71 protein-coding genes and 1 tRNA gene are annotated in these 57230 nt (G+C 37.5%); 9 read left to right on the top strand and 63 right to left on the bottom strand.

Annotated features, from left to right (window positions below; translation table 11 throughout):
- Positions 1-198 precede the first annotated feature (198 nt).
- Complete coding sequence (locus tag OXT66_RS07795; RefSeq protein WP_268596809.1) at positions 199-576, bottom strand: S1 RNA-binding domain-containing protein; 378 nt, start codon at positions 574-576, stop codon at positions 199-201.
- 113 nt (positions 577-689) lie between these two features.
- On the opposite strand from OXT66_RS07795, the gene OXT66_RS07800 reads away from it, so the two are divergent.
- Entirely contained in the window at positions 690-1340 is a 651-nt protein-coding gene (locus tag OXT66_RS07800; protein ID WP_268596810.1) for a VTT domain-containing protein, read from the top strand.
- Between the two features lie 61 nt (positions 1341-1401).
- Here OXT66_RS07800 and nfsA read toward each other — a convergent pair whose 3' ends face one another.
- Positions 1402-2136: an oxygen-insensitive NADPH nitroreductase gene (nfsA, locus tag OXT66_RS07805; protein WP_268596811.1), complete on the bottom strand. Its 735-nt coding sequence runs from the start codon at positions 2134-2136 to the stop codon at positions 1402-1404.
- Between the two features lie 374 nt (positions 2137-2510).
- Here nfsA and OXT66_RS07810 point away from each other — a divergent pair, with 374 nt between their 5' ends.
- Complete coding sequence (locus tag OXT66_RS07810) at positions 2511-2678, top strand: hypothetical protein (protein WP_268596812.1); 168 nt, start codon at positions 2511-2513, stop codon at positions 2676-2678.
- Positions 2679-2792: 114 nt separating this feature from the next.
- Here the strand turns inward: OXT66_RS07810 and OXT66_RS07815 are convergent, their stop codons facing one another.
- From OXT66_RS07815 to OXT66_RS08040, 46 genes are all read right to left on the bottom strand, one after another.
- Positions 2793-4055 carry a Fic family protein gene (locus OXT66_RS07815; RefSeq protein ID WP_268596813.1) on the bottom strand — a complete coding sequence of 421 codons (1263 nt, stop codon included), beginning with the start codon at positions 4053-4055 and terminating at the stop codon, positions 2793-2795.
- 245 nt (positions 4056-4300) lie between these two features.
- Positions 4301-5260, bottom strand: a complete 960-nt coding sequence (locus OXT66_RS07820) for an N-acetylmuramoyl-L-alanine amidase (RefSeq protein ID WP_268596814.1) — start codon at positions 5258-5260, stop codon at positions 4301-4303.
- Positions 5260-5529, bottom strand: coding sequence for a holin (locus OXT66_RS07825; protein ID WP_268596815.1), 270 nt, complete (start codon positions 5527-5529; stop codon positions 5260-5262). The genes OXT66_RS07820 and OXT66_RS07825 overlap by 1 nt, the downstream gene beginning before the upstream one ends.
- A gap of 11 nt (positions 5530-5540) precedes the next feature.
- Positions 5541-5855, bottom strand: a complete 315-nt coding sequence (locus OXT66_RS07830) for a hypothetical protein (protein WP_268596816.1) — start codon at positions 5853-5855, stop codon at positions 5541-5543.
- Positions 5856-5914: 59 nt separating this feature from the next.
- Complete coding sequence (locus OXT66_RS07835; protein ID WP_268596817.1) at positions 5915-6058, bottom strand: XkdX family protein; 144 nt, start codon at positions 6056-6058, stop codon at positions 5915-5917.
- 2 nt (positions 6059-6060) lie between these two features.
- Complete coding sequence (locus tag OXT66_RS07840) at positions 6061-6507, bottom strand: hypothetical protein (protein WP_268596818.1); 447 nt, start codon at positions 6505-6507, stop codon at positions 6061-6063.
- Between the two features lie 13 nt (positions 6508-6520).
- Positions 6521-6988, bottom strand: coding sequence for a hypothetical protein (locus tag OXT66_RS07845; RefSeq protein WP_268596819.1), 468 nt, complete (start codon positions 6986-6988; stop codon positions 6521-6523).
- A gap of 115 nt (positions 6989-7103) precedes the next feature.
- Complete coding sequence (locus tag OXT66_RS07850; RefSeq protein ID WP_268596820.1) at positions 7104-7604, bottom strand: hypothetical protein; 501 nt, start codon at positions 7602-7604, stop codon at positions 7104-7106.
- Between the two features lie 13 nt (positions 7605-7617).
- On the bottom strand, positions 7618-8082 hold the full coding sequence (locus OXT66_RS07855) for a hypothetical protein (protein WP_268596821.1): 465 nt from the start codon (positions 8080-8082) through the stop codon (positions 7618-7620).
- A gap of 3 nt (positions 8083-8085) precedes the next feature.
- Complete coding sequence (locus OXT66_RS07860) at positions 8086-8865, bottom strand: hypothetical protein (RefSeq protein ID WP_268596822.1); 780 nt, start codon at positions 8863-8865, stop codon at positions 8086-8088.
- Positions 8865-9494, bottom strand: coding sequence for a putative phage tail protein (locus OXT66_RS07865; RefSeq protein ID WP_268596823.1), 630 nt, complete (start codon positions 9492-9494; stop codon positions 8865-8867). Before OXT66_RS07865 ends, OXT66_RS07860 begins: the two co-directional genes overlap by 1 nt.
- Positions 9487-10635 carry a baseplate J/gp47 family protein gene (locus tag OXT66_RS07870; RefSeq protein ID WP_268596824.1) on the bottom strand — a complete coding sequence of 383 codons (1149 nt, stop codon included), beginning with the start codon at positions 10633-10635 and terminating at the stop codon, positions 9487-9489. Before OXT66_RS07870 ends, OXT66_RS07865 begins: the two co-directional genes overlap by 8 nt.
- Complete coding sequence (locus OXT66_RS07875; protein ID WP_268596825.1) at positions 10610-11056, bottom strand: DUF2634 domain-containing protein; 447 nt, start codon at positions 11054-11056, stop codon at positions 10610-10612. The genes OXT66_RS07870 and OXT66_RS07875 overlap by 26 nt, the downstream gene beginning before the upstream one ends.
- A gap of 2 nt (positions 11057-11058) precedes the next feature.
- Positions 11059-11346 carry a DUF2577 domain-containing protein gene (locus tag OXT66_RS07880; protein ID WP_268596826.1) on the bottom strand — a complete coding sequence of 96 codons (288 nt, stop codon included), beginning with the start codon at positions 11344-11346 and terminating at the stop codon, positions 11059-11061.
- 25 nt (positions 11347-11371) lie between these two features.
- Complete coding sequence (locus OXT66_RS07885; RefSeq protein ID WP_268596827.1) at positions 11372-12406, bottom strand: XkdQ/YqbQ family protein; 1035 nt, start codon at positions 12404-12406, stop codon at positions 11372-11374.
- A 3-nt stretch (positions 12407-12409) separates the two neighbouring features.
- On the bottom strand, positions 12410-13102 hold the full coding sequence (locus tag OXT66_RS07890) for a hypothetical protein (protein WP_268596828.1): 693 nt from the start codon (positions 13100-13102) through the stop codon (positions 12410-12412).
- A gap of 2 nt (positions 13103-13104) precedes the next feature.
- Complete coding sequence (locus OXT66_RS07895) at positions 13105-16239, bottom strand: tape measure protein (protein WP_268596829.1); 3135 nt, start codon at positions 16237-16239, stop codon at positions 13105-13107.
- A gap of 230 nt (positions 16240-16469) precedes the next feature.
- Positions 16470-16889 carry a phage tail assembly chaperone gene (locus OXT66_RS07900; protein WP_268596830.1) on the bottom strand — a complete coding sequence of 140 codons (420 nt, stop codon included), beginning with the start codon at positions 16887-16889 and terminating at the stop codon, positions 16470-16472.
- 28 nt (positions 16890-16917) lie between these two features.
- A complete protein-coding gene (locus OXT66_RS07905; protein WP_268596831.1) occupies positions 16918-17400 on the bottom strand; it encodes a phage tail tube protein in 483 nt (160 codons plus the stop codon).
- 12 nt (positions 17401-17412) lie between these two features.
- The gene (locus OXT66_RS07910) at positions 17413-18828 is read right to left on the bottom strand and encodes a phage tail sheath family protein (protein ID WP_268596832.1); all 1416 of its coding nucleotides are present in this window, start codon (positions 18826-18828) and stop codon (positions 17413-17415) included.
- A 1-nt stretch (position 18829) separates the two neighbouring features.
- On the bottom strand, positions 18830-18982 hold the full coding sequence (locus OXT66_RS07915; RefSeq protein WP_268596833.1) for a hypothetical protein: 153 nt from the start codon (positions 18980-18982) through the stop codon (positions 18830-18832).
- Complete coding sequence (locus OXT66_RS07920; protein WP_268596834.1) at positions 18975-19382, bottom strand: phage tail terminator family protein; 408 nt, start codon at positions 19380-19382, stop codon at positions 18975-18977. Before OXT66_RS07920 ends, OXT66_RS07915 begins: the two co-directional genes overlap by 8 nt.
- Positions 19382-19786 (bottom strand): HK97 gp10 family phage protein, encoded by a 405-nt coding sequence (locus OXT66_RS07925; RefSeq protein WP_268596835.1) that lies wholly within the window; start codon positions 19784-19786, stop codon positions 19382-19384. The genes OXT66_RS07920 and OXT66_RS07925 overlap by 1 nt, the downstream gene beginning before the upstream one ends.
- Before the next feature lie 5 nt (positions 19787-19791).
- The gene (locus OXT66_RS07930) at positions 19792-20163 is read right to left on the bottom strand and encodes a hypothetical protein (RefSeq protein ID WP_268596836.1); all 372 of its coding nucleotides are present in this window, start codon (positions 20161-20163) and stop codon (positions 19792-19794) included.
- Entirely contained in the window at positions 20160-20549 is a 390-nt protein-coding gene (locus tag OXT66_RS07935; protein WP_268596837.1) for a hypothetical protein, read from the bottom strand. The genes OXT66_RS07930 and OXT66_RS07935 overlap by 4 nt, the downstream gene beginning before the upstream one ends.
- A 16-nt stretch (positions 20550-20565) precedes the next feature.
- Complete coding sequence (locus OXT66_RS07940; RefSeq protein ID WP_268596838.1) at positions 20566-21510, bottom strand: capsid protein; 945 nt, start codon at positions 21508-21510, stop codon at positions 20566-20568.
- Between the two features lie 22 nt (positions 21511-21532).
- Positions 21533-22102 carry a phage scaffolding protein gene (locus OXT66_RS07945; RefSeq protein WP_268596839.1) on the bottom strand — a complete coding sequence of 190 codons (570 nt, stop codon included), beginning with the start codon at positions 22100-22102 and terminating at the stop codon, positions 21533-21535.
- A gap of 100 nt (positions 22103-22202) precedes the next feature.
- Positions 22203-24254, bottom strand: a complete 2052-nt coding sequence (locus OXT66_RS07950) for a minor capsid protein (protein ID WP_268596840.1) — start codon at positions 24252-24254, stop codon at positions 22203-22205.
- A 16-nt stretch (positions 24255-24270) separates the two neighbouring features.
- Entirely contained in the window at positions 24271-25707 is a 1437-nt protein-coding gene (locus OXT66_RS07955; RefSeq protein ID WP_268596841.1) for a phage portal protein, read from the bottom strand.
- Positions 25698-26945, bottom strand: coding sequence for a PBSX family phage terminase large subunit (locus tag OXT66_RS07960; RefSeq protein ID WP_268596842.1), 1248 nt, complete (start codon positions 26943-26945; stop codon positions 25698-25700). The genes OXT66_RS07955 and OXT66_RS07960 overlap by 10 nt, the downstream gene beginning before the upstream one ends.
- Entirely contained in the window at positions 26938-27369 is a 432-nt protein-coding gene (locus OXT66_RS07965; RefSeq protein ID WP_268596843.1) for a terminase small subunit, read from the bottom strand. Before OXT66_RS07965 ends, OXT66_RS07960 begins: the two co-directional genes overlap by 8 nt.
- Before the next feature lie 23 nt (positions 27370-27392).
- Positions 27393-28025 (bottom strand): hypothetical protein, encoded by a 633-nt coding sequence (locus OXT66_RS07970; protein ID WP_268596844.1) that lies wholly within the window; start codon positions 28023-28025, stop codon positions 27393-27395.
- A 376-nt stretch (positions 28026-28401) separates the two neighbouring features.
- The gene (locus tag OXT66_RS07975; protein WP_268596845.1) at positions 28402-28896 is read right to left on the bottom strand and encodes an HTH domain-containing protein; all 495 of its coding nucleotides are present in this window, start codon (positions 28894-28896) and stop codon (positions 28402-28404) included.
- 2 nt (positions 28897-28898) lie between these two features.
- Positions 28899-29585 (bottom strand): deoxynucleoside kinase, encoded by a 687-nt coding sequence (locus OXT66_RS07980; RefSeq protein ID WP_268596898.1) that lies wholly within the window; start codon positions 29583-29585, stop codon positions 28899-28901.
- 239 nt (positions 29586-29824) lie between these two features.
- On the bottom strand, positions 29825-30289 hold the full coding sequence (locus tag OXT66_RS07985; protein WP_268596846.1) for a helix-turn-helix transcriptional regulator: 465 nt from the start codon (positions 30287-30289) through the stop codon (positions 29825-29827).
- The gene (locus OXT66_RS07990; RefSeq protein ID WP_268596847.1) at positions 30282-30548 is read right to left on the bottom strand and encodes a DUF3310 domain-containing protein; all 267 of its coding nucleotides are present in this window, start codon (positions 30546-30548) and stop codon (positions 30282-30284) included. The genes OXT66_RS07985 and OXT66_RS07990 overlap by 8 nt, the downstream gene beginning before the upstream one ends.
- Positions 30545-30784: a hypothetical protein gene (locus OXT66_RS07995; protein ID WP_268596848.1), complete on the bottom strand. Its 240-nt coding sequence runs from the start codon at positions 30782-30784 to the stop codon at positions 30545-30547. Before OXT66_RS07995 ends, OXT66_RS07990 begins: the two co-directional genes overlap by 4 nt.
- Entirely contained in the window at positions 30777-31184 is a 408-nt protein-coding gene (locus OXT66_RS08000; protein WP_268596849.1) for a hypothetical protein, read from the bottom strand. Before OXT66_RS08000 ends, OXT66_RS07995 begins: the two co-directional genes overlap by 8 nt.
- Positions 31185-31186: 2 nt before the next feature.
- Positions 31187-31504: a VRR-NUC domain-containing protein gene (locus tag OXT66_RS08005; RefSeq protein ID WP_268596850.1), complete on the bottom strand. Its 318-nt coding sequence runs from the start codon at positions 31502-31504 to the stop codon at positions 31187-31189.
- Positions 31505-31768: 264 nt separating this feature from the next.
- A complete protein-coding gene (locus OXT66_RS08010; RefSeq protein ID WP_419146387.1) occupies positions 31769-32971 on the bottom strand; it encodes a VapE domain-containing protein in 1203 nt (400 codons plus the stop codon).
- 44 nt (positions 32972-33015) lie between these two features.
- Positions 33016-33804, bottom strand: a complete 789-nt coding sequence (locus OXT66_RS08015) for a bifunctional DNA primase/polymerase (protein ID WP_268596852.1) — start codon at positions 33802-33804, stop codon at positions 33016-33018.
- Positions 33805-33877: 73 nt separating this feature from the next.
- Positions 33878-34468 carry a hypothetical protein gene (locus OXT66_RS08020; protein ID WP_268596853.1) on the bottom strand — a complete coding sequence of 197 codons (591 nt, stop codon included), beginning with the start codon at positions 34466-34468 and terminating at the stop codon, positions 33878-33880.
- A 2-nt stretch (positions 34469-34470) separates the two neighbouring features.
- On the bottom strand, positions 34471-35211 hold the full coding sequence (locus OXT66_RS08025) for an AAA family ATPase (protein WP_268596854.1): 741 nt from the start codon (positions 35209-35211) through the stop codon (positions 34471-34473).
- Positions 35208-36584 (bottom strand): DEAD/DEAH box helicase, encoded by a 1377-nt coding sequence (locus OXT66_RS08030; RefSeq protein WP_268596855.1) that lies wholly within the window; start codon positions 36582-36584, stop codon positions 35208-35210. The genes OXT66_RS08025 and OXT66_RS08030 overlap by 4 nt, the downstream gene beginning before the upstream one ends.
- A complete protein-coding gene (locus OXT66_RS08035) occupies positions 36581-37072 on the bottom strand; it encodes a siphovirus Gp157 family protein (RefSeq protein ID WP_268596856.1) in 492 nt (163 codons plus the stop codon). Before OXT66_RS08035 ends, OXT66_RS08030 begins: the two co-directional genes overlap by 4 nt.
- Complete coding sequence (locus tag OXT66_RS08040) at positions 37072-37203, bottom strand: hypothetical protein (protein WP_268596857.1); 132 nt, start codon at positions 37201-37203, stop codon at positions 37072-37074. The genes OXT66_RS08035 and OXT66_RS08040 overlap by 1 nt, the downstream gene beginning before the upstream one ends.
- A 168-nt stretch (positions 37204-37371) precedes the next feature.
- Between OXT66_RS08040 and OXT66_RS08045 the strand changes: the two genes are divergently transcribed.
- On the top strand, positions 37372-38151 hold the full coding sequence (locus OXT66_RS08045; protein WP_268596858.1) for an Abi-alpha family protein: 780 nt from the start codon (positions 37372-37374) through the stop codon (positions 38149-38151).
- A gap of 65 nt (positions 38152-38216) precedes the next feature.
- Here the strand turns inward: OXT66_RS08045 and OXT66_RS08050 are convergent, their stop codons facing one another.
- From OXT66_RS08050 to OXT66_RS08060, 3 genes are read right to left on the bottom strand one after another with little or no spacing between them, the layout of a single operon-like run.
- Positions 38217-38351, bottom strand: a complete 135-nt coding sequence (locus OXT66_RS08050; protein ID WP_268596859.1) for a hypothetical protein — start codon at positions 38349-38351, stop codon at positions 38217-38219.
- A gap of 33 nt (positions 38352-38384) precedes the next feature.
- Positions 38385-38639, bottom strand: coding sequence for a hypothetical protein (locus OXT66_RS08055; protein WP_268596860.1), 255 nt, complete (start codon positions 38637-38639; stop codon positions 38385-38387).
- Positions 38640-38653: 14 nt separating this feature from the next.
- Positions 38654-38842, bottom strand: a complete 189-nt coding sequence (locus tag OXT66_RS08060) for an XRE family transcriptional regulator (RefSeq protein WP_268596861.1) — start codon at positions 38840-38842, stop codon at positions 38654-38656.
- Between the two features lie 285 nt (positions 38843-39127).
- On the opposite strand from OXT66_RS08060, the gene OXT66_RS08065 reads away from it, so the two are divergent.
- The 4 genes from OXT66_RS08065 (at position 39128) to OXT66_RS08080 (ending at position 41884) form a co-directional block, all read left to right on the top strand.
- Entirely contained in the window at positions 39128-39445 is a 318-nt protein-coding gene (locus OXT66_RS08065) for a helix-turn-helix domain-containing protein (protein WP_268596862.1), read from the top strand.
- Between the two features lies 1 nt (position 39446).
- Positions 39447-39857 carry an ImmA/IrrE family metallo-endopeptidase gene (locus tag OXT66_RS08070; protein ID WP_268596863.1) on the top strand — a complete coding sequence of 137 codons (411 nt, stop codon included), beginning with the start codon at positions 39447-39449 and terminating at the stop codon, positions 39855-39857.
- Positions 39858-39915: 58 nt separating this feature from the next.
- Positions 39916-40518, top strand: a complete 603-nt coding sequence (locus OXT66_RS08075) for a DUF3862 domain-containing protein (protein WP_268596864.1) — start codon at positions 39916-39918, stop codon at positions 40516-40518.
- Positions 40519-40711: 193 nt separating this feature from the next.
- On the top strand, positions 40712-41884 hold the full coding sequence (locus OXT66_RS08080) for a tyrosine-type recombinase/integrase (RefSeq protein ID WP_268596865.1): 1173 nt from the start codon (positions 40712-40714) through the stop codon (positions 41882-41884).
- Positions 41885-42037: 153 nt separating this feature from the next.
- Here OXT66_RS08080 and OXT66_RS08085 read toward each other — a convergent pair.
- The 4 genes from OXT66_RS08085 to rnz all read right to left on the bottom strand — a co-directional run bounded on the left by OXT66_RS08085 (position 42038) and on the right by rnz (position 46137).
- A tRNA-Ser gene (locus OXT66_RS08085) sits at positions 42038-42125 on the bottom strand.
- Between the two features lie 133 nt (positions 42126-42258).
- The gene (locus tag OXT66_RS08090; RefSeq protein WP_268596866.1) at positions 42259-42777 is read right to left on the bottom strand and encodes an adenine phosphoribosyltransferase; all 519 of its coding nucleotides are present in this window, start codon (positions 42775-42777) and stop codon (positions 42259-42261) included.
- A 17-nt stretch (positions 42778-42794) separates the two neighbouring features.
- Positions 42795-45107, bottom strand: a complete 2313-nt coding sequence (recJ, locus tag OXT66_RS08095) for a single-stranded-DNA-specific exonuclease RecJ (protein WP_268596867.1) — start codon at positions 45105-45107, stop codon at positions 42795-42797.
- A gap of 91 nt (positions 45108-45198) precedes the next feature.
- Positions 45199-46137 (bottom strand): ribonuclease Z, encoded by a 939-nt coding sequence (gene rnz, locus OXT66_RS08100; RefSeq protein ID WP_268596868.1) that lies wholly within the window; start codon positions 46135-46137, stop codon positions 45199-45201.
- A gap of 94 nt (positions 46138-46231) precedes the next feature.
- Here rnz and OXT66_RS08105 point away from each other — a divergent pair, with 94 nt between their 5' ends.
- Entirely contained in the window at positions 46232-46519 is a 288-nt protein-coding gene (locus tag OXT66_RS08105) for a hypothetical protein (RefSeq protein WP_268596869.1), read from the top strand.
- 45 nt (positions 46520-46564) lie between these two features.
- On the opposite strand, the gene OXT66_RS08110 is transcribed toward OXT66_RS08105, so the two are convergent.
- The 3 genes from OXT66_RS08110 to uvrC all read right to left on the bottom strand — a co-directional run bounded on the left by OXT66_RS08110 (position 46565) and on the right by uvrC (position 51707).
- Complete coding sequence (locus tag OXT66_RS08110; RefSeq protein ID WP_268596870.1) at positions 46565-48496, bottom strand: acyltransferase family protein; 1932 nt, start codon at positions 48494-48496, stop codon at positions 46565-46567.
- Between the two features lie 18 nt (positions 48497-48514).
- Entirely contained in the window at positions 48515-49819 is a 1305-nt protein-coding gene (obgE, locus tag OXT66_RS08115; protein WP_268596871.1) for a GTPase ObgE, read from the bottom strand.
- Positions 49820-49907: 88 nt separating this feature from the next.
- Positions 49908-51707, bottom strand: coding sequence for an excinuclease ABC subunit UvrC (gene uvrC, locus OXT66_RS08120; protein ID WP_268596872.1), 1800 nt, complete (start codon positions 51705-51707; stop codon positions 49908-49910).
- Positions 51708-51884: 177 nt separating this feature from the next.
- On the opposite strand from uvrC, the gene OXT66_RS08125 reads away from it, so the two are divergent.
- On the top strand, positions 51885-52055 hold the full coding sequence (locus OXT66_RS08125; RefSeq protein WP_268596873.1) for a hypothetical protein: 171 nt from the start codon (positions 51885-51887) through the stop codon (positions 52053-52055).
- Positions 52056-52106: 51 nt separating this feature from the next.
- Here the strand turns inward: OXT66_RS08125 and OXT66_RS08130 are convergent, their stop codons facing one another.
- The 5 genes from OXT66_RS08130 to tuf form a co-directional block, all read right to left on the bottom strand.
- Positions 52107-52391 carry a nucleoside triphosphate pyrophosphohydrolase family protein gene (locus OXT66_RS08130; RefSeq protein WP_268596874.1) on the bottom strand — a complete coding sequence of 95 codons (285 nt, stop codon included), beginning with the start codon at positions 52389-52391 and terminating at the stop codon, positions 52107-52109.
- Position 52392: 1 nt separating this feature from the next.
- Positions 52393-52977 carry a ribosome biogenesis GTP-binding protein YihA/YsxC gene (yihA, locus tag OXT66_RS08135; RefSeq protein WP_268596875.1) on the bottom strand — a complete coding sequence of 195 codons (585 nt, stop codon included), beginning with the start codon at positions 52975-52977 and terminating at the stop codon, positions 52393-52395.
- A gap of 110 nt (positions 52978-53087) precedes the next feature.
- The gene (clpX, locus tag OXT66_RS08140) at positions 53088-54344 is read right to left on the bottom strand and encodes an ATP-dependent Clp protease ATP-binding subunit ClpX (RefSeq protein WP_268596876.1); all 1257 of its coding nucleotides are present in this window, start codon (positions 54342-54344) and stop codon (positions 53088-53090) included.
- A 140-nt stretch (positions 54345-54484) separates the two neighbouring features.
- Positions 54485-55798 carry a trigger factor gene (gene tig, locus OXT66_RS08145; RefSeq protein WP_268596877.1) on the bottom strand — a complete coding sequence of 438 codons (1314 nt, stop codon included), beginning with the start codon at positions 55796-55798 and terminating at the stop codon, positions 54485-54487.
- A gap of 157 nt (positions 55799-55955) precedes the next feature.
- Positions 55956-57143, bottom strand: a complete 1188-nt coding sequence (gene tuf, locus OXT66_RS08150; RefSeq protein ID WP_268596878.1) for an elongation factor Tu — start codon at positions 57141-57143, stop codon at positions 55956-55958.
- Positions 57144-57230 lie beyond the last annotated feature (87 nt).

The following is a 57230-nucleotide window of genomic DNA, read 5'->3' on the forward strand; positions in this document are numbered from 1 at the left end:
CAAGCGCTTCATATCAGCTCGTGACAACTATTTAAATATATCAGATATCAAACTCAAATGCAAGCTTTTTTTATTAACATTTTTTATTAACTTAAACGCTAACCCGTTGCATCCGCTAAACGTTTCAATATTTGACAACAGAATATATTCTATCAAGATCATCAACTTCGGTCAAGCATTATTTTAATTAAAATGCATTTAACTTTCCCTTTTCACCATTTCACGTTGTTCTGCCAGTGTTTTAAAGCCTATTTTACGTTTATGATTCGTCCAAAAACGTTTATTTTCCCGCTTTCGAACTCCATCTAGTTGCCTTTTACACTTTCCAATGCTTAAGTGAGTATTTATCGGGCGAAGTGATAAACTAATATTATGAGTGTACTCATCAATATCTATTATTGTACCTTCTACTTTATCACCAGCCTGAAAAGCTGCATTAATGTCAGAAATATAACTATTACTACATTCAGATATATGCGCTAATGCTTGTTGGGAATCATCCAACCCCACAAAAATACCGTACTTTTGAATTCCAATCACTTTACCAGTAACTCGCATCCCAATTTTATAGTTCAAAGTATCACTTCCTTAATTTAAATTAACATAACCTAATTTTTCTTAAAAATCGTTTTGTCATTCTATGTTATAAGGTATCATATTATTAATTATTGGAGAAAGGAAATTTTGTCTTGGGAACTCTTATTGATTTTGTCCTGCATATCGATTCACACTTAATAAACATTGTTAACACTTTTGGGGGATGGACATACCTAATACTGTTCACCATTATCTTTGTTGAAACCGGAGCAGTTATTTTACCGTTTCTACCAGGAGATTCACTTTTATTTGCAGCTGCCGCCTTGGCAGCTAACCCTACTTACCATCTAAATATTTGGGTTTTCATAGTGATTTTCTTAATTGCTTCTATTGGAGGAGATTCGTTGAACTTCTTCTTCGGTAAAAAGGTGGGAAACGTACTTACTACCCACCAACTGTTCGGTAAATTTATCAAACAATCTGATCTTAACAAGGCTAGAGGCTTTTTTGATAAATATGGGGCAATGGCTATTTTCTTAGCCCGCTTTATGCCAATCATCAGAACATTCGTCCCTTTTGTAGCTGCTACTAGTAACTTTTCATATAGTAAATTCATTAAATACAACGTTAGTGCCTGCATAACTTGGGTTCTTGTCTGTACTGGTGCCGGTTACTTCTTTGGCAATATTCCATTCGTTAAGGAACACTTCTCCTTAGTTGTTTTAGGAATTATTGTTATTTCGTTAATTCCAGCAGTTATAGGCTTTATCAAAAGTAAAACCTCTTCTTCTAAAGAAGCCTAATTATAAAAATAACCCCCTAATCGTTTAGTGATTAGGGGGTTTTATCATTCATATAAATAAACTAAGGTCTAAATCCTTGCTCACGAATAAAATCTGCCACATCTTGACGGCTTGGTTCAGCAAAAAATTCCTGCATTTTTTGAGTCCAATTTACATCCTGTTGATTGGTTTCGCGTTCAGCATAGTATGCTGCTGTTTTTTTAGTATATTTCCTTAGGTCAGTTGCTGCCTTAAAATCATATTGATTTTGAAATATCGTATTAGCTTTAGGTAACCGCGGCTTGATCTCACTACGTTGATTAGGGATTCCCACTGTTAATCCAAAAATAGGAACCGTAAACTTAGGTAATTTCAATAATTCACTAACCCTTTGAAGATCGTTGCGGATTCCACCAATAAAGCAAATACCTAAATCTAACGCCTCAGCAGCCAGAGCCATATTTTCGCCAGCAATAGTGGTATCCACCACCCCAGCAATTAAAGCTTCCATATTGGCCACGGCAGCTAGTGATTGATGATTAGTCTTTAAAATTTCAGCATCCCGATATAGATCTGCAATAAATACAAAAAAAGATCCCGTTGTTTTAATATAAGGGGCACTATTAGATAAGTCCGCTAACTCATTTTTAATTTGCTTATCCGTAATTTCAATAATTGACGTTGCTTGGATAAAATGAGATGAAGAACCTGCCTTAGCAGCATCTAACAATTGCGTTTTAACTTCATCTGATAGAGGTTCATCCTTAAAGCTCCTGACAGATGAGTGATTTTTGATTAGTTGAATTGTATTTTTCAAAGTTTTAATTCCCTTCTAAGATTGCTAGTGACTGAGTTACGACCTCATAACGGCCTATTAAATATAGTCTCATCCATAAACATATATAAACGAAATACTAAAAAACACATCAAACCTTAGTTTAATGTGCTTCATAATTATTAAGGAGAGTACAGGATTTGAACCATGTCTTAAATCCTTTGATACTAGCAGATTTGAGACGGTTACTTTTTAAAATCCCCCAAACATCCCCCTAATTAAAAAAACACATCGGCGGATAAGAGCTATTTTTTGCATAAACAAAGATGCCTAATTAGGTGTCTTTAATTTTTTATAATTCATAAAATAAAATGATATATTTTTACATATCTACCTATATATAGGAGGTCGTGAAAATGAATTCTGATTTTTGGTACCACAAACACGCTGGTCAATTTTGCATCATGGCCAAGGGAAACTTGAGTGAAGATGTAATTCTGCTGCAAGTTGGATATGGCGAGCAACACCTGCACTACATCATGAACTTAGATCAATTTGTAGAGATCGAAAGAATACTAGAGTAAATTAAAAGACGCCGTTTAAGCGTCTTTATTTTTTTGCATATAGTGAAACTTTTCTTTTATATAGATAATTTTTTTGAAGTATTAAAAAGAAACGGTCTCTTGGTCACTTTTTTGTTAGCGTATATTTATCAAATCAGAATTTATAATATGTTGTGCAGGCTTGTCCTTTATTTTTATTAAAACATTTTTGTCTTCTAGTTTTTTCAACGTTCTCCGAACTAAACTTTTATGAAATTTTTTATGATCGTCATCGTATAAAAAGTTAACTAAGTCAGTATCTTTTATCCCAGTGTCTTGACTCTCAGAAAAGAGATCAGATTGAGAAAAAATATACATAACCGTCCTTTCTATATTATCCTCAAATGTACTTTCACATATATCAAGAGCGTTTTTTAATTTCCCAGACAGCATTGTTAAATTCTCAATAACATCTTCTTGACCATGTCTAATAATTTCAAGCATTTTTTTTATAAATAAAGTCAAATCAGCACGATTATCAAAATTATCCGCCTGCTTAAATGTCTTATAATAAGACGATTGTTCTGCATGAATCGCACCAGAGATAGACAATCCGCTGTAAGTATCTAACTTATTTGCTAAATAAGAAGATAAAAGATATCTGCCCATACGACCATTTCCATCATAAAATGGATGTGTGTTTTCAAACATAAAATGAGTAATAAGAGATTTAACTACATCTGTAATCTCATCATCATTCATTAATTTTATCAACGATGTTAATTTTGTTTGTATTTCTGTTTCACTTTTGGGAGGAATATGAACTTTTTTTAATTCATTACCTATAAAAACATCTTTTTCATTTCTAAATAATTCACCATCTGGAAGATCGCTATCATTGATTTCTCCTTTTAACAACTCATCGTAAATCTTCCTAAAATCACTTAATTCATCAATTCTGGATGGCTTATTATTAATAGTCATATTATATAGCCTAACAGTAGATGCTAACCTCTTTTTTGTTTTTTTATTATCTTCTACCTCACCAACAATTGTTTCTATTTCTTTTTTATTTGTTTTAACCCCTTCAATTTCATTAGTAAAATAAATTTCCTTCGTTAATAATTGTCTAGTATAACTGTTCCTAGCAACTCCAGGAAGATTGATTGCAATACTACTAATCTCTTTGGAGTTATGAAGAATATGGTTCACTAAAGAATTAATTTCATTAGTTTGAACAAAAAATATAGGGTATTTTGAACTCTGCTCGTAATCATTAATGTCTAAAGTAGGATATAAATTGGTTACTACAGACGAATATCCATTAAGACGCCTTTTATATTCATCTTCAACTTCTTCAACCGATTTGGATTGACCACTTCCGTTGTATTTGTAAATAGACAATAATTGGTATTCCATAATATCATCTCATTTCTATTTTATAGTCAAATAATATCACTTATATTTTCCAATTCAATACATTTTGATAAATAAGAAAGATTATTTATACTTCTATTTTGCCAAAGTGCCATTTTTGCGAAATAGAATTCACTAATTATTTTTATAATTAAGCTATTTTCCAAACAAAAAAAGCCCCCAACCAATTACGGTTGAGGGTTTCTTTAGGTTATAAGGCGTACATACCTAGTATTTTCTAGATGTTCTTATTTTACCATTTTGTTTACGAGTTTGTTGGCGCTGATGTAGTCACCGTTGGCTAGCAAGAAGCGTGACGCTTTGCCATATGGCACAATTTTAACGACGTCAAAGTACGTTCCCTTAGGGAAATGAGCGTTCTTGTGATTAAACTTGATGTCATCATACCGGCCACTACCTTTTGCTGCAACCGAACGCACTTGCTTGATCTTTGATTTAGGTAGGTAATAAAGATTATTAACGTAATCTTTATTAGCGGTTACGTAAGTGCCATCAATTAGTTTAAAGCGGTGACCTTCAAGTTTAACAACTTCCATTACTGCTTTAGACTTATAGATCTTTTTAACGTTCTTACCAGATCCCACTTGAGATGCTTTGGCATAAGCAGCTACTTGTTTCTTAGCGTAGATTCTATATGGCGTCCAGTTAAAGTATTCAGCCTTCTTAGGTTTAGTAGTAATTTGGCCTTTAGCCATTTTAACTACCTTGTCAACGTCAATACCACCCGGGCAAGCAGTGGCAGTCACTTCATTATGCCCCAATACGTGCTTACGATCCAACGGAATTCCGTACCGTTTACAAATATCAGCTACTAATTTGGCCAGATTTTCATAAGTTCCATCGGCAATATTCCAGTGTGGTGCACCAGTTGAATTGAGATTTTCAATTCCGATTGATCGTTGATTAGGATTAGCCATTTTAGGTACATCATAACCACCCGTACCGCCGCAATGCCATGCAGCATACTGTTCACCAACACATCCGATAATTTCGGTTGGTGTAACTTCATAGTGAGCTGAAGTATTAGCTGGTCCACCTGCTACCCAGGTGTTCATAGCCACATTTTTATTAGTACTAGCATTATGATGAATGACAATTCTATCAATTTTGATACCATTTCTTGAACTGGAATTCATAATCTTAGGGTTAACACTCGTAATTAATTTACTAAATTTTTCTCCAGCCATTAGTTACTACCTCCCTTAAATCCGTCAAACAGCCCTGATGTAAAACCACCCACCAGTAATCCCAGTACAGAGCCTTGCAAGTAATTAACATCACGAGTAGTAACAACTGCTAATAGTCCAACGATTGTTCCAACAATCATTGAAATCCAAGGTAACCACTTATTATCAATTTTAGTTTTTTTAATAGCTGAAATTACCATGTAAATAATTGCTGATATAATCGCTAATTCAGCTGCACTTCCTAAATTTAAATTATTAATATAATCCATTAACAATCCTCCTAGAAATTAATCAATCCAAATATCTTATCGATAATTAAATACACAACCGAGCTTGATCCGAGTGCAATCATGGCAAATTTCCATAATTGCTGGCGGTTAAGCATTTCATACTCATGTTTGTTCGATTCGTGTCGTTCATTTCCTTTAATGATAGCCTGCAAAATATCATTGTTTTGTTCTCGTAAATACTTGTTACTTTCTTCAACTTTAGTTAATGTGTCATTTAGTTTAGTACTTAAATCATTAATGCGTGTCTCATGTTCCGATAACTTTTTATCGTGACTCATGAGTAATTTATGATCTTTATCTTCCAATCAACGATCTCCCTTTTTAAAATAAAAAGTACCAGTCAGGAGACCAGTACTTTTTGGATCTATTCAGTTAACGTATACTCTTTGCCCATAAGATCTTTATACTGATCTTCAGTGATTGTACCGATTCGAACGTACTCCATAGCGTCTTCGTCAGTAAGCATTCCCATTGAAGCTAACATTTGAATCATCGCATACATATCCATGGCTATTCACCTTCCTTTGGCGTTTCTGCTGGGGTAACTGCTGCTTGAAGTTGAGCTACTTGCATAGTTAAACCAGCTGCCATCTTCTTTAAAGTAGTATTGTCAGTAGTCAAAGTATCGATGCTAGTGCCTTGTGTAGCGATAGTTTGTTGTTGCCCATCGATCTTTTTGGCTTGATCTTTAATTGTTTGGTTAGCTGTTGCTAGCTTTCCATTGAGATCATCTACTTGATCACTAAAATCTTTGCGAGTGATTGGTGGTAGCCAGCCGTGGATTGGTGTGCCTAACTCGTTTATGCCCCATTTGTCCCATGTTTCGCCGAACACTTCATCAAATTGAGTTGGGACGTAAATATGGATAAAATCAGCCACTTTATCCGTTGAGCTGAGTTCTGATTGAACCTTTGCGATGTAACGTTTTTCGTCTAGTTGTACATAATATTGTGCCATCGTGGCACCTCCTTTAGTTTGTTTTGGTGTAATTAATTAAAATAAACGGCGATAAGTCTGCAGAAACACCACCTCCACTACCAAGGTGAGTATGAGATATTTTAATTTCTCCACCATTAGTATTTAAGCTATGATCCGTTCCTACAATGGAAATATGACCGGTGTTAGCTGTTAACGTAACGCCGGAAGGCAAAGTACGTCCTGCCATCATAACCATGGCTATGTGTTTACTAGAAACAAATTGGTAGCCTTCAGGAAGAGAACACAACATGTATGAATCTTGGTCGGACTTAGTGATCGTAAAACCACCGTATAATCTGGCTGTTCCATCTCCCATATCTTGAAAAAGAATATTTCCAGAACCCGGTTCTGCTCTAGGAGGTAATTCTAATTCGATCCAATCATTTTGTTTTCCTTCCATAATTAATTTATCGCCAAAATAGATTTTTGATATTTCTTTGTCACCAATATTAACAGCCAAAATAACCACCTCCTAAAATTAGAAAGTGGTGATAAAGACTATAGGGACGGGTTTCTAGCCCCCCGAAAATAATTAGAGAATTTTTATTTTTTCTCATTTTTAATCTCCTTTAGTTTTAATACGTTGTGATTGAGTCGATGTTGATGTAGTATACCCAGCTTGTAATTGATTCCGGATTGTTAACGTAGATTAATGAACTGTGAGGATCTGAATTGAATGAGCTTTGGATAGTAAATTTACTATCGCCTAGATATTTAAAAAATAGATCATACATTCCATAATCTGAGAAAAGAGAACTATCAAGGCGTGGAAGTTTGTAAGATTTATTTTCAACAATGCTGTTTTTAGGGATATCTAAGGTTGTGGTTCTATTCTGGTAGAAGGGTACTAAAACAACATCGCTAATATTCCAACCATTAAGTATCATATCGTAGTAACCCGAACTTTTAATACGCAAGCCGTTTTTAAGCTTTGATATATCAAAATCTAAAAGTGTTCCTGGTTGATCGAAATGTTTACCATTAACAACTGTTGACCAGTCGATAAAAGGACGGTCCCCGTTCCATAAAACGGTTCCATCCGAATACATATCTTGTAGTCCATAATAAATCGCCATAAGTTCCTCCTATCTATTCTGAAAATTTAGTGCCATCCCACGCGATATTATCGGAAACAACATCATAAACTAACTTAACTTTTCCACCATCAGTGAACGATTCCAAATCATTCATTTCTTTTGTGAATTTCACCGCTTCAAGACCATTAAAAACGTATTTGGTATATAAAGATCCATCTGAATTTTTTGTGTAAACCGAAGATGAATTAACGCTATCAATAATCAGAGCCAAATAATCTGGATCTATTGCTGATCCGGGAATGCCTTTAAAAGCAATCGATCCGGAAGTTGTTACAGGCCCATTCTCTTTGTTTTTAACATTTGTCAAAGAATCAATTTTTCCATCAACAATTTTGTTGTAGTAATTGCCAGTCATGCTAACCAAGCTTCCTGTCGAAAAGACTACTCTGTGATTTAAGTATCCTCCAGTAGCTTGATGGCCATTATAATGTATTGTTTTTATTTCTCTTCCAATCATAGGCTATCCCTCCCATGTGATATACATGGCAGTGGTGTCTATTGTTCCGGCAGCCACTAAAGCGTCGTATTCCGTCTGACTTATTGGCACAATCTTCACCAAATCGCCTACCAGTTTTTGTAGTGCTGCAATTTGATCCACTAGATTTTGAATGTCACCAGCTGTTGCAACCTCAACTCCATTTTTTGTTAATCCTTTAATAAAATTCCATGTTTCATTAATGGTTTCAGCTTTGTCTGTATAAGCCAGTGTGTCTGGCAAAATTACTTTATGAGACTCAATCGCTTTATCAACATACTCTTTCGTCGCCCACCCTGCCGGATCAATATTGACAGTAACATTAGCTTTTTGACCAACAATCACATATACCGTCAATTCAAAGTTAAAAACTACATTATCTTTATAGTCTGGAATGAATTCCGGCTCTATTGCGGTTGTTAAAGCATATAAAAACTCTTCAGTACTACCTTCTAAAGTCGCGTACAATCCAATCGTATTAATATAGTAGGATTCATCTAATTCATAATCTTGATTTCGATTAAAGAAAGTTAAAACCGTTCCGATGATACTATCGTTTCCGGATTCATCTTCATCAGTAATGGTTGCTTCTTGTACTTCGCTTGGAATCGCAGTCAATTCCAATAATTCTGCTTCAGTCAACCCAGACAAATCATCGGCACTACTAACCACTCTTGTAATTGTAAAATTTGTTTTACCGTTAGCGGCTTTGATTGCTGTCTCCCGTCCTGCCTTAGTAAGGATTGTTTCATTATATTTTGACACTATTGGATGACCTCCTTTTTTGCATTTATCGTTGAGTTAATTTTAATCTGGTAAACCATGCCGATTTTCCATGCAGTGGTTAAATCACTAATCCATTTAGTCTTCGCCTTCACCACTGTGGTTACTTTGGAATAACTTACTACCCCTAACCACCAATTAAAATTAGTTTGTGATTCGGATTTCATCATAATTTCATAAATCATATTTGCTGGTACATATACATTCATCAAATACTTTAAGCGGTCTAATTGTTCGTCCGAAACCTCATTTCGATACGTAAAAGCCTGAATCAACTGCGCAAATACATCTCGTTTTAATGTGGTTTTAATATCAAACGAAGTAATCAAATCTTGAAAATAACGAAAAGTGATGGGGTGTGGTGGTAACATTCGAATCAGAATGTCATAACGACGGGATTCCAATGACTTACTCAAATCAGTTTCTATTTTTAACTGATTCTCAAAAATACTTAAGCCATCGCTGTCTGCTTGAGTAACAAATTGATTCACTAGCCAGCGATTGACCTCATCATCAAAATCATCAAAACCATTCTGTTCCGACTTTGTGAGTTCCTGCATTTCATAAACACCATCATAATAGTTGGGTAAATATTGGTTTAATTTAACCATTCAAAAGCACCTCTCCCATAATCGGAAGTTGTGAAACTTCATTATTAAAAGTCATGTTAATATCCGATTCAGAATCATTTAATAACGGTAAACTCGCATTTAGTACTCCATCAACTTTCATTATTTCTGCTAAGACTTGAGAACGATAGATACTTAATGAGTAACCTCGTCCAGTTTGACTATTAACATCATTCCAACGTTCTCGCTGTTTAGCAAAGTAGCTTTCAATACCATTTTTGATGTTTATCGTGACTTGATCCAATGTAAAGTTAGGATCTAATTCAATGGTACTTTGGATATTAACTAAAAAGGATTCTGGTGCAATCACTGTTACAACATGATCAATTGGTGCCAAACCATAACCCATCCCGGGTTCATCTGGCGGATCAATGATAGTTTGAACATTTTCAACTAACGTTTTTGAAGCTGGTAATAAATCATTATCCAAAATAACTAGTTTAACTGTTCCACCGCCTTGCCAAGTCGGATAAACTTGACCTGCTCCCACAGTGTCAATTTTGGTTAGCATATCCAAATAATCAGCAATATTCCCGCCATAAGCAATATATGATTCCGGCGCTAATAGTCGTTCTCGCAAGTGGTCATCATCTTCGACATCTCTGGCTGGAACGGAAATTTCTATAATTTCAGCCCAACTTAACGAATCGTTTGGTGTAACTGGTAAAATTTGCCCTAAATAACCATTTGGTCTACTTCCAGATTCTTCTGAGTTTAAAATAGCGGTTCCATCATTATTAATAGAATCAACAGTATAAAAAATAGGATCGTCACCAATACCGGCAAATCGATCCCCCATTTCAACATTATTAATTAAATTACCTTCTGAATCCGTAAAAGTAGCTTTTACTTGAGCAAAAGTAGCTGGTTGTCTAACAGTTCCTTTTTCAGCAGCTCGCCAATCAAGAAACTCACTAGTTGACGTTTGAGTATACGTTTGCAAAATAACATTGGCTAAATCTAATGAACTGCTAGCTAAACTAATTGCAGCTGGCCCCATCGCATCATAAATAATAGATCCTTGACGAGTATCAATATTGTCTGGTACCTTCTCTAACATCAAATCCATATAGTACTCAAAATCTCTTGTTGCTAAATCATTTGCTATTTCTTCTGGTGTCATCAATCAACACCTCACTTTCAATGGGAAGTTGACCAAAGATGGTCTCAACCGAACCAATAACACTTAACGTAACTTCATCAGTTTGCTTAACTTCATCAATTATGACATCTTCAACACGATCATCAGCATAGAGTGCTTCTTCTAACATACGTACAATTTCAACTTCAGCATAACCAAAGTCTTTACCCAAAAGTTCAGATAAATCATTACCATACTGTTCATCGTAAATAACAAATATGAATCTATCAGTATGAAGGATTTTATCTACTGCTTGAATCATCGCCTCTCGTTCATCAGTCATTTCAACAATTCGACCATTTTTGACGTGATAAGTTTTTGATGGCAAAGTGACTTCTTCTAAATCGTCTTCAATCTCATCTTGAATGGTCAGACCGTCAATTTCTTCGACATCGTTATCCATCTTTAATCACCTCCCGTTTTTTCTAATACATAAAATTGTTGTCCACCATCTTGGCGAATCATTGTCACACCGTCACCTTTATTTAAAGCACCATAAATAGTTACCGTTTTAATTTCGTCACCAATCTTCATTTTTACTTTATGATCAGTTACGCTTTCACTTAGATTTAAAAATGATTCGTTTAAAATCATCTGATTAGACATTTGAATTTCCAATGGATTTTTAGAAACAACTGTCCCAAAAACAATGTCGGCATAATCGGAATCATTTCCACCTCGACTATTCATCATCGACAACATCTTTTCTCCTGCCAAACTACCACCTTACTTTCATTTCTAAGTCAGCTGTTTCAGTGGTACTTGTGAATTTGTGAGTTGCTTTAGTGATCATCATATATTTAGTACCAACACCAATGTCTTTTAAACTTTTAATCTTAACTGGATAGTAGTTACCTGGAATCATACTTAAGGTCGCAAAAGTGGAAATTTTTAACGTATGAGCTTGCTTACCTTTGCTCTTTAAAATATCTTTGGCCTTTTGCTTCATTTGTGCGGTATTAGCTTTATCTTTGGCCTTTTCTACTACTTGAAGTCGACCCCATTTTTTAACTGAATTAGGATGTGATACCGTTTGAGTCACAAACTTAGTATTCTTGGGATCTTCCTTGGTGCTAGCTTTAGCGGTAGAAGTGGACGTTTGTTTTTTCTTCTTATCGGTTCTGACCACTCGAACAATATTAGCTGAATCATCAATCGAACGACTATAAGAAAAATTGGTCATTTCTGATTTATCACCTATATAGTAATCAATATTTTTAAAAGGTGTTTTACGTAATTCAACAGTTCCATAATTATCAAACAAAAAATGTTTAACATTTGTTGCTCGTTGAGTAGATTTAAACGAATCTTTTAGCATATCAAAATAACTTTTACTATCACATACTTCAGCAGCTAATTTGTGGTTAGATCCATTAACTACTCTATATTTAACTCCAGCTAGTTTGGCCACCTTAGTAAACCTTTGAGAAATAGTTGAAACCGGCCACACCAATGAATCTTGGTTTTTAAAGTATCTCAAACTATCATAAGCCGTTACTGAGAAAACCTCGGATCCGTCATAATCAAATTTGAATATTCGTCCCTTAAATACCGGTTTGTTATCCCATTTAAAACGTACAATATCTCCAGATTTAGGAGTGAAACCTTCATCGACTTCTACTAATTTAAATTTCAACTCACCCGCTGAAAAATCAATATCGGTTGTCCATTCAATATCTGATTCTAGCAGCTGTCTTACGTCCCAAGTTGTAGATTCACCAGCCTTTTGAATTGTAAATAATGTTACTGCCAAGATTTACACCGCCTTTACTGCAGAAGCCTTAACCCAACCACGGGCACCACCATTTAATGTGACCACGTGATAGGGATATTTAGCTCCTTTTTGAATCAATGAAATTTTACGAGTTGCATTTCTTTCAGTTTGACCAGGGCCTCTCCCTGCGGAGTCAAGATGTAAACGGCCATTAACGATAACTTTTGAGCCACGGCTAATTTTCTTAGGTGGCTTTGAACGACCTTTTCCTTTTTTCGCAACCTTTTTCTTTTTAGCCTTAACCTTGATGGCTTTGTGAGGTTGATATTGACTAACTTTAAAAGTAAATTGAAATTCATCTGAGTATCCCTCACTCATACCATACGTAAAACTAGACATAACGCCTTTAAAATTCACTTTCGTTGTAGAAATTACCAACCGCATGTTTTTTTTATTCTTATAAATTTTTTCTAATTTATCCAAGTAAGTCTGGCCGTTTTTATAAACGTCACTAGTACTTAAATAATGTGCATCCTTAACCTTTACTGGTAAAATGCTAGAAATTTCCAGTGATTTCAATTTCTCATCGCCCAAAATACTAACTTCACCAAGACGAACCACATTAACAGTCGTATCGTTGGTAGAGGCTTCAATCTTGAATTCTTTGGGGTTAATTGGTAATTTGAATGTTTTGTTTTTATTATCGGTAATATAAAAATACATTTTTTTAGCCATCTTTAACCCCTCCTTTCGTTGACGTTCATAAGATAGTCTTCGATTTTAGCCACCAATGTTTCAGCATCATAATCCGTGTTGCCAGTGCTTTGAATTTGAATGGCTCCTTGAGCAAAGCTAACAGTAGCTTGACTATTATCATTAGTAGATTGAACAGTTGAACTACTTTCATTATTACCATATGGTGTATTTGAATTATTGAATGGTGTCGAACTAGGCGTATCACCGCTTACTGGTGTAGTAATTGATCCGGTCACTGAAGTGTTAACTTGACCATTAACAGCCATTTGGCTTCCCGTTAATCGTTGCATTATGGCCCCAATTTGACTGATTGAGCTTAATGCCCGATCAAACCCGTTAGCTAGAATATTGCCCGGGTTCATCGTAGGCATGTTATTAAGACCGCTAGCAGCTTCAACCACACCTTTGGCCATACTTGCTGAAGCCAGTTCAGCATTATTATTGGCATTCAAACCATTAGCTAAACCTTGAACGACCCATTGACCATATTGATTAAACAATTTTGATGGCGATCCAATGTGTAAAATGGATTTAGCAGCATTAACAACACTACTTGCTACACTAGTTACAGCCGAAACAGCTGCACCAATCATGGATTTAATACCGTTCACTAAACCTTGAATTAACTGAGCACCAACACTAACCAAAGCTCCTGTAAAACTTCGAGCAGCAGAAACAGCGCTAGAAATACCAGAAGTAACAGCAGAAACAACACTTGCCATTCCCGAAGTTACAGCCGACACCATTCCCGCCATCGCGCTGATAAAAGCCGAAACTAAACTTTGAATTGCGGCCCCTAACATTGAAAGAGCAGCCGCTGCTACCATTATAGCTACCCCAATCGCTAAAATACCGGCTGCTGCAACGATTGACGCTACACCAAGCAGCATAATTCCAACTGCCGCAAGCATAGAAAGAGGAGCAATGATAATAAGTGCAACACCTAAAATTATTAGTCCCATTCCAGCTAATAGTGCTACGGCCGCTACTACTACTAAACCAACACCAAACATAATCATCCCGACGGCTGCAATTAAAGCAAATGCCGCAACGATTGGTAAAGCGACTGCCAAAATCATGATTCCAACAGCGGCAATCGTCACACCAACAGCAACGATTAACATCGCTGCACCAAAAAGCAAGGCGCCGACGGCAGCGACAATTAAAGACACACCTACGACTAAAAGACCGGCTCCCAGTAGAACAAGTCCAACGGCTGCAACAATGGCCAGTACGCCAAATATTGCAATTGCAGCGCCTAATAAAACAATTGACAACGCTGCCTGCATTCCAAACGTAGCGATAGTTGGTAATTGTGTGGCTAAAAGTGATAACCCGGCTGTAGCAATAAAAATAGCAATAGCAATCAACATTAGCGCGGCACCAAACATAATGAATCCAACTGATCCAATAATTAAAGCGGGTCCCAAAACTGAAACAATCGCTGCTAAAGCTGCAACGGCCACAATCATGCCAAAGAACATTGCTACCGCCGGCCATCCCGCGGCAACTAATTTGAGTGCAGCACTTGCCAACAAATAAAATCCTGCTCCAGCAAGCAGTATTGCACCACCTACCAGCAATAATGAAACTCCCAATTTAATAAAACCGGCCGCTGCGGTGGTTGCGCTTTGTCCTACTTGAGCTAATCCACCGCCTTTGCTTAAGGCGCCAATGCCCGAACCAACGCTACTTAAAATGCCACCAATTTTTCCTACTGTTTTCAAAACTAAAAGTCCAATCGCTAAAACTGTAATGGCTTTTGCCAAAGCGTTTAAAGTTCCTGGATTAAGTTTATTTAAAGCGTTTAGTCCGGCTACCACTGCCGTTAAAACTAATCCCTTTGCACCCATTTTTAAGGCCACAAAAGCGGCACCCAGTAATTTAATCGTTCCGGGATTTAAGTTTCCTACAACGTCAGCAATGGATCCTAGGCCCTTGGCTAAACCACTAATGGCTCCACCGGTAATTCCACCCAATGTTTTGAACATTGCAAAAGGATCTTTACCGCTTCCTGATAGCTTGCTAACTACATTCTCAATCGCACTTCCGACCTTGCCCAAGGTGTCACCAATGGCACTAAAGGCACCGGTTTTACCCATCGAACTAAAAAATTCTGATACAGCTTGGCCGGCAGTTTTTAATACACTAACTATTTTTTCAGCGACAGGTACTAATCCATCAGCTAATCCATTGAAATTCATAGTGCCTATTTTATCAGTAAGACCACTTATGGCATTAATTCCAACTTTTCCAACTCTGTCAAAAACTGGTTGTAAATTATTGGCTAAAGTTTCTTTCAAGCCATCCGCAGCTTGTCCCACTGTTTTGTACGAAGTTGCTAATTTAGAAAAATTAGCATTTGTACCAGTTTTGGCAATAGCGTCAAAGAAATCCTGAGTTTTCACTTTACCCGCCTGAACATCCTTAACCAATTGTCCAGTACTTCTATGCATTGTTTTCGCAACCGCCGCCATACCGGCTGGTGTTTGTTCAAGCATTAATTTAAAATCCATCCATTGAATTTTTGGTTTTGCAGCTGCTTGAGTGGCTTGCTGACTTAATGTTTTCATGGCCTGTTGAGGATCGCTAGACGCAGCGGCCAATCCACCAAACCCTTTAACCAATTTACCAGTACTTTTAGTACCAACAGCGGCTAATTGACTATACGTGGACGCCATGTCTGAAGCCGAGTAAATTGTCTGTTGAGCGAATTTTTGTAAATCTCCTTTGGTAGAAGCAATTTGTGCCGGACTTTTGCCTAACATCCGCATATTGCCATCAAAAGTTTGCCAAGCTTTACTGGATTCATTCAATTCAGTAACCATACTCCTAACTCCATTACCTATTGCAGATATCCCTTTAGTAACACCAGATCCAATGATGTTAGCTCCAAGCATTGACCTGAATAATCCTCCAGTTTTACCAACGGTTCCATTGAGGTTATTAAAACCAGAGTTCATTTGGTTTGGCATTTTGGAATTCATTCCACCAGATAGTGCGCTTTTAAATTTGCTCATCACTGATGAACTCTTGCTGAGTCCGGACTGTAATTTATTTAAAGAACCACTGAATGCATCGTTTATTCTGATGGTGGCACTTACGGTACTAGCCATACATTCCCTCCTTTCAACCTAATAAAAAAAGGCTAGAAACTAATGTTTAGTCCTAGCCTTTCTCTTCGCCTCTTTTTCCTGTTTCTTTTCTTCTTTAATTCTCAAATCAATTCCGGCAATTACTAAGGCTTTTTCTCGAAGGGACATATCAACCCAATAACTCGGTAACCAATGATATTCGTTCATGGCGTAGTGATAATACTGAAATTCCGCCCCATCACCGGACTTAATTATTTTTTTACTGCTTCTACTTCGTCATCAAGCGATTCAGCACCAATGCCAGACAACAACTGAACTTCTTCTGCCAGTCTATTATATTCACCGATTTTTAACATTGTTTTTAATGTACCTGAAGCGTCAGCCAATGTACCATAACTTCGTTGAAGTTCTTCGTCATTCAAATCGGGTGTAATCACTGAAGTTGCTACTAAGCTTTCAGCATATTTCATCTGATCCACATCGCGTTCAATTTGACCATTTCGTGGATTCTTATGTTTAGTAGTGGCTTGTTTTTGTAATTTTTCATTTTCCGCATTGGTAATTTCTTTAATCACAAATGGTGATTTGAAACGGTCGAAATGTACCTCTTTGGTATTTTCACCTTCATCAACATTTTGCTTTAAAAAGTCCTTAATATTAACTTGAGTCATTGGGATTACCCTCCTATTTTTTTAATAATTATTCTTCAAAACCAGTAAAAGCTTCCACCAATTCAATTCCTTCAAACGTAAAATCTGATTCCCATTGCATGACGTCATCATCAGCTTCAAAATCAGCAAATGGTACGTCATCAAGATTCACATCAGTAAAGTGAAGTGTTTGCTTGCCAGCTCTAGATGTAGGATCTTCGATTGTCATAGTTACTTCAAAATAAAGATCCTTGCCACCTTGAATGTAAGGTAATGCATACTTAGCCCAATTAGAACTGATTACATATCCACCAAGAGTTCCCGTACCTTCAACAGAAGTAGTTTTCTTATGCTTCCAGCGCGAACCAAGGGTTTGAACATCTTCCTTGTTTTTTTCTAACTTAGCCGCAAATTGATTGCATTCAATCATCGGCCAAATTTTTCCACCCATATTTACGAATACTTTTGCGTCCTTGGTGGAAATTGTGTCACGGCCGTTTAAAAATTGGCCAACTGTTGTATTTTCAGACATCTACTTTTCCTCCTATCGAACCGTAATGGTCATATAAAGTTTTTCCATGGAATCAACTGGAGTAATACCTAAAGTAACAACGATTGAATCAGCGTCAATCCCTGGTTCAACTGTTAAATCTTCAGCATCAAATCCTTGAATAATTCCGGCAGCATTTAAAGTCGATAAATAACTAACTCGATTAGCCTTAAATAAATCACGACCAGTTGAATTATTATCGATTTTACCGATAAATTGAGATTCAAAAACGTCAGCAGTATCTGTAGCAATATCGTCCAAAGTACGAATTACTCGATTTTTGGTAAAAGCAATCGGCTTATCGTCAGTAATAGTAGTCAACGAATTAATATCTTGTTCTACAACTACTGTGTCATCGCGGCGTGTTGTGAAAACAACTTGTCCATCATCAAGAGCAGAAATGGTTTTTTCGTTTGTAAATTTAGGATTAGCGGCAACTGCATCGGGATAAGTTGTATAAGTTAATGACTTACCAATCCCGGTTGCAGAGGAAATACCAGCGAACCAACCGGTTGCGATAGTGGTATCTAATAAGGTTCCGTCTAATAACTCAACCCCATTTGCAACTACCGAGACACCCTCATAGTCAAAATAGATCCCTTCGTTATTAGGAATGACCGCACGAATCTTATAGCCTGATTCTTCTCGTAAACGTTTAGTAGTTTCAGCCACCAAAGCATGGATATTACTATCCAAGTCAAAACCTGCGGTCGTAACTACGTTATATTGTTCGCTATCCATTGCTGTGGTTACCATTTCAGTAATATCGCCATCATCGGTAGTAGTTCCACCAATTAATTGATATGAACTAGAAGCTGGTAATGCTACCAATTTATCTTCACCAACCGTTGAAGCAGTAGCACGAATCTTACCTTTTTCTGGAGTAGGATCCGGTGTGGCATCAGGAACCAACACTACATCAACATAATTATTACTTTTTAAAGTTGCAGCACTAGTTGTTCTTACTACCTGTTGATTAACCATTTTAGTTTGATATAAAGTGGTAACTGTCACTTTAGTTTCATCGTTAGGGTCCTTTTCAACATCAACGGTGATATCGTTCCCTTTAGTCCCAGCATATTTTGCTGTAAAACTCCAAGGCAGTTTATCATCCGCTAACATTGCCTTTTCACCAGTGTTGCTATTAACTAACAACACGGTCAAAGCTCCTTTTAATGTTTCACGAAGTGCCGCAAAACCATCAGAGTTAATTCCAGCACCCAATAATGCTTGAAAATCAGAATTATAATCTAATTCGATGACCCCATTTTTACCCCAGTTCAACGGATTGGCATTAATCAATAATGTTCGTCCAATCGTTGTATCTGGTTTGGCTTGAGTTGCACCTTTGGTATTGATATAGGCTCCTGGTCGCCGTTTATTTTGAATCGTCCATGTTCCACCAGCCATATTAAATACCTCCTTTAAATTTTTTAATTAATTTTTGTGCTTCAGCAACGGTATAGTTTTTACGGTCTTCTAAAACGATGTTTAACACGGTTCGATCGGCTGCCGTAAACCCATCGCTGTTAATCAGTGCTGTTTTAGTGAATTTATTACTCACTTTTGACACCTCCGTAGTATTTCATTTCTTGTTGTTTTTGTTCCTTAACATCCGGATAGGCTCGAATAATCACATCAAAATTAACCACCAAAGTATTATCCACAGTGTTAAAACTACGATTTCTTAATGTAGCCCAATCACTTAAAGTATTGAAATTATTCATCAATATATCTTTAATGGTTTCCATATCTACTGCCGGTTTGTTTGGGTTGGGAAAATAAACCACCTGAAACCCGTAGTTACGATTCTGGTAATTGAATAACTCAGGATTTAATGTGCTATTTACCGATTCCACAAAAAAAGAAGGTTCAATAAAACCTTCTCTTTGCTGGTCTCGATATACCGGAATTTCAGGACAAATACGCTTCAATTCTTGCCCGATTCGTTCAACTATATTCATCAATTCAGCAAGTCCTCCAGTACCCTTTGAAATTCGGGAGTAATCAGCCCGGAAAGCTGTCCTTCTATTTCTTTTAAACTATCAGTTAGCATGTGGACACCCGGTACCCATCCGCCACCACCTCTAGTACGATGACCAAACTCTACAAACGGAGCGTACTCAGTGTTGTTGGCTATTTCCACTTCAATAGCTGCACCAGATATTGAAGGCCCAGTAGCGTTCCAAGCTCGGCGTAATTGACCGGTATCAACTGGAGTATTACTTTTAACAGACCGCATAGATTGAGTTTTAACCCTCACCATGCTTTTTGTCATGCTCTGCTTAACTCGACTGGGCTCGGCCTTTGAACCGACTCTTTCCATCCAGCTTAAAATCTCTGCATCGTCAAATTCAAAACCAGCCATAGCAATTACTCCTTTGCCTTTTCATCTCGTACTAAAGCTACTTCTTGATGACTAATATAACCGGTATATCCTTTACTAGCCCGTTTGTATCGAACTTGATTACCGTTTGCGTCAAGTACATCAACAACTGCTCCGGCTGGTATTTTTATGCCATTGCGAAGGATTAACTTTGCGTCATAAGTATCAGTACCAAAGAAGCTCTGATCACTTGCTTTGAGACCTTTAAGAACAATCTTAGCCGACTCATTTTCAACAATCACTTTATTGGTTGTATCGTTAAAAATACCGTCATTGGTTTCACTAACTCCGTAGATTGTTACTCGATCGTTCCACAAGGCAGGGAGAATTTTTTCCATTTGCTTAAATGGTTGTTTCATCGTTTCACCTTCCGAAATTGATTGAGTTGAGTAACATAGTCATCCGTAATACTGTTCACTGATTGGAGGGTTAAATACGCTTCTGCTGGCGTTTTAAAGCTAATAGAAGTATCCCCTTCAGTAAGTGAACTGACATTTCCAACTTGTTCTTCAACTGGAACAAATAATTGATGAGTATTAATCATTGTTAAAACCATACTAACGATTGTTGAATCGAGTTCTTCAGGTAGTTCATTAACTGGAATGTGAACATAGTTGGCAACATCCCGAACCACCTTTTCGAGAACATACTTCAATATCGCTTCATAGTTAGGATTATCGTCCGTTTTTGGACTTAATAATTGTAATTGTTCTAGTAATGATTCGAATCGTTCGTGGACTACCAATATATTCACCTCTCAATTATTTTGTTTTAGCAGAAGTCTTTGCAGGGGTTTCTGGAGTAGTTGCTTTAGCAGAAGTGTACATTTCAACACCAGCAGCCTTTTCCTTAAGAATAAATACATCTGCATATGCTTGTTCGTAGTAATGGTAGTTACCACTAGTTGCAGCAGAAGGAGCATCCATACCGACAAATGAGTATTTTTGTGGAGCAATTTGAGCGCCATTGTAGATCAAGATTAAGTTGATTTGTTGAGCGTCATCTTTGGTCTTCGCGCCGATAGCGAAGTCATAAGCAGATTGCATTAAGTCAGATGGTACAACCACTAACTGAACATCATCTAATGAGTAAACCATGCGAGTGATATTGCCGTTACCAGCGATTTCTGCCATACGATTCTTAGCTTCTGCACTCTTAAGAATCTTGTTAACTTGTGGAGTTACATAAAGCAAACGACCTTGTGATGGTACCCGCTTTTCGTCAAAATTAGCCATCATAGTGTCAAATGCTTCTAAGATGTTAGCTTCATCAAGAGTTTCAGTGTGAATACCTGTTGAATCAATTTCATTCTTTTGTTCATATAGGCGACTGAACATGTAACGATCCATTTCAGGCAACTTTTGTTGTAAGTTGAAGGCCCGAGTTACATTGGCAATTGAAGTAACCATGTTGGTTTCATCAACATCTAATGGGTCTACTAAAGTTTCCCAATAACGATCAAATGAAAGTGTGTATGAATCCCAATCATTTGAATAGTTAGCTGTAGGAGCTGTGATAGTTGCCCGTGAACGATCACGGCGTCCTTCATCGATTGTTAGTGTTGGAACCTTGATGTGTTTAGCACCATCGAAAGATACTAAAGTATTACTTGGTGAATTCCACAATGCAGCAGAGCGAAGGTTTTCATCATAAAAAGCTTCAGCAATGGCTTGTTGGTATTTATCAGCGTAGTTTAAAACTGCCATATTTGTTTCCTACTTTCTCGTATTAGTTTGTGTTGGACTTGCCACCAGTGAAAGCATTAATCATCTGATCAACTTCGTTATTATCTTGTGAACCATCTCCGCCACCCGGATTGTAGTTACCGTGACTGCCTTCATCAAATAAGTAAGCGTCGGACTCTTTCAATGCGCTTAATTGGTCATCAAGACCTTTGATTGAGTTTTCATCAGTCAGTTCAAGCTTATCTTTGTCAATTAGGGCACTTACAGCTTTAGGGTTACGGACGTTGGCACTAGTAAGAGCTGTATTAAGAGCGCTATTAAACTTGGTTTCTTGGAGTTGTTGATTCAATTGATCCGTGTCTTGTTGATATTTATCTTGCAATGATTGCAGCTGATTAGTTAATTCGTCATTATCTTTGGTCTGCTTTTGCAAGGATTTAATATCTTTATCACGGTCTGCAATTTGAGATCTCAACGTGTCATTTTCTTGCTTAATTGCATCCACATCACCAACGCTCTGTTTAGCATTCTCAATATCAGCACCGTTCATGCTCATGATTTTTTCAATCTGTTCTTCTGATAATTCCATTTGTTTCAGTGATTCACGTTTCATAGTGTTCATCCTTTCCTTTACGCATTTTTTTACGAGGGGCGACCTCAATCAGGGTATAAAAAATAAGCCTTTTTACGTCATACTTGGGACAAAATGAATCCTATTTTTTCAATCTTCTTTTTAGTTCGTCTCTAATCCATGCCGAAATTTCGTTATCACTTTCATCACTAAAAGCCTCTGCAATAAGTTCAACATCTTTTGTTTTTGCATATTTAGGCATTGACTGCATTTTTGTTCTTCCGAATTTTTCGTAGGCCATCTTTGCTATATCTGACGCGATCGAAGCGTTTTGATAGTAATTCCAGCCTTTATCGAAATCTAATCCGGACTTTTGGTTTATCCCACTTTTAACGGCCTTGGCACGTCTGTCAGCAATGTGTCCCAGCTCATGAACTATCAAACCACCTGGAGTTGTTTTTTTTGTGGTATAACCGTCTTTCACTTGTTTGTTCAGAGCATCCATAACTTTATCATAGTCATTAAATTCATTTGCGTTAATCTCTAAATGGTTTACAAAAGCAGTTCCGTTTGACTTCATCGAAGCCAAAGCCTTATAGTTTGTTTTTTTGGTTGTCGAAGTAAAAGAATCTACCCAACCATTCAACTCAGGATAATCCGTATAAACTTTCGCCATAGAGTCAGCAAAGGATTGTAAAACTTTAGTATCCAACGGATGAATTGCAACTTCTTTATATCCCAAACTCTTCTTTAGAAAGCTAGAAAAATCATCAACATTATTAATAACTGGCGCTTGTATTTTATTACTTGTTGCGTTATTAACAACGGTTTTCTTAATGGTATTATTTTGTGTCTTTGGATTCGTTGTAACTTGTTGAATTTTAACTGAGTTTCCATTGATTTGATTGAACCAATTTCTTATTTCGGATCGTTGTTTAGCAGAAAAGCCTCTCTTGAAAGCCATATCCTGAATGTAATTTAATTCCGGCTCTGACATCTTCTTAATTTCATCTAGAGCTAATTTGGCTAACGGTTTTCCGCCTGCGCTTAATATTGATACTTCTGGACCATTTTCGGTATTCATAACATGAATACCCTTTTCCGGCCACTTTGCCATATCTAATGGATCAAAAGTATCTATTTTCTTACTTACAATCGGCTTAACGTTGCCACTTACCATGCTCTTCCAATTGTTATAACTAATGTTCTCAACGGTCTCACCTTTACCGGTCTTAGGATCTCTCATCCAACGGCCCTTAATATCTGGTAAATCGTCCATGAACGGAACTGTAGTACAGCGACACCAAGCGTGGATTAATGGGTAATTCACACCATCCTTACGGTCTTTTAATTTGAACTTTAACCCATCCAGATGACCACAAACAGAACAAGTCTTGCTTTCTAAAGTAGCAAGATACTCATACTTTTCAATACCATCTTCTTGATAAGCCTTTGCAGTCGCTTCTTCTTGAATGTGGCCTAATTCTGAATTAACTAAGCGATGGATTTGATTCTTTTTAACACCTTCAAAGATCCCCTGCATATCTCTAGCAATCTTACTAGCCGAAGTTCCAAGAATCGTACCTTTTAAAGCCGCATTCATTAGATAATTAGGTAGTAAGTCACGATAGTTTTTCCAGATCCTAGCTGAAAAATCTTTACCGTCTTTCCCCCATGGCTTTGAGACCACCATTCTTAATTGTTCCTCACTAAAACGAGAAAAGTTAGAAGTGAAATCCATATGAGCAGCTTGAAGATGGTAGGTTTCTCGCATATAGGTATCTTGATACTGATTAGTCAATTGATTGCGCATACTATCAACTTGCTTATTAGCAAACCGACTCGTAACTTGTTCGAGTTGAGCTTTCAAGTTTTGTAGTCTGGCCACTCGACTCTTAAAGTATTCAGAATCTAATTCGGCTTGATAGCCACCAGCTTTTGCCTTTTCTTCAAACTGTTTGAGTGTTAGTTCCCAATCTTTAGTGTTAATTTCTTTGAGCATCTTTTCGGCTTCCGGGATTGAAACACCCTGATTACCAGCATATCGATTGTACCAACCGTATAGCTCTTTGTTGATATCTTGATACAACCCTTTTAACTCTGGCTGTAAAGCCCGCTCGTATTCTTCTGTATTCTTAATTTCATTGGCTTTAACTGACAAAAAGCGTCGTTGCCAATACTCTTTTTTTTTCACGCTCTGTCACCACCAATTATTCTTCTACTTCATCATCGTTAGGATTGTCATCATCTGGCTTTAAGTCATCAAAAGCACCCGGATTATCAAAACCATCATGTTTAACTACATCGTCTTTACGTAGTTCCAACTCTTCTTGCCAGTCCTCAACCAACGGATTACCTTTAGCAATATTTTCGTCAGAGGTAATATTTGATAATGAACTAACTATTTGTGCTTGTTCAACATCATTTTGGATTGCAGTACGAGTCCATGTTTGATTAATTGGCCGGATATCTGCATCAGCAATGTTTAACCACTTCATAATTGCTCTGATTAATTCAGAAACGCTATCTCTAAAATACGACTCAGTTTGAGCCGCTTTTAATTCGAGATGAGAGTACAACATTTTAATAGCAACTCCGGTCGCATTGTTAGCCTCAAACTTAGTTGGATCAATTCCTTGTCCGTGCACAAAAATATCCCCTTTGGTAGATTCCATAACCGAGTTACGGGCTTCCACGGGGATATCAATAGTTAACTTATCAAGACCAGATTTATCACCCGGGCTCATTGATTCAAACTTGACGGCTTTATCTTTTTTGAGAGCTTTTTTAAACTCTTCAAGTGATTCGCCACCATAATTGGTAAGCACTAAAATGACTTGCTGAACGTCATCGATGTCGTTAACGAAACCGTTATAAACATTATCGTAAACGTCAATGAGACCTTTATACTTATTAAGCTCCGGTCTTTCAAATTTATTCTTTTGAAAACCAATAAACGGAATTCGACCAAATTGATGATTATAAACATTAGTTGTCCCAGTTATTTCGCCAGTCGTAATATCGTAAAAGGTAAAGCGATCTGTATATGGCTGTAAGTCCCTGTAATCACCAGACTTGCTGGTAAATACTGTTACGTCTTTATCAGTCCAATACTCATGAACGTTGTAGGTCTTTCCATCTTCTGGATTAAGCTGACTGTACGTTCGACGAACGGCGATTAGTTTCCTGGTTAGATCGGACGAATAGATTGGTGTCACTTGGTCAGGTGGAACAATACCATATCTAAAATGATTGTCTTCATCAATCCAATAATGCAGCCAACCCTTGCCAGCGTTCGAAGTATCAATTACTAACTGATTCAATCTGAGATTAAAGTTATCTCCAAGTGCGTCTTTAATCTTATCGTTTAAGGTGTCATCTTCCACGTCGATAGAAGGAGGAACAGTAGCCACATACCCCGCTTCTTGGTCAACTAGTAGTTGATGGTAGTTATTACTAACTCGATTATCTGCTGACCTTAGCAGCTCGTCTTTGCCATGCTCTTCAACTTTGGATTCACCGTTATTACGTAGCGTAATATCGTTTTCGTTAAAGTAATATCTTAGTGACTGTTTGTATTTCGTATTAAACTCCAACCGTCTTGGATCCGTTGCGGTCAATAATTTCTTCATTGCTGCTACTTCCATGCTTTGAATCCTCCTCTCTTCATCAATGGTTCGAGTGCATATCTGGTTTTATCAATCGTATGGTCATTGCCATCTGGATAAGATGACTTAAAGTTACCATTGGCGTCTCGTTCTAATTCGTAACTGCTGAACTCTCTAGCAGTGTTGGGGCAACGAACTGGATCAATAATAATCTCACGTAAATCTTGCAGCCATTTAAAGCCATGTTCGCGACTGCCAGGACCTTTTCTAGCACCAACTACGTTTGTTCCATAGTCTCTGAATTCAGCAATGGTTCTAGGTTCGGCACTATCAGCTCGGATGATTTCATTATCTGGATTAAATGTTTTAATCATAGTCGCCGCCTCCCTAGTAGTCATACCGACCGAATAGATTTCATTAAACAAAAAGATCCGGCGTCTAGCCGAATCCCAATAAACATCTCCATAAGCCAAAGGATCTCGAGCATACCCAAAGTCCAAGCCATGATATATTTTGTCGAAGTGTGATATTTCTTCATCTGTTATTTCTCTAATTGTTAGGTTATTAAAGACTTCTGCTCCCGTTCCTGTAATCTCACCCAAGTATTCATGTGCATACGCCTTTGGATTATCTCTCTTGAGTTGTTCTGCGTCAGCAATAAACTCACGCCCTAACCATTCTTTTGGGACAGATAAATAGTCACTCAAATGAACTTTGGTATCTTTTCTTATACCTTGTTGTTCACTGGATTGATTCACCCAGTTGGTCTGAGAAGCAGGAGGATTATAACTATAAAAAGTAACAATATCCGAACCACCACGGTTCAAAGATTGATTGATTGAACGAATCTCTGCCATGCCTTTAAAATCGGCTGCTTCTTCATAGTGCTTAAACTTAGTGTAGCCATGACGAAACTTCTGTGACTTAACTTTCTGCGGTTTATCAGCACCTTTGAATCTGATTTGTTGACCAGTAGGGATGTAAGTTAATTGCATAGGACTAACTGAATCGTCCCACAATTCTGAAACTCCTAACTTATCAATAGCCCAAAGATATTGATCAAATACTGAATCTCTTAAGGTTGCTGCCACCTTCCTAAGGACAACGGCATTAGCTTGCGGATCAACCATAATCCCCATTACGATTTCGAGCGAAATAAAAGAGGACTTGGTCGAACCCCGTCCTCCTTTTAGCCAGTAATTAGAATATTTATGATCTTTAATGTCATGATGTAGACCATAAAACGAAGGAGCAATGATGTCAGATAGCTTAACCATCGGTATCATCTCCCGGAACATCGTCTATAATTTTGACTGGTTCGATGTTTGCAGTTATATCTTGCTTATCTGTCCACATTGCATACCGTTTCCCAATCAATTCAGCAGCTTTTACTCTATCAGCTATTTTGGGAGAAGTTTCTACTTTCAAGCCACTGGGCGTAACAATGGTTTCTTTTTCTTCGCCACGTCTTACTCGAGATAAGAATTCCATTACATCCTGCTGTGAATCAATCTTGTCATTGTGTATTTCATTAAGTTGTTTCTTTAAATAATTTGAAATAACAGGTTTTAACAAGTTTTCAGTTCCAATTTGCTGAGCCGAATTCTCACTGTAACCAGCTTTAATGGCGGCCTGCGTAGCATTACCACTAATTATGTATTCGTCAGCAAATTTTTGTTGCTTAGTTGTTAGTTTTGCCATTTGCAGGCCTCCTTTAATTTATCCTATTTTTTTAAAAGATGTCTCTCGTATGGTGGAATAATTATGACATCTTGCTTATCACCAGTGTTAAAAGTGAAAGATAATCTTATTTGAACTTTACTATCAAAAGTACCTTTTAATACTTTCCATCTGTCAGCATCGCTATGCTCTTCAAAAGTTTGAAAAATATTAGCCCAATCTACTGTAAATAACTCCAAATCGCTACCAGACTGGGCCATAAATTTTTGTGTCAAATTGTACTTTCCCCGCTCTCGATAAAATTGAAGATTAAATTTTTCTAGTTCAACATTATCAAGAAAAAGTCCTATGGAATCTAAATTAATTAAATAATTTTTTTGGTCAGGATTGATTACCCTAACTGTAGATCCAACTAAATAATCATTGCCTCTTGTTTTGTTAGGGTAATTAAAGTTTGTAGTTTCTATGTAGATTTCAGCGGACAGCGGTTCTTTTTTTGTAGCCAGGTACAATGATAGCCATACTGCTCCAACCGTTCCTAAAGATCCTATCCAATCAGCAAGGCTTCCAAAATTGTCATCAGTAAAGAACAGGCAAACAACCAATAGTCCACCAAAAAATGATGAAAAAAATGAAATCAAAATAGACTTCATATATTTACTAATAAATCGTCTCATAATATTACCTCCAATAAAAAAGCATAACAAAACTCCAGCATTTTCGCGAGGGTACACATTGGAGGAAAAATAACAATCCGAGAGAAAACGATACATATAAAAAACGCCCCGGCGAAAGGACGTTTCTTATCTCGCCTCGAGTATGCTCTCGAATTTAGCGAGATATAAAAGTCTAGTATGGATTCGAACCACTACACGCCAACCGCTAGACTCCTGAAAGAATGTTATAAATAAAGTTTGAATTAATCTATGCTACTACTATAAAACTTTAAAACAGGTATTAAATAACACGTTTTTGACACTATTTGGACAAATCATTAAAAGAATCAATCCCNATAAAACTTTAAAACAGGTATTAAATAACACGTTTTTGACACTATTTGGACAAATCATTAAAAGAATCAATCCCAAAAATCATTATCGATAAATCTTCAACGGCTCTTCGTTCATCTCTATAGATAGTTTTTTCGTCAACGTTAAACTTCTCAGCTAATTTTGTTCGTGTCAATAATTGGTCATTAATGTACAGATTACTGATTACATCATACCTTCTTTGTTGCTCGTAAGTCCCCGACAAACAAACTCGCTTATACTCACTTAAAATCCTATTAATGAACTGAATCATTTCCTTAGACCTTGCTCGATACCCCAGCAGTGAATATAAAGACAGTTCATATTTTGATAAAGGCACATCGTCTTTTAACGTTGGAATTTCAACATTTGCATGATTTTCCAATAATCGGTAATTCTTCAAAAGTTGCTTAGTGTTCCGAAGCTCTTTTTCTGATTCACTTTTACTAAAATCATGACCTTTAGTAATCAACCCATCAACAATTTTATCAATCGTTTCGTCACTTAATTCTAATGCCAAACTTACACCTCCAGAATTTGATCTAACGGTTTACCCTCAAAGTCTTCCGGAAGATTACCCATTAATATTAAAGCATCATCAATCATTTGCACTACTCGGTAAGCATCTTCACGGCTGTTCATGAAGTCAAATATATCACCATCGATGATCATCTTAGGACTGGCATTATAGTCTTCATACCATTTTTCATACTTATCATGTAGCAACTTATAGTAATCTAGTAGAGAATCGTCATTTTCAATCTGTTCATAATCACGGCCCCGTTGGCGAATTCTTTTAAGTTGAGTATCTAATGATACGCTGATATGCACCAGCAAGTCAGGCCGTTTCTTTTTCGCTGCAAAGGGCAACTCTTCCATCATGTTATCTAAAATGTGGTGGTACACGTCGGTTTCTTCGTCCGTGATTCTACCTAATTCATGGTTCAAGTCAGTAAAAAGCGCGTCTTCATAGATCGAGCGATCCAAAATATTATTATCATCTGATTGGGCTTGCTTCATAGACTTGAAACGCTTATCTAAGAAATACATTTGAAGTAAAAATCCATATTGCTGGGGATTGCTGTAAAACAACGGCAATACGGGATTATCTCCAACGGGTTCATAAAATGCTTTAGTTCCTAGATGTTCCGATAAAATACTCGTTAAGCTAGTTTTTCCTGCTCCAATAGTTCCACTTAGTACAATCAACATAATTACCTTCACTTTCTAAAACTTATTTTTTAGTTATTAGATTCCGTACTTGTCCAGAATCTCGTTCCATTCATATCGAACATGATTGATAACTTCGCTACTTTTAACTGTTCGATACTTTTCCTCACCACTTGGAAGATAAACAGCCATACCTGCATATTGTCCGAATGTAGGGATGCGGTCAATTCTTAGCCAACAATCTTCTTCGGTGTCAGATTTAATTTAAATATACATACTTACACCTTCATTAAATAAAAACTTTTGGTTTGCTTAACCCGCTCGTTGTATCCGCCAGTATGCCCATATAAACGCGTTTTAGAAATACCAAATTTCGCTGATAACTGAGCAACGGTCCCGCGACCCATTTTTTTACCATTTGCATCATACATGTCATATTTTTTCAGTTTTCGTTGTTCGTGTGACGTTAGTTTTGACCAACCGTACCGATGAATCATATCCCGTATCGAACTAATCGGAATGTCTAATTGACTGGCGATTTGTCGCACCGTTTTACCCGCTTTAATTAATGAGTATATTTCACGCTTGCGTGGATTTTCGTCCACACAAGTTTCACCCCTTAATTGTGCGATCAATTCCCATTCGGGAGCGTCATCGGGGATGTACAAGGCGCTGGGTTTCTCGCCAACCGGTGTGTACTTGTCTTCGGCTTTATGCAATACCGCTACTAACATGCTAGTCATTTAAACCACCTACTTCATATGTTGCCACGTCCACTGGATAAGCAGCAGGAGAAGCTTGTAGTTCATGGTCAATCCACTTTTGAATATAAGTTTGCGCCTTTTTTAGATCTTCAATGCCCACATTTTTACTAGGAAAACGCGCAGTGTACTTCCAAACGTTGCCTTCCATAAAGCCACGTGAGCGTTCTACACTGTGCGTATTCCAGTAGGCGTCAATAATATCTTCGGTGCCTTCGTTGTAGTAATCCGGTTCAATCATTGTAATTCCTCCACAATCTCCTCATGATTCTTCAAAAATACATCTCGATCGACAAACTTATAAGCTTTACCAAAAACATGCACGATATAATCGCCCGGTTTAATCCAATCTGGCCCCGTGCTTTGCGGTCTAAAAAATCGTCCGTTATGTTGTAAAATCTCTACCGGATAGCGATTCATTTGACTGGGTTCAAACTCATAAGCTTCAATAATTTTCGTACTAACAAATTTAGCCATTAAACTCACCTTTCATCTCAATCGCTCGTTTAGAAACCACTATCCGCCTGCATAATCTGTACATAATTTCATCAAGAATATTTTCAGCTTCTGAAATATCTAAACAAACACTGTTTTCATAAATTTTTGTTATTTGAGCAGTAAAATCTGTATAAATAATTCGATCGTATTTGAATTCATCGACCACCACTTTATCGCCAACGCTAAATTTATTTTTAGGAATAATTTTTTCACTCTGACGAGAGAAAAAACATTCTCTCTTTACCAAATAGTGAGTGGTTGAATTAATCGCTCTAGAAATTTCCTCACGATCAAATCCAGTCGCTTCAGCCGCTTGCCAAACTGTCGGAAACTTTGCAATGATTTGTTTTTCTTGGTCGTACTGTAAAACTTGGTCCATAGTCATCCACCTACAATCTTTAAGGCATCGTCCACTGACCTAGCCACCCCGTACAAAACATTGGGATATTTTTTAAGCATGGCAGCAAACCTTTTCTGATCATCTCTCAACTTTCCGGTTTCATTTTTACACTCAATAAAGAAAAATCTTCCGTCTGAATTTCTGAAACCAAACAAATCGGGATACCCTTTGGGCAATCCAGTATCAAACCAACGGCCATTTTCCATTAGCACTTTTCCCACGTTAGCCCGGAAAATTGTACAGCCAGCTTGCGACACTGCCACCCGAATATCATTTTGTATTTTTTGTTCTCGTGTCACAGTTAATCCCTCCACACGGTAGTCGCTTGGTAATCACTTAGTAGTCACTTGGTAGTCACTGCTTTCCCTTACTCTCCCAATAGATACAGCACATTTATACTAAAAATAGCTTCTCAAAACTTTTCTATACCCTATATACCCCTTATATATATAAATATTATTATTATTAAAATATATAGTATTAGTAACTACTCTGTTCTTTATCCCGCTTGTAGCAAGGGCTTAGGGGTAGTCACTTAAGTGACTACCCAGTGGCTCTAGTGACTACTTTTTTCTAAAATATCCTCTTTTAGGAGAACCTTCTATTTTCCTTTGCCCTGCTTTCCAATCATTATGATTGTCCATTACATACTTAATCTTCTTTGCCATTTTTCTATTTTTAACTAAATTATCTTCACCTAAGTGAAGGGCAATATCTGAACTGGTAATAAAATCTCCAACCCATTCAGCTAAAATCTCTTCAATAGCCTCTTCTTCTGCATCAATGTACATAAATGATTTTCGATGTTCTTCTAGTAACGATTCCTCATCTTCATCAAGTAAGAATTTAAATCCCTCGCGATACATAGCGGTAAATTCGCCCCACAGTTGAGAAACTATTTCGGGAGTTAATTCTGTTAATGGTGACTTCGTTTGCAGTTGTTTGTTAACTAAGTTGGGCATAAACCGACGCTCACCAGTTTTATCTTTTAGGTAAGTTAGTTCGTTAGTAGTACGAGCCATAACAAAACTTTTAGCTCGTCTAACAGTCATATGACCGTATGGTTTGCGGTACTCCAACGTTTCAGAACTGATAAACTTCTTTAGAATTTCAAAGCTAGAGTGGTTGGTAGCTGTCATTTCATCATCATTGATAATTAAAGCTCGCAACATATTGGCGTAATTATCTTTGTTCTCAAAGTCAGTAAATTGATCGGTGTACCAGCCGTTAGCCATTTTCTTTAAAAAAGTTGTTTTACCGGCCCCTTGCCCACCAATCAAATCCAGTACATAATCGAATTTCATTTCAGGGTGGTAAGCCTTAGCTACTGCTCCTACAAAAAATATTCTGGTCTGTAAACTGGTAACGGCTGAACGTTCCACTCCTAAAAACGTTGGTAGTAAGTCGTCACTTCTGATTTCTCCATCCCAGTTTTTTTCGCATTCTTCAAAGTAATCAAGAACGGGATTAAAAACATTTCTGCGAGCTACATTAGTCATTGCTGAACGTAATAAATTATCTTTAAAAAGTACCTTATAGGTTTTTTCGATATATCCTAAAATCGCTGGCGGATAATCATCGTCAATCGTGCCTTTCTCTAAAAATAATTGTGGAATATCGCTTAACAATTCAATTTCATAAGTGAATTCATTAAAAGCAATCTTTCCGTGTAAGAGTGGATCACGATCTAAAATTAATTCAACATTGGTTAAGCTGTTAGCGACGATGTTGCCTTTGTCGTTTCGCCTAAAATCATCGATCGGCATATTGGTCACTTTACTGTCGTATTCCTCAATGGCATCTTCAACACTCAATTTTTAACCTCCCTTCTACGTAATTCTTTTTTTAACATTGATTCAAATGTACGGTTAACTTCGTTATCAGAGAGCGGGTTATTCGTGTTCTGGTTAGCCACTAAAGCTAGTTGATATGCTTCCTTGGCATTTACTCCCCGGAATAACAAACCGCCTATAAACGACGCTAAAGCATTATTTCGGCCACCCGTTTCTCCCAATCCATTAACAATTTTTTCGAACAATTCGCTAGTTGCTGAACGTTCTCCGCTTGCCTTAAATTCCGTTGGAGAATAATTATTAGGCGCTTGTTTGTTAATCGCACGAATTAACTCTGGAGTAGCTTTAACAATTGGTTCATGGTTTAACCACTCATACCGCTTTTCGTGATTAATACTGGGAGCAACCACCACATAATTATTAATATGAGCTTTGATATCCACTCCTGGAAGCCAACCAATGTTTTGCTGAACTGATAAATCATCCCGTTTCATGTAAAACAGTTGCTGGCCTCCGCCTGCAGTCGTTTGTGCTAGAGTTTTCCGGAAAAAATCCGGGTGGTTTAATTCTCGAATAGATTTAAATCCATCAGCCCCATTTTCGTGACGATCAATATCAACAACGAAAAAATTAGTCGTTCTCAAAGCAATATTGGCATATGGATGTTCCTGCCAAATTTTAGTAATTTCATCAATAGTTAATGGCGGTTGGTCAGCAAATTTAACCAGTGGCTTCTTGCCAATCATTGGCAGAACACTAAACCCATGCTTAGCGTAATCAACCGCAAAATTAACTAGGTTTTTCATAATTCATAAACCTCACTTTTAATGGGCTTTTCACCCATTCGGTGGTTATAGTTACGGCACTGCGTTTTAATTGTTAATCGAATGGTAATTCTGGTTGTTCAGCTGGAGCTTCTTCTTCCTGTGGTGTTGGAGCGTCAGACCACGGAAGATCATTTTCAGTTACATCGATAATTTCTGGTTGTTCCGCTTCTTCCAAATCATAACTGCGGAATGGACTAGAAGGATCTTTCTTGTTTGGCCGTTCAACAATTTCTAAGTTCACAAATTTACCTGTTTGACCATGTAATTTTTGTGATAAATGGTCATGAATGTCGGTTTCGTTGTCATACCCAAAATCGTCGCCCGTAATATCTACGCCTAATAAAGCTCCTAGTTTGGCAACAAATTTAATGTTTCGATCTAAAACAAAATCAGGAATTGGTTTGCCACTCTTACTGGTTTCAGCGAATGAAATATTAACGTTTTCTTTGCGTCCGGTATGTTCGCCTTCTGCTACTTCAAAGGTCACTCCGAAGGCATCCCAACCAGAATCAAATACACGATGACCAATCTTTTCAACGGCAACTAAGTACTTTCCGGCTGGAAGTCCTTGTGGTGTACTGATAGCGTCGTTTTTAGCGTCAAATCCTTCTAAACCTTTGTTTGCGAAATCTCTTAAACTCATATTTATTTACCTACCTTGTTTTCTGTATTTTGTGTTTGTGGTTCCGGTTGAATAGCCCCCGGAATGGCTTTTAAAATGTTCAAAATTTTAGGATCATTAATCCGACTGGCAAAATAATCTTTACGTTTATCAGTAATACTTCTTACATATCGTGTACCAATTTTTTTAGTGTGAATTACTAAATCACAGTTACCATTGACGACGTTGTAGTACTTAACTTTCAAAGATGGCACTTCAATGGTTTCACCACTATCGTTTTGCCGTTCATCAATTCGCGAAATATAAATCACGTTCATTGGCAAAGCTTTGAGTTCCATGACTAGCCCTTGCAATACCGAGTTAAAAGCTGCAAAACCTTTACCATATGGAACATCAGCTAACGTTTTAACGTTATTTTCCAATGCCACAGCCTGCTCAATCATAGTGGCCACGTCATCAATAACGTCCACAACTACTGTTTCAAACCCATAGCCGGGCTTTTTGTTCATCGTTTGTAGTTCCAACATAATTTCATCTAACTGGTCAATAATGCTGGTCTTTAAAGTTCCGTTTTCGTTTCGTTCATTTTTTAGCTGAATACTGGGAGCCTTATTGGCTAATGAGTTCCCATCAGTATTTAGAAAAACGGGATTGGGAAATCGTTCAGCCAGATAACTTTTACCGCTCATAGTTTTTCCATAAATGAAGAAGTTACGTGGTGTATCAATAGTTTTGTGTGGTTCATTTTTCGGAAGTAGTGTCATGCGTGTATCAATCCTTTCGCTTTAGCTTGGTAATAAACCCATCCATGTTTGAAATTATGCAATTTTGCATAGGCCTGAAGCTGTGCCATACTGGTTAATTCCTTAGGAGTTTTATCAGCTACCGCCATCAAGGCATTATCTTCAAGTAACTGTTTGGCTCGATTTTTTCGTTGTTCAACTTTTTGAAGTTCGGCTTCTTCTACTACTTCAATTTCTTTATCAGTAATTAATTTGGCACCACAGAATGGGCAAATATCATTGATTCGGTAGAAAGTTGCAAAACATTCGGCACACACAGTTACCGACTTAATAGTTTCAACAGACTCGCTGGTCCGTATGGATTTCTCTGAACCTTTTAACGTCCATTGCCTATCATCAGTAGGCAATCCGAACCGTTCAACATTCCCAACATGGTCAATAATTACTGCCGTTTTTCCTTCACGTGGATTCATGGCCCGCATCCCAAACTGTAAAAACAGTGATAAAGATTGAGTTGGTCGAAGCATGATTACACAGTCAACATTCGGTAAATCTAAACCTTCGGTAAATAGTTCGGCATTGGTAACAACCATTATTTTGCCGTCACGATAATCACGAATGATTTGATCCCGTTCATCTTTGGGTGTTTTGCCTGAAACGGCCTTAGCAGAAATACCAGCTTGGCTAAAAGCGTTAGCCAGATGTTCAGCGCTAGCAACGTTATAGGCGTAAGCGATAGCTTGTTTCCCACTGGCTAACTGCTGATAGTGTTTAACGGCATTGCCATAAATTTTAGGTTTGACCGCTTTAGCAATACTTTCTTCAGTAAATTCACCAGTTCGCTTTGTTTTAAGTTGTTCAGTATCAATTTGCTTTGGTGCGTAGTAATCAATTGGCGCTAAATTACCATGATCAATTAACCATTGAACTGATTTACCAACAATTAAGTCGTCAGCTACTTCTTCAAATCCTTCACCACTCATTCGAATTGGCGTAGCGGTGAAGAGCAATTTAATTGCGTCTGGAAAAGCGTCTAAAATGCGACGATATGACTTAGCTAAAACGTGATGAGCCTCGTCAACAAAGAGAACGGCTGGTTCGGAAAGCGTCTGAATGCGTCTGGTTAACGTCTGGACCATGCCAATAGTAGCTAGGCTCATATCAACGCCTTGTTTTTCAAACGTCGCTTTCACTTGGTCAACAATTTCTTTGCGATGAACAATAAACATAATTCGTTTACCATTGTCAGTTGTCCGCTTAGCGATATCCGCCATAATTACCGTTTTTCCTGTTCTTGGAGGCTGCTGAACCATAATTGAGCGGTTGCCATGCTTCATTGAAGTAACGATATTGTTGATAGTTTCTAGCTGGTAAGCTCGGAGTTGAAAACTCATCGCACCGTCAGGCTTTCATTAAATCCAATCGTGGCACCCGGAACTTTTTCGCCAGATTCAATCGCTGCTTTAATAGCTTTTTTATCCGGTTTAACTGGCTGCTTAATTGTGTACTGTTCTGGTAAGGCGTCGGTATTACTTACATCAACAACGCGAGTATTCCTAATAGAAAAGCTAAATAATGGAGTTTTGACTTTAGTAGTATTAGTGGCAGCCATTGAATTAAGTAACGCCACTTTAAGTCTTTGGGTATTATTTTTATAAGCCCGTTTCTTTTCAGTCAGGCGCTTAATTTCAGCGTCCACTCCCTCTGTATCGGCTTTAAGTTGACTAATAATCTTGCCATAACCATCAAACTTTGATTCGAGTTGGTCATTAATACCAGTAGAAGCAATAGTGTCCTCAATAACTTGTGGATCTTCACTAGTGTTTTCTAAAGCTTCTAACAATTCTTGGTACTCATTAGTTAAATCGTATAAAGTTGCCATTATTTTTCCTCCAAATATTTTTCTTTTTGATTGTCCAAGATGGTAAACAAGAGCATCAGCGTACGTTGGTCTCCAACTGGGGTACCATTAATTAATTCTTGTGTACGGTTAATTTGTGATTGTGTAACCATTGCTTTACCCTACTTTCTGGCTTATCATAGCCATATACATTACTTAAATATGAGTTTGTTACTACGCCTATCGGTTGCACCCGGTGGGCGTTTTTATTGTGGAAAAATTTGATTGTTATTACCTCCTTTGTAATGGATAATAGATGGTTGGAAAGGTGGTTGATAATAATGGATCCTAATTTAATACAAGCCGGATTAGACAGTTTACCCGAAAGTACAGTCGAAAAAATCCTTAATCCAACAGCTGAAGTTCTTGGGGATAGTGCGGGAGGACTAGTAAGAACTATTTTTTATCCTTTACTGCACTTAAATATTTTTACAAAGAAAAAATTGGAAGATTATGAGCAAAAAATCGCTAATAATGTTAAAGACATTCCAGAAAAATACAGAGACCCATCTATGCTTCCCATTTTTTTGGAAACATTGGAAAAATCAAAATACAAAGTTGGAGATGATGAAATCAGAAGTATGTTTGAAAACATTCTTACAAAATCTCTAGATTCCAGATATAATTCTTCAATTTCTCCCAGATATGCTAACGTAGTTTCACAACTTAGTCCTAAAGACGCCTCGTATCTACAATTAATGAACAAGGAGCGTACAACATTTAACACAATTCTCAACGCCAAACTGAGTAGCCTACCAGTAGCCAAACTAATTGACTTAAATAACAATTCGTCAGATATGACAAAACCATTTTTGTTGGTATCTGACCATATTCCTAGAAATCTCTGGTTAACAATTGATAATTTGGAAGGATTAGGAATAGCCAAACTAGACTTTAATTCTTATTTACATTACAACCTTGCAACTGAACTTTATGAAGAATTCAAAGATTTTTCTGGTCATCCCGAATTCATATCGTCATCTGATTTAAAAATTGCAACGTTAAAAGGCGTTCTTAAATTTACTTCTTTCGGGCAAAACCTTTTGGATATTATTGAGTGACATCAAAATGATTTATTTTTCCATGCTCTTCACTGCCACAATAGTGTTGAGCATTTTTTATCGTCTTAGTCAAAAAAATCTTCCTTAAATTCCTCCCAACTGTTAAATTTACTTGAGTACCGACCTAGCAAAATACCAATCACTAACGGCGCACCTAACATAATTACTGCTGCAAATAATTTTCCTAAAATTTCGTACATATAAATCCACTCCTATCCGCCCAGATAGTTTTTTTATTTATATTCCGTATGGTCTTCAATCCATTGATTGACTGCCCAACGTGGATAGCACTTCATTGTTTTAGTTACCATAAAATATGGAAATCCAGGTTGTGTTAAAACATTATCAATTGAATCCACACTTGGTCCTAACATATCTGCAACTTGTTGTCTGGTAAGCAAATTGTTATCTTTCTCTGATTCTTTTAATTCAATCAAAGCTTGCTTAACAGTTTTAACTAAAAATTCCTTAACCGCCTGTTCAATCAATTAAGTTCCCTCCTTTAAATTTTCAACGCGTCAATAATTTTCAAAATCAATTCGTTAGCACCTTTATTGATACGTTTACCGTTCAATACGTCTTCAAGATACTGACGAGAAACACCGAATGTTCTTGCTAAACTTCGTGTTGCGATTTTGTTGTCGTCCAGATACTTTAAAATCGCTTCACGTCCACTTGTTGTTTCTGGCATTTAACCACCTCCAATTCTGCAACTGAATCCGCAACTATTTTTTATCAAGTATCGTTGACTTTTTTTACTCAATAGAATAAAATGAGTCCATAACAAATAAGCAATATAAAAACCTACCACTAACACTCACTCGCCAAAGTACTGTTAAATTAAGGTATTTTTTAGTTGCCTATTTAGTTGCTAATTACTTGATGAATTAATAATAATTCAATCGAATTAAATAGTCAACATATTTTTACTCGATAGGATTAATATTTTTTCGTCATATTGAGAGGAAACACTGATATGACCATCTTTGAACGGACGAAAGAAATTGCAAAAAAGAAAGGGTTTAGTCTGCAAGAAACAGCAACTAAAGCAGGACTTGGACTTAATAGCATTTACGGTTGGAAGAAAAAAGATCCTAGTATTTCTAGACTCGAAGCCGTGGCAAAGGTGTTAGATGTTTCCGTAGATGAGCTACTAGGTAAATCTACTGACCAAAATAATAAAAAGAATGTCGATCTATCGGAACCCAATGCTAATGACTTCTTAAGTTTCGATGGACAACCTATCTCTGATGAAGATATGGAAATAATAAAACGAATCTTAAGAGGAAAATAGTATGGGGGAAATAATTGCTAATTTGATGAATTATGCAATGGATCATGGTATTTCTGTAAGAACTACTAATGAACTACCAGCAAGCACACCATCGCTTACTAACACTAGAGAACGTTACATAATGATAAATAATAATTGTGGCCAACAATTAGCACTGCAAATGGCTCATGAAATTGGTCACTTAATGTTGGGACACACTTCTATTCAACCATTGCCATTTACCACACTTACCAACTGGGGAGATGAATTAGAAGCTAATCAATGGGCAATAAAAAAACTCATCCCCTACTATGCTAATGGTAAAGAGGATGAGCAGTTAAATACTAAAGAGTTCATGGAATTATTTGTTATTCCTGGACACCTAGATAATATTGTCAGAACCGAAATGATTATGTATGTGATGAATAACTAGCCTTAAGACCAACAAATCTGATGTCGTTAAAAGCTGAATACATATTGGAGGAACAATAATGAGAAAAACGGTTACAATTGCTGCAACTCTTTTGTCTATCTTGACCCTCTCCGCTTGTGGAAACACATCATCAAAAAGTTCTAGTACAAGTTCCGATTCTGAAAAAACGGAACAAAAGAAAACTGAGAAAAATACTATTACTTTAACTAAGTACAATAAAATTAAAGTTGGAAATAGTTTAACTGGAGCCGGTGGGACCGATGAAAAAGTCGTTAAGTCTATGTATGGAAAACCAGAAAGCAAGAGTGAAACGGCAGTACCCGGAGCATCAAAAAAAGGAACTTCCTACTCCTGGTCTAATGTCGGAACCTCGTTAAAGGGAGCTGCTGTTACTACTGAATTCTTGGATGGCAAAACTGTAGCTAAAGGTTACACTAATTTTGAAAGCAGCCCAGAAGTTACAAATGCTAAGTATAAATCTATAAAGTTGGGGCAATCTTATATTAGCGTTAAACATAAACTTGGTACCCCGATAACAGAATCCATTGCTGGAAGTGGCACAACTAGTGCCCAAACTTTGACATATTCAAATGGTACAAAAAGTATTGTACTAATATTTACGAATAACAAATTAAGTTCGAAAACATTCTCTGAACTATAAGCAGAATCATTCTAGCTGCTTCAATGTTAACAAAAAGCACATCCCCTCCCGCCAAGAAGTAAGATGTGCTTAACCACAAGAACCGTTTATTAACGGACTTTTTGTATACCCAATTTTATCACATGAAAGTAGGTGATGCCAAATCCATTCAGCTCTTATCCGCCCAGATAGTTAACTGAAAGGAAATAATAAAATGGCAAATATTAAAAAAACATCAACTGGTTATAAAGCAAGAGTTTCTTATGTTGATCCATCAGGTACAAGAAAAGAACGTTCTAAGTCTCGTTTCCGAACATTAAAGGAGGCTAAGGCTTGGACAAATGAATTAGAAAATAGCATCAACAACGAAGTAAATATCGTCGATAATCGTCAAACACTTCCAGAATATTTTTTAAAATGGTTTGAAACTTTTAAAAAAGGCAAAGTAGCACTGATTACCGAAAAAGAGTATTTGTGGACGTATAAGGTGCTTTTAAATTACTTCCCAACAACTTCATTGGAAAATATGTCACGAGCTAAATTTCAGCGTTTTATTAACGATTTCGCCTATGGTACTAACGAACAGCGGGTTAGAAAAAATATTATCGATCCAAAGGAACAATACCATAGCAAAGCTTCCGTTGAAAAAATTTTTGTTCATACGCATTCAGCTATTTCAGATGCTGTGATAGACGGACTCATTCCGCGTGACTTCACTTCTAGAATTGAATTAACCGGTCATGCTCCTAAAAGCTCTGAATTAAAATATTTAGACGCTGACGATATGTTTAAGCTTTCAGCAGAGATGGAACGAAATATTTCTTTATCTTCCACCGGTAAAACTATGATCTATACTGCCCTACTAACCGGAGCAAGATATTCAGAGATTGCTGCTTTAACTTGGCAAGACGTTGATTGGGATAATAAAACTATCGAAATTAATAAATCATGGGATTATGTTTTTGGGGGTGGCTTCAAAGCTCCTAAAACTAAATCATCTTATAGAACTATTTTAGTAGACGATAGTTTACTTAGAGTTTTTAAGATACTTCGATCTTTACAAATGGCTCAAACCAAATTTAATAACCCTAATCACTTAATTTTTTTGAATGATATTGGCACTATCCCTTCTTCTTCAGCGGTAAACAAATTACTGCGTAAATCTCATGATAATTTAGGGATAAAGGAAATAACTTTTCATGGGTTACGACATACTCACGCTAGCTATTTACTTTACCAAGGTGTAAAGATGGAATATATTTCAAAAAGATTAGGTCATCGAAATTCTAATGTTACTAGAAAAATTTATGCTCACCTAATTAAAGAAGATGAAGATGCCGAATCAGAAAAAGCAATTAGTGTGTTAAGGAAATTAAGTAGTATGTAAAACTTATGGGGACGATAATGACATTTTTTAAGTAAAATCCCCCTACAATCCCCCTAATTATCTTTCTGAATCGTTTTATATCGTTTTGTAAAAAAAAATCGTTGCTATATCAACGATTTAAAGGGATGGAGAAATATACAAGATAAAAGTTTAAGGAGAGTACAGGAATTGAACCTGCGCGCCGGTATTAGCCGGTTCGCCGGATTTCGAGTCCGGTGCATTACCACTCTGCCAACTCTCCAATTAATACCTTTACTATTATAGCAATAAATTAGTAAATGTAAAACAAAAGTTGATCTCAATGCTTAACAAACCTAAAAATAATAACCACCGTATTGTTTAGCCAGAAGCTAAATTAACACGGTGGTTATTTTTTAATATTTTAATAGACTTAAAACGTCATAGTTTTTCAGTTTATCACGGCCGTTAAGTTCATTCAGTTCAATAATAAAGGCACAACCAGCAACTACGCCCCCTAATTTTTCAACTAGTTCGATAGTCGCTTCAATGGTCCCACCAGTAGCCAAAAGGTCATCAGTAACTAAGACCCGTTGTCCTGGTTGAACCGCATTTTTGCGTAAACTCAATGAAGAAGTCCCATATTCTAAATCATAAGTGACAGTTTGAGTTTCGCCTGGCAATTTACCTTCTTTTCTAGCTGGTGAAAAACCAGTTCCCAATTTATAAGCCACCGGGCAACCAACGATAAAGCCACGAGCTTCAGGCCCCACCACCATATCTACGTTGCGTTCACGAGCAAAGGCAGCAATTTCGTCAGTAGCTTGTGCATATGCAGCACCATCTTCTAGTAATGGTGAAATATCCCGGAATAATACGCCAGGTTCTGGATAGTCAGGATAAGATGCAATATATTGAGATAAATCTAAAGACATAATTTTTCTTCCTTTCACTAGCCAGCTAGATTTTGCTTAACAAAGTCTACCAATCCAATCGTATCTGGATCTAACAACTCGTGTTCAGTTTGAATTTGTTGAAGTCTTAGCTGGTAACTCGGGGCTGTCTCCAACCTCTGAGCAGAATAATTGGGATTAACGTTGACCACTTTGTCGTTAATGGTAATAAAACCCAATTCCCAAAATACTTGAATCATAAAAATTAAAGTAGTTACGGGTAAGTTTAAGTACCGTGCCAATTGCTCACTTTGGGTATTCAATTGGATATCGGAATGGGTTTTAACGAACTTAAATAGTTTAGCATACTGTTGTCGATCTGGCATCCCTAAATTTGAAACTAAGTTCTTTTTGTACAAATAAAAGGTAGTTTGCTGCGGTTTGCTATGCTGTAGAACTTCCAGCAAGTCATTAGTAGTATCCGGACAATCCACCAAATAATAGTTAGAATCATCCGTAATTTGATCGATTTGGTCAAACATTACCCCTACTGATTCTGGATTTAAATGCCCTTGTAATTGGTTCAAGAGATGTTGGTGGAAAAAGACATAAACTCCACTTTGTTGAAACATCGATTCATGTAATTGACTGGTTCTAAGATCCACAAATGGTAAGCGTTCTTGTTGAAGATCAGAGATCATAAACTGTAAATTAGTTTTACCTCGCCAAGTATTGGTAGAAATTTGACCCACAATTCTAGTTTTAACGTCTTTATTAGCTAGTTGAGCACTAATATCACCGGTGCCAAAGTCCAATGCTGATATTTGTCGGTTACTACCAGCAATACTGCATTTTAAGTGATCTTTATCTTTACCAATTAGCTGAATAGACTGCAAATTACGGTATTCCAATTCAAAAACCGGCTTGGGATTATCTTCTCCAAAGGGAGCCAAGATTTGCAAACTTTGGTAAAAATCAGGGGTTAATTTATCTACACTTATTTTAGTAGCAACGACTAATTCCGGTTTAGCATCCAAATCCACGTGTTGCTCTTTTATGGCTAACTGCAGTTGTTTTTCTAACATTTCAATTTGATCAGTAGCCACGGTCAAGCCGACAGCAGAATGGTGCCCCCCAAATGCAACCAGTCTTTCCCTAATCGGATCAATACCTTTAAATAAATCAAATTGTTCAATACTTCGCCCAGATCCTTTAGCAAGACCAGTGTCGGCATCAATGCTCAATACCACTGCTGGCCGTTGATACCGATCTACTAATCTACTAGCAGCGATTCCCAACACTCCTTGATGCCAACCGTTACCAGCTACCACTAAAACCGCAGGTAGCGGCTCAGCTCGTTGATCAACTTGTTCCACAGCGGCCTTCGTTACTTTATCCACCAAAGATTTTCTGTCAGTATTAGCCGACTCGGTTTTCTTAGCTAATTCCTTAGCCACATCTTCATCCATCGTGGTTAATAAATTAACGCCTGGATTAGCATCCCCCATTCTGCCTAATGAATTCAAACGAGGAGCTAAAGCAAAGCCAATATCTTCTTCGTTAATTTTTTCTATGTCTACTCCGGCTCTTTTAGCTAAAGCAATAATTCCTGGTCTAGGAGTCTGTTGTAATGCCTGTAGTCCACCGCTTACGATTGCTCTATTTTCATCGGTCAGTGATACTACGTCAGCCACCGTTCCAATTGCTGCTAATTCAATCATATCCGCCGGAAATTCTTCCGTCAAAGCCCAGACTAGCTTAAACGCTACCCCAGCACCAGACAATTGACCAAACGGATAATCATTGCCTAACCGGGGATGGACTAATGCATAGGCATTCGGAACTACTTCCGGAATTTCGTGGTGATCCGTTACCACTACATCTACGCCCTGATTTTGAGCCAATTGAATTGCTTGATTACCTGCAATTCCGTTGTCCACGGTGATAAATAATTGAGTGCCCGCATTGATTAGCTTTTGGAAGGCCTCCTCGTTAGGCCCGTAACCTTCTTCAAATCGATTAGGAATGTAGTAGTTTACATTTGCCCCAATTGAAGCCAAAGTTTCATAAACAATACTAGTACTGGTGATTCCATCAGCGTCGTAATCACCATAAACCGTAATGACTTGATCATCCATAATAGCGGTTTGAATTCTTTCCACCGCTTTAGCCATATCATTAATCAACATGGGATCATAAAACGAAGTAGTATCTGGATTTAAAAAGCGTTGAATTTTTGCTTCATCATCATATCCATTCCGAATTAAAATTTCAGCTACTAACTCACTAATATTAAATTGTTTAGCTAACTGCTGTGCTTTAGTCGAGATAGTTTTAATAGCAGTTTGCCAGTTATAATTTGCTTCTAGCATTCATTAACCTCTTTAATTCTATGGTCAAAGCAATCGTAATTTTAACTATCTATTGCTAATCTTTAATAATTATAATAGTGCTAAAATAATATTATTCTTTTTTAAACGGAATATCGATTACCTCTAAATCCTTGACCACGTGTGTGTTAGGGAAAATTTCTTGAGCTTGTTTTTCTAACTCTCGAGCCAAATAACCATTGTAGCGAGCTGAGATATGGTTTAATAACAAACGGCTAGCATGAGCTTTTTTAGCCATTTGGGCTGCCTGGATATTAGTACTATGATAGTAATTGCGGGCTAATTTATTTTCCCCCTTTGCAAAAGTACTTTCGTGAACTACGGCATCAGCATTTTGAGCTAACGCAATTGCATTATCGGTTTGTCTAGTATCACCTAAAATAGCTACGGTTCTCCCCTTTTGAGCTGGACCAATGAATTCAGCTCCGTTAATTACCCGGCCATCAGCTAAGGTCACTGTTTTACCAGCTTTAATTTGGCCATATACCGGACCTGATGGAATTTGCAGTTCTTTTAATTTGTCTACTTGCAATTCTCCGGGATGATCATGTTCAATCACTCGGTAACCAAAGCTCGCAATCCGGTGGTCTAATGGTTTAACGTAAACGCTGAAAGTTTTATCTTCAAAAATTAAGCCGTCTTCATCAGTGCCAAATTCATGGAAACGAATTTTATATGCTAGTCTAGTTTCGCTTACCCGCATACTAACGGACACGAAATCCTTAATTCCTTTAGGACCATAGATATCAAGGGGTTCATTTCCCCCTTGAAAAGAACGACTACTTAATAGCCCTGGTAATCCATAAATATGGTCTCCATGTAAATGAGTAATAAAAATTTTTTCAATTTTTCGAGGGCGAATAGTTGATCTTAAAATTTGGTGTTGCGTACCCTCTCCAACATCAAACAACCAAACTGAATTTCGTTCATCAAGTAGTCTCAAAGCTAGGCTTGATACATTGCGAAATTTACCGGGTGAGCCGGCTCCAGTACCTAAAAATTCAATCTGCATTTTAATTAGTTCCTAACTATTTTTAAATTTCGTAAACCCAAAAGTTACTTATCAATTGTAGCATAGTTTAGTTCAAATAAGCAGGAGGCGTTTTATGACAATTGACGAATTTCAAAGAGCCATGGCGGATGTAGCTGGTTCTACTTTATTTTTACTCCCTAACGGTTACCATTACATTCCCCTAACTGCCATCACCACTAATAATAACCAAATTATCCTCTCTCAGTCACCAAATCAACACTCTGCTGTTACTTTGCAGGAGTTTCTAACGGCGTGCAAATTGTTACCAGCAACCACTAAAATCTATTTCCAAAGGGGCAACCAAAAACCACAATTAATGTATGGATTCAAAAGAATTCCTAACTCTATTATTCCTAATTAAAAAAACGCGTCTAAAGTCATTAACGACTTCTGACACGTTTTTTAATTACCGATGTTTATATAAAGTATTTGCCACTACCTTAACGAATTTTTTATTTCCAGTTGGGTTAGGATGAACGTCGTCTTCCCAGAACCAACTAGACTTGTTCAAACTGGCTTTATGCCAATTTACTAAATGCAAGTTGGAATACTTATGACTAGCTGCCACCAAGGTTTGGTTAACTTGTCCTTCCCAAGAACGGGTTGGTACATGGGCAGTTATCCAAAAGACCTGTCGATTTTTGCCAACTAATTTCATATAACGTTGAACCTGATCAGTAGTAATCGGTCCATTAGTTCCAATATTAATTAATACGGTTGGTGCTAATTGATCTCTAGCCTTTAATGTCGCCAAAATATCGTAGGCCGCTTCTGGTTGCATCCCCACTTCAGCAGAAACATAGGTCTGCTGGAATACAGTCTGTAAGTCTTTACTACTATCCGCTAAAACCGAATCCCCCACTGCCGTCATCTTAATGTTTTGTACCGTCATTAAGACTTTTTTCGTTAAATGATACTCTTTAGCTATTCTAAGATTTTTTTTATTCCACTTAACTGGACCACTCACCACATAACTATTGTTATGCTTCAATTTTTTACCGGTAGCTGCCTGATTTTTGGCTAGTTTCTTATTTTTAGCTTCAGTAGCAGCTTCATTGTTTTTAATATTTTGCTGTAAATGATTAGGCTTAGCCTGATCGGCCTTAGGGGCAATAATCATCCCATACGAACAAATCAGGGTAAAGATTGCTGCGGCACCAGCCAATCCCAAGTGTAGTTGCCTTTTAGCATCATTAGGATTAAACCAACCGGTAAATTGCCGCCAAGTGATTTTTCTAAATGGTTGTTCAATGAACCGGTATGACAACTCACTAAGTAACAAAATTAGTGCGATTTCAATAAACATATTCATTAACGGATGAGCCGCAATTTGTTTAACCGCAGCTTCATAAAAAATCATTACCGGAAATTGATACAGGTAAATCCCATAGCTACGTTGCCCCACCCAACTAAAAACGGGGTTGGTCAACCACCGGTTAACATGACTGCCGGGATGCACACATACAGCCAATAAAAGAGCTGAGGCCAATGAAACGATTAACAGTCCTCCTCGATACGCAAACGCTTTTTGCCCATTTAAGACGAAAAACGAACCTATCAAGATGAGAAAAGAAATAATTCCCGTCACATCTAAAATCGTACGGTCATAATTAGAAATATTTTCCGCCAACTTAGTTTGAGGCCAGTAAAATGCCAGCCAAGCTCCAATAGTAATAGAGAAGGCCCGCGTATCGGTCCCATAGTATGCGCGGTTAATATTAGCGGGATTATAAAGAAAGGCCATTAATAAAACCGAAATAATTGTAAGTCCCGTTAACAACCAACCAAAATGTTTGCTCTTAGCGCCCAAAGCTAGCATTGCAATTAATATCAACGGCCAAATAATATAAAATTGACCTTCAATTGACAATGACCAGAGGTGAGTAAATGGCGATTCGCCATTAAACCGGTCAAAGTAGTTTTGACCATGGCTAATTTCCCACCAATTATACAGATACACCAAGTTACTACCAATTGTTACCCGTAAATTCATCAAAAATTGATGGGCGAAGATTGTTATGTAGGCCCCAGTGGCAATTAGCATTGCCACGAGCGTCGGATACAATCGTTTAATTCGCCTTAAACTAAATTGGCCAAAATTAATTTTACCATTTCGCTGATTTTCATTTAACAAGGATGCGGTGATTAGATACCCAGAAATAACAAAGAAAATTGATACCCCAGCAAAACCACCTGGAATGGAAAACGGTAATAAATGATAGAAAATGACCCCCAAAACTGCCAAAGTTCTAATACCATCAATTCCAGTAATATACCTTGCTTTTTTACTCTTCATGGCATTGGCGTGCAGATCAACACGCGAATTTTCATTTCCCATGATAATTCCCCTTATTCGTTATTCCACGTAACTAAAAGTAAAGTCTAAAATAGTTACGGTATCCCCGTCTTTGGCTCCTGCATCACGTAATGCCTGATCAACTCCCATGCCCTTCAATTGACGAGCAAATCTGAGCATACTTTGATCATGAGTTGTGTCTGTCATCTTAAACAGTTTTTCGATCTGGTTACCGGACAAGACCCAAGTTTCGTATTCATCATCATAAGAAATGGTGAATGGTTCTTCAGCAGTTTCTGTAAATTCATAATCTTTGTGCGTATCTGGTTCATCAGCTACTTCTAGTGCTTGTTGTTTAGCGGTAGCTAACATATCAGCCGTCTTATTAACCAATTCGTCTAGCCCAGTGTGAGTAATTGCTGAAATAGGTACAACTACTGGTTGCGCATCCCCTAATTCTTTTGCAAGATCTAATTTAAATTGTTCCAAATTAGCTGCAGAATCGGGCATGTCCATCTTAGATGCCACCACAATTTGGGGACGGTCTAATAAGCTAGGATCGTACTTTCTTAGTTCTTCATTAATCGTTACGTAGTCTTCATAAGGGTTTCGACCTTCTTCTCCAGAAACATCTACGACGTGCAAGATAACCCGGGTACGTTCAACGTGACGTAGGAATTGAATTCCCAAACCAACACCCTCAGAAGCCCCTTCAATCAAACCAGGTAAATCGGCCATTACAAAGTCTCGACCATCATCTAATCTAACCATCCCTAAATTAGGAACCAAGGTAGTAAAATGATACCCCGCCACCTTAGGCTTAGCACTAGTTATAGTGGCCAACAGCGTGGATTTACCAGCGGATGGAAAACCAACTAACCCTACGTCAGCCAATACCTTTAATTCTAGTTGTAAGGCCCGTTCTTCACCAGGTTCACCATTTTCAGCAATTTCTGGAGCTGGATTATTAGGACTAGCGAAGTGGATGTTACCACGACCGCCCCGCCCACCATGAGCAATGACTACTTCTTGGTCAATATCAACTAAGTCAGCTAACAAAACTCCAGTTTCTTGATCGTAAATACTAGTTCCTTCTGGGACTGGGATAATGGTATCCTCAGCTCCTCGACCAGTCATTTGTTTGTTACCACCGTTACCACCATTGTCGGCTTTAAACTTGCGATGGTAACGAAAGTCCATTAACGTACTCATTCCTGAGTCCACTTTAAAAATGATGTTGCCCCCACGGCCACCATCACCACCAGCTGGACCACCATTAGGAACATACTTTTCACGACGAAAAGCTACCATACCATTTCCACCGGTTCCGGCTTTTACTTGAATTTTTACTTGATCTACAAACATGCTTTATCACCATTTGCTTTCATAATTTGTACTTACGTGCTTCGTATTTGAGTATACCGATGAAATTCTGATCGGTCAAAGAGATATCCTATTTTGTTTCAGAATCAACCTTACTTAAAGAAAGCTTAATAGTTTGGGCTACCGTTTCTGAAATCCCCAGCTTCTTTAGGTCCGAAATAGTGGCTTGCGAAATCTTTTTCACAGAACCAAATTGTCGTAATAGTTTATTCCGGGTTTTAGGACCCACGCCCTTAATATTATCCAGTCTAGAACCTAAAGAGTTCTTGGAATGAACTTTCCGGTGAAAACTAATTGCAAACCGATGCACTTCATCTTGAATTCGTTGGAGTAAATAAAAGCCCTGACTCTTAGGATCCAAGTATAAATGTTCGTCACCGTTGCCAAATAGTAAATCCGCAGTTTGGTGATGATCATTTTTGACCATCCCTCCCACTGGAATGTGAAGCCCTAATTCGTTTTCCAACACGTCTTTAGCGGCATTCATCTGGATTTCGCCACCATCCATTAAGATTAGATCTGGCATTTCAGCGTGTTCCTTTAATAGTCGTGTATATCTGCGGCGAATTACTTCTTTAGTACTAGCCGCTTCATCTGCATGGTCTACCGTCTTAAGCTTATATTTTCTGTACAAGCTTTTGTTAGGTTGACCATCTACAAAAACCACCATGGCTGAAACTAAATCAGCTCCCTGAATATGGGAATGATCAAACGCTTCAATTTTACTTCCCGGAGCAATGCCCATCGCATCGGTTAATTCTTTCATGGCCCCAGTCGTTTTTCGCTCGTCTAATTCTAGTAATCTGAACTTTTCTTCTAACACTAACTGTGCATTTTTTTGAGCCATTTCCAGTAAATCGCGTTTTTCGCCCCTTACCGGTGTTCGAACCGGAGTATTTTCTACCAACTGACTAACTAAATCCGTAGGTAACGTTTTCGGTACCAAAATTTCTTTGGGTAGAATTTGATTCTTTTGTTGATAAAATTGCGTAATAAAGCTCACCATTTCTTCTTCAGGATCATTGATTATAGGAAATAATCTTTTTTCCCGTTTAATTAGCCTAGCCTGCCGAATGAAGAAAATCTGAATCGACAGCCACCCCTTGTCGACATAGTAATTAAAAATGTCACGGGGAGTATTATCAGTAGAAATAATTTTTTGCTTTTCCACCGTCATTTCAATGTATTTAATTTGGTCCCTAATTTCAGCAGCTCGTTCATATTCCATTTGTTGAGCGGCTTCTTGCATACGATTAGTGAGCATTTTTTTAGCACGCCCCACATTGCCATTTAGAAATGATTTAATGTGTTGAATTTGTTTAGCATACTCTTCTTCCGGTACTTCTTTAAAGCAAGCTCCCAAACATTGCCCCATGTGGTAATACAGACAAGGCCGGCCTTGATAGCCATTACAACGCCGGAGTGGATAAACTTTTTGTAAAAAGTTGACCGTTTCATCAGCCGCATAAACATTGGGGTAAGGACCGAAATAGTACGCCCCATCTTTATTAATCGTGTTAACAATTTTAATTTGAGGATCTCGTTCATTAGTAATTTTAATATAGGGATAGCCCCCGTTTCCTTGTTTCAAGCGGATATTGAAATAAGGTCGGTGCTTTTGAATCATTGTGATTTCTAATAAGAACGCTTCCTTATCAGTAGATGTAATAATGGTTTCAAAGTCAGCAATCGTAGATACTAGTTTTGCCGTTTTACCTTCGTGGCTACTCTTAAAATAAGATCGCACTCGATTTTTTAGGTTTTTGGCTTTGCCAACGTAAATAATTTGCCCATTGATATCTTTCATCAGATAAATACCGGGCAAATCAGGCAATAAACTTAACTTATGCTCTAAATATTCAGATGCCAATAAATAGTCCTCCCTACAAAACGCTTGCTAAATTATACTCTGAATAATATCTGGTTTCAAACATTGTCATTTATTAATTAGATGTGACAATATTTTAATTTAATGTCATTGATCCTCAAGAGATGACAAGTATTTTTTTTTTAGCTAGAATGAGTTAAAAGTAAGGAGATGGCAGAATTGGGATTAACCGTAAAACGAAAAGATGACCTCAGTGCTTCCTTTGGCAAATTTGCTGAAATGGAAACCGAAGATAATCAACGAGATCGTTTCTTAAAACGAGATGAAGATAAAAAAGCTCCTAAAAAAGATAAAGCCAAAAAACATTCTCTTTTTGGTCGTAAGAAATAACTTCAGATAAGTTAAGCCCTCTAGTAATTTACTAGGGGGCTTTTTAGCAACTTATTTAGTTGGATAACGAGCCGTTAACCGGTCAATATTATCCTGAGCTACATCATCTAGAGGAATATCAGCCCATTGAGCAACTTGAGACAAATACCATAAAACGTCACCGAGCTCTTTAACTAATTGATCTTTATTTAAATCAGATCCTTGAAAAGTGTATTTTCTAACTAGATCAGCAACTTCACCCGCTTCGCCACTTAACCCTAAAGCACAGTTAGTTAATACCTGTTCTTTTCCTAACAGGGTTCGGTTAGCTGCTTTTTGATATTCATTTAAATCCAAATTACTTCGTCCTTTCCTCAATCCAATCCCATACGGCATCTTTTCCGGTTTTAGAAACAGCAGAAAAGAGAACTAATGGTTCAGCGCCACTCATGTCTAAAGATTGTCGAATAATTTTTTCCTGCTTATTCCATTTACCTTTAGCGATTTTATCCATTTTGGTTGCTACCACTAATGTGTCAATGTTGTAGTAGTTTAACCACTCGTGCATGGCAATATCGTCTTCCGTAGGAGCATGTCTACCATCCACTAGGGTAATAACTCCTTTTAATTGATCCCTACTAGTTAGGTAGGTTTCAATCATTTGCCCCCACTTCTCCCGTTCCACTTTAGATACTTTAGCATACCCATATCCTGGAACATCAACGAAGTACAATTGCTGTTCAATTTGATAAAAATTCAACGTTTGAGTTTTTCCAGGTTGACTGGACGTTCTAGCAAAACTACGTCGATTGATTAAAGTATTGGTCAATGATGATTTTCCAACATTGGAACGACCAACCAAGGCAATTTCTGGTAAGTTTCCACTAGGATATTGTTTCGGTGCTACCGCACTAATTGTTAATTCGACATTATGGACGTCCATTACTGCCACCCTTTCTGATTTAAAGATCCTAAGACACTATAACACACTGTTCCATAAAAAAAGAAGAGGTCTGGATAACATATCCGCCTTCTTCTCTTCTTATGATTGGGTTATGACGCTTTTAAAATTAATTTTGGTTCAATTTGTTCAGTAACCGTAGCTCCATTAATAATTACCTTTTCAACGTCATCACGACTAGGTAAATCAAACATAATATCACGCATTACGTCTTCAATGATTGAACGTAGGCCACGAGCTCCAGTTTTTCTAGAAATTGCTAACTGAGCCATTTCTTCTAGCGCATCGTCAGTAAATTCTAGTTTTACTCCATCTAGCTCTAATAACTTAGTATATTGTTTTACCAAAGCATTCTTAGGTTGTGTAAGAATCCGAACTAAATCAGCTTGAGTTAACTTGTTTAGCGCAGTTAAAATTGGCAAACGACCAATAAATTCTGGAATTAATCCAAATTTCAAAAGGTCTTCCGGTACTACTGCTTGCATGATACGATCATCATCTAAATCAGGAGCAGCATCAGAATTAGTTCCAAAACCAATTGTTTTATCACCTAAACGTCCCTTAACAATACTTTCAATTCCATCAAACGCGCCACCAACGATAAACAAAATATTGGTAGTGTCAATTTGAATTAGCTCTTGTTGTGGGTGCTTTCGGCCACCCTGAGGTGGAACACTGGCAATAGTACCTTCTAAAATTTTAAGCAAGGCTTGTTGAACCCCTTCACCAGAAACATCTCGAGTAATCGACACGTTTTCTGCTTTTTTGGCAATTTTATCGATTTCATCGATATAAACAATTCCCTTTTGAGCCCGTTCAACATCATAATCAGCACTTTGTAAAAGCTTGAGCAGAATGTTTTCAACGTCTTCCCCTACGTAACCAGCTTCTGTTAAAGTGGTTGCATCTGCAATCGCAAACGGAACATTCAAAATCTTAGCCAAAGTTTGAGCTAAATAGGTTTTCCCTGATCCGGTTGGGCCGATTAAAGCGATATTACTCTTTTGCAATTCTAGTTCGTCATCATCTTCACCATGCTTAGCTAACTCATTAACTCGTTTGTAGTGATTATAAACGGCAACTGACAAAGTTCGCTTAGCATCGTTTTGTCCAATTACAAATTGATCTAGTTCTTGTAAAATTTCTGCAGGCGTAGGAACACTCAAAGGGGCATCATTAGTATTTTTGCTTTCAGCCACTAACTCTTCGTCAATGATTTCCTTGCAAAGATCAATACATTCGTTACAAATGTAAACTCCAGGACCTGCTACAATTTTTTGAACTTGGTCTTGGGTTTTACCACAAAAGGAGCAAGTGATCGTTCCACTTGATTCATTATCTTCAAACAATTGTTTTCCTCCTTTAATCAATTCAAATTCAATAAATTTCAATCCTCAACTAGGAGGTACTTTACCACGTTTACTCTAAAAAGCAACTATTAGCTCTTATCGAAAAAAGATCCGTTATAAAAACGGATCTTCGAGGTTAATTACTTGTCTTCTGAATCGTCTTTAGCTTTACTATCTTGTTTAGCAGAGTCAACAACCATGTCAACAGCCTTCTTAATAGCAATATCATGCTTCAACATATCATCAGTTAAGGCATTCCGAACCGCAGTTTCTTCCATGCCGTATTGTTGAGCAAGATCTTTAACTTCAGCAGCAACATCTTCTTCTGAAGGTTCAATCTTTTCAGCAGCAACGATAGCTTCTAAAACAAGGTTAGTCTTAACACGGTTTTCAGCACCATCAGCAAATTGCTTCTTAAGGTCGTCTTCAGTAGTTCCAGTCAATTGGAAGTACATTTGAGCATTGATACCTTGTTGTTGCATACCAGCTAAGTATTGATCCATTTGACGTTGGATATCTTCATCCATCATAGCTTGTGGAATTTCCTTAACTTCAGCATTGTCAACGGCTTCTGAAAGAGCGGCATCTTCGATAGCATCGTGAGCAGCAGCTTTCTTATCTTCCTTAAGTTGTTCTTTAATCTTGTCTTTTAATTCGTCAAGGGTATCTACGTCTTCATCAACGTCCTTAGCAAATTCGTCGTCAAGTTCTGGAAGTTCCTTAGCTTTAACTTCGTGAATCTTAACTTTAAAGATAGCATCTTTACCAGCTAATTCTTCAGCTTGATAATTTTCTGGGAAGGTAACTTTAACGTCAACATCTTCACCGGCTTTATGACCAACTAATTGATCTTCAAAACCAGGAATAAATGAGCCAGAACCTAATTCAAGTGAATAGTTTTCAGCTTTACCACCGTCAAATTGCTTGTCATCAACGTAACCATCAAAGTCAATAACAACAGTGTCACCATTTTCAGCAGCCTTATCTTCTTTAAGAACTAATTCTGCTTGTTGTTCACGACGTTTTTCAAGTTCAGCATCGATGTCCTTTTGGTAAACGCGAGTGTTTTGTTTTGGAACACTTAAGCCTTTGTATTCACCAAGCTTAACTTCTGGTTTAACAGAAACAACAGCCTTGATAACCCAGTCTTTACCCTTTTCCATTGATTCAACGTTAATTTGTGGTTGATCAACTGGTTCGATAGCAGCTTCTGTTACGGCAGCAGAGTAAGCCTCTGGAAGCAAGATGTTAAGTGCATCTTCGTACAATGATTCTTCACCATACATTTTATTAAATACTTGGCGTGAAACCTTTCCTTTTCGGAAACCAGGTACACTAATATTTTTTTTGTTACGGTTGAAGGCTTTATCTAAACCTTCACTGATCTTGTCGGCACTAATTTCGAAAGTTAATTCTCCATCATTAGTACCTTTCTTTTCCCATTTTGCAGACATTTTGTTCCCTCCGAGACGAAAAGATTATTTTTTACAATTCTTGATTGCATAACAGTATTAGTTTAACGTATCAACAGCTAAAAGTAAAATATTTATCGTATTTTCATATAAAAAAAGAGCTACGGCATAGCCGTAACTCTTTTTGTGTGTTGAGAAATTAGTCTAGAACTTCACCAACAACACCGGCACCAACAGTATGACCACCTTCACGGATGGTGAACTTAGTACCTTTTTCGATGGCAACTGGCTTAGTTAATTCAACAGTGAATGTAACGTTATCACCAGGCATAACCATTTCAACACCTTCTGGCAATTCGATCACACCAGTAACATCAGTAGTGTGGAAGTAGAATTGTGGACGGTAGTTTGAGAAGAATGGAGTATGACGGCCACCTTCTTCTTTGCTCAAGATATAAACTTGACCAGAGAAGTTCTTGTGAGTTTGGATTGAACCAGGTGCAGCAAGCACTTGACCACGAACAACTTGGTCACGGTCAACACCACGAAGAAGTACACCAACGTTATCGCCGGCTTGACCTTCGTCAAGAGTCTTACGGAACATTTCCAAACCAGTAACAGTAGTCTTAGTTGCTTCGTCAGTCAAACCAACGATTTCAACTTCGTCACCAATCTTAACAACACCACGTTCGATACGACCAGATGCAACAGTACCACGACCAGTGATAGTGAAGACATCTTCAACAGGCATCAAGAATGGCTTGCTGTCGTCACGTTCTGGAGTTGGGATGTATTCATCAACGATGTCCATCAAGTTAAGGATAACTTGTTCTTGTTCTGCGTCGCCTTCAAGGGCTTTAAGAGCTGAACCACGGACAACTGGAATATCATCTCCAGGGTAATCGTATTCTGAAAGTAATTCACGAACTTCCATTTCAACTAAGTCAGTCAATTCATCATCATCAACTAAATCAGTCTTGTTCAAGAATACAACGATGTATTCAACACCAACTTGGTGAGCAAGAAGGATATGTTCACGAGTTTGTGGCATAGGACCATCAGTTGCGGCAACAACCAAGATAGCACCGTCCATTTGAGCGGCACCAGTGATCATGTTCTTGATGTAATCAGCATGTCCTGGGGCATCAATATGAGCGTAGTGACGGTTTTCAGTTTCGTATTCAACGTGGGCAGTGTTGATCGTGATACCACGTTCACGTTCTTCTGGGGCTGCATCGATATCAGCGTAGTCTTCAGCTTTAGCTAAACCTTTAGAAGCCAAAACTTTAGTGATTGCAGCAGTTAAAGTAGTTTTCCCATGATCAATATGGCCAATAGTACCAATGTTTACATGGGGTTTTGTTCTTTCATAATGTTCTTTTGCCATTAATGAAACCTCCTGTGTTTTCAAGAATTACACCAAATTTATTCGATGCATTTCTATTAAGAATTATACTACATCTTCTCCAAAAGA

Source organism: Lentilactobacillus senioris, assembly GCF_026798195.1.
In the GTDB taxonomy this organism is placed as follows: Bacteria; Bacillota; Bacilli; order Lactobacillales; family Lactobacillaceae; genus Lentilactobacillus; species Lentilactobacillus senioris_A.

What these genes read in the sequence shown, in the direction of transcription:
- OXT66_RS08035 (WP_268596856.1), bottom strand. Translation starts at nt 37,072, where the DNA reads ATGGCAACTTTATACGATTTAACTAATGAGTACCAAGAATTGTTAGAA.
- OXT66_RS08110 (WP_268596870.1), bottom strand. Translation starts at nt 48,496, where the DNA reads ATGGGAAATGAAAATTCGCGTGTTGATCTGCACGCCAATGCCATGAAG.
- OXT66_RS07985 (WP_268596846.1), bottom strand. Translation starts at nt 30,289, where the DNA reads ATGACTAGCATGTTAGTAGCGGTATTGCATAAAGCCGAAGACAAGTAC.
- OXT66_RS08075 (WP_268596864.1), top strand. Translation starts at nt 39,916, where the DNA reads ATGAGAAAAACGGTTACAATTGCTGCAACTCTTTTGTCTATCTTGACC.
- OXT66_RS08090 (WP_268596866.1), bottom strand. Translation starts at nt 42,777, where the DNA reads ATGTCTTTAGATTTATCTCAATATATTGCATCTTATCCTGACTATCCA.
- yihA (WP_268596875.1), bottom strand. Translation starts at nt 52,977, where the DNA reads ATGGACGTCCATAATGTCGAATTAACAATTAGTGCGGTAGCACCGAAA.
- obgE (WP_268596871.1), bottom strand. Translation starts at nt 49,819, where the DNA reads ATGTTTGTAGATCAAGTAAAAATTCAAGTAAAAGCCGGAACCGGTGGA.
- OXT66_RS08050 (WP_268596859.1), bottom strand. Translation starts at nt 38,351, where the DNA reads ATGTACGAAATTTTAGGAAAATTATTTGCAGCAGTAATTATGTTAGGT.
- OXT66_RS07835 (WP_268596817.1), bottom strand. Translation starts at nt 6,058, where the DNA reads ATGGATATGTATGCGATGATTCAAATGTTAGCTTCAATGGGAATGCTT.
- OXT66_RS07990 (WP_268596847.1), bottom strand. Translation starts at nt 30,548, where the DNA reads ATGATTGAACCGGATTACTACAACGAAGGCACCGAAGATATTATTGAC.
- OXT66_RS07865 (WP_268596823.1), bottom strand. Translation starts at nt 9,494, where the DNA reads ATGGTTAAATTAAACCAATATTTACCCAACTATTATGATGGTGTTTAT.
- OXT66_RS07900 (WP_268596830.1), bottom strand. Translation starts at nt 16,889, where the DNA reads ATGACTCAAGTTAATATTAAGGACTTTTTAAAGCAAAATGTTGATGAA.
- OXT66_RS08040 (WP_268596857.1), bottom strand. Translation starts at nt 37,203, where the DNA reads ATGGTTACACAATCACAAATTAACCGTACACAAGAATTAATTAATGGT.
- OXT66_RS07880 (WP_268596826.1), bottom strand. Translation starts at nt 11,346, where the DNA reads ATGATGAATAGTCGAGGTGGAAATGATTCCGATTATGCCGACATTGTT.
- OXT66_RS08105 (WP_268596869.1), top strand. Translation starts at nt 46,232, where the DNA reads ATGACAATTGACGAATTTCAAAGAGCCATGGCGGATGTAGCTGGTTCT.
- OXT66_RS07995 (WP_268596848.1), bottom strand. Translation starts at nt 30,784, where the DNA reads ATGGCTAAATTTGTTAGTACGAAAATTATTGAAGCTTATGAGTTTGAA.
- OXT66_RS08025 (WP_268596854.1), bottom strand. Translation starts at nt 35,211, where the DNA reads ATGACACTACTTCCGAAAAATGAACCACACAAAACTATTGATACACCA.
- OXT66_RS07960 (WP_268596842.1), bottom strand. Translation starts at nt 26,945, where the DNA reads ATGGTTAAGCTATCTGACATCATTGCTCCTTCGTTTTATGGTCTACAT.
- OXT66_RS07810 (WP_268596812.1), top strand. Translation starts at nt 2,511, where the DNA reads ATGAATTCTGATTTTTGGTACCACAAACACGCTGGTCAATTTTGCATC.
- OXT66_RS08045 (WP_268596858.1), top strand. Translation starts at nt 37,372, where the DNA reads ATGGATCCTAATTTAATACAAGCCGGATTAGACAGTTTACCCGAAAGT.
- OXT66_RS07945 (WP_268596839.1), bottom strand. Translation starts at nt 22,102, where the DNA reads ATGAAACGTGAATCACTGAAACAAATGGAATTATCAGAAGAACAGATT.
- OXT66_RS08000 (WP_268596849.1), bottom strand. Translation starts at nt 31,184, where the DNA reads ATGGACCAAGTTTTACAGTACGACCAAGAAAAACAAATCATTGCAAAG.
- OXT66_RS07890 (WP_268596828.1), bottom strand. Translation starts at nt 13,102, where the DNA reads ATGGCTAAAAAAATGTATTTTTATATTACCGATAATAAAAACAAAACA.
- recJ (WP_268596867.1), bottom strand. Translation starts at nt 45,107, where the DNA reads ATGCTAGAAGCAAATTATAACTGGCAAACTGCTATTAAAACTATCTCG.
- rnz (WP_268596868.1), bottom strand. Translation starts at nt 46,137, where the DNA reads ATGCAGATTGAATTTTTAGGTACTGGAGCCGGCTCACCCGGTAAATTT.
- OXT66_RS07955 (WP_268596841.1), bottom strand. Translation starts at nt 25,707, where the DNA reads ATGGAAGTAGCAGCAATGAAGAAATTATTGACCGCAACGGATCCAAGA.
- OXT66_RS08020 (WP_268596853.1), bottom strand. Translation starts at nt 34,468, where the DNA reads ATGAGTTTAAGAGATTTCGCAAACAAAGGTTTAGAAGGATTTGACGCT.
- tig (WP_268596877.1), bottom strand. Translation starts at nt 55,798, where the DNA reads ATGTCTGCAAAATGGGAAAAGAAAGGTACTAATGATGGAGAATTAACT.
- OXT66_RS08070 (WP_268596863.1), top strand. Translation starts at nt 39,447, where the DNA reads ATGGGGGAAATAATTGCTAATTTGATGAATTATGCAATGGATCATGGT.
- tuf (WP_268596878.1), bottom strand. Translation starts at nt 57,143, where the DNA reads ATGGCAAAAGAACATTATGAAAGAACAAAACCCCATGTAAACATTGGT.
- OXT66_RS08080 (WP_268596865.1), top strand. Translation starts at nt 40,712, where the DNA reads ATGGCAAATATTAAAAAAACATCAACTGGTTATAAAGCAAGAGTTTCT.
- OXT66_RS07875 (WP_268596825.1), bottom strand. Translation starts at nt 11,056, where the DNA reads ATGGATAACGATGTCGAAGAAATTGACGGTCTGACCATTCAAGATGAG.
- OXT66_RS07905 (WP_268596831.1), bottom strand. Translation starts at nt 17,400, where the DNA reads ATGTCTGAAAATACAACAGTTGGCCAATTTTTAAACGGCCGTGACACA.
- OXT66_RS08065 (WP_268596862.1), top strand. Translation starts at nt 39,128, where the DNA reads ATGACCATCTTTGAACGGACGAAAGAAATTGCAAAAAAGAAAGGGTTT.
- OXT66_RS07840 (WP_268596818.1), bottom strand. Translation starts at nt 6,507, where the DNA reads ATGGCACAATATTATGTACAACTAGACGAAAAACGTTACATCGCAAAG.
- OXT66_RS07965 (WP_268596843.1), bottom strand. Translation starts at nt 27,369, where the DNA reads ATGGCAAAACTAACAACTAAGCAACAAAAATTTGCTGACGAATACATA.
- OXT66_RS08015 (WP_268596852.1), bottom strand. Translation starts at nt 33,804, where the DNA reads ATGAAAAACCTAGTTAATTTTGCGGTTGATTACGCTAAGCATGGGTTT.
- OXT66_RS07940 (WP_268596838.1), bottom strand. Translation starts at nt 21,510, where the DNA reads ATGGCAGTTTTAAACTACGCTGATAAATACCAACAAGCCATTGCTGAA.
- OXT66_RS07870 (WP_268596824.1), bottom strand. Translation starts at nt 10,635, where the DNA reads ATGACACCAGAAGAAATAGCAAATGATTTAGCAACAAGAGATTTTGAG.
- OXT66_RS07855 (WP_268596821.1), bottom strand. Translation starts at nt 8,082, where the DNA reads ATGATTGGAAGAGAAATAAAAACAATACATTATAATGGCCATCAAGCT.
- OXT66_RS07930 (WP_268596836.1), bottom strand. Translation starts at nt 20,163, where the DNA reads ATGAAACAACCATTTAAGCAAATGGAAAAAATTCTCCCTGCCTTGTGG.
- OXT66_RS07850 (WP_268596820.1), bottom strand. Translation starts at nt 7,604, where the DNA reads ATGGCGATTTATTATGGACTACAAGATATGTATTCGGATGGAACCGTT.
- OXT66_RS08060 (WP_268596861.1), bottom strand. Translation starts at nt 38,842, where the DNA reads ATGCCAGAAACAACAAGTGGACGTGAAGCGATTTTAAAGTATCTGGAC.
- OXT66_RS07815 (WP_268596813.1), bottom strand. Translation starts at nt 4,055, where the DNA reads ATGGAATACCAATTATTGTCTATTTACAAATACAACGGAAGTGGTCAA.
- OXT66_RS07970 (WP_268596844.1), bottom strand. Translation starts at nt 28,025, where the DNA reads ATGAGACGATTTATTAGTAAATATATGAAGTCTATTTTGATTTCATTT.
- OXT66_RS08030 (WP_268596855.1), bottom strand. Translation starts at nt 36,584, where the DNA reads ATGAGTTTTCAACTCCGAGCTTACCAGCTAGAAACTATCAACAATATC.
- OXT66_RS07925 (WP_268596835.1), bottom strand. Translation starts at nt 19,786, where the DNA reads ATGGCTGGTTTTGAATTTGACGATGCAGAGATTTTAAGCTGGATGGAA.
- OXT66_RS08010 (WP_419146387.1), bottom strand. Translation starts at nt 32,971, where the DNA reads ATGCCGATCGATGATTTTAGGCGAAACGACAAAGGCAACATCGTCGCT.
- OXT66_RS07820 (WP_268596814.1), bottom strand. Translation starts at nt 5,260, where the DNA reads ATGGCTGGAGAAAAATTTAGTAAATTAATTACGAGTGTTAACCCTAAG.
- OXT66_RS07895 (WP_268596829.1), bottom strand. Translation starts at nt 16,239, where the DNA reads ATGGCTAGTACCGTAAGTGCCACCATCAGAATAAACGATGCATTCAGT.
- OXT66_RS07910 (WP_268596832.1), bottom strand. Translation starts at nt 18,828, where the DNA reads ATGGCTGGTGGAACATGGACGATTCAAAATAAACGGCGACCAGGAGCC.
- OXT66_RS07920 (WP_268596834.1), bottom strand. Translation starts at nt 19,382, where the DNA reads ATGAATATAGTTGAACGAATCGGGCAAGAATTGAAGCGTATTTGTCCT.
- OXT66_RS07825 (WP_268596815.1), bottom strand. Translation starts at nt 5,529, where the DNA reads ATGGATTATATTAATAATTTAAATTTAGGAAGTGCAGCTGAATTAGCG.